This is a genomic window from Paraburkholderia sp. 40 (assembly GCF_050434105.1).
Classification (GTDB): domain Bacteria; phylum Pseudomonadota; class Gammaproteobacteria; order Burkholderiales; family Burkholderiaceae; genus Paraburkholderia; species Paraburkholderia tuberum.
This window is the reverse complement of sequence record NZ_JBNPVY010000002.1, coordinates 980418-1038088: the sequence shown is the minus strand read 5'-3', so window position 1 is coordinate 1038088 and position 57671 is coordinate 980418. Positions and strand designations below refer to the sequence as shown.

Annotated in this window: 51 protein-coding genes and 6 pseudogenes (2 of these 57 cut by a window edge); 37 read left to right on the top strand and 20 right to left on the bottom strand. The window is 62.7% G+C overall.

What is annotated here, in order from left to right:
• Positions 1–496 carry the 5' portion of an IS4 family transposase gene (locus tag OKW28_RS05985; RefSeq protein WP_429443705.1) on the bottom strand. 884 nt of this gene lie to the left of the window's left edge, so only the first 496 of its 1380 coding nucleotides appear in the window; its start codon is at positions 494–496; its stop codon lies beyond the left edge, outside the window.
• A 112-nt stretch (positions 497–608) separates the two neighbouring features.
• Positions 609–971: pseudogene (locus OKW28_RS05980) on the bottom strand (cupin domain-containing protein); the annotation flags it as partial.
• A gap of 235 nt (positions 972–1206) precedes the next feature.
• On the opposite strand from OKW28_RS05980, the gene OKW28_RS05975 reads away from it, so the two are divergent.
• The 10 genes from OKW28_RS05975 to OKW28_RS05930 all read left to right on the top strand — a co-directional run bounded on the left by OKW28_RS05975 (position 1207) and on the right by OKW28_RS05930 (position 8863).
• Positions 1207–1428 (top strand): hypothetical protein, encoded by a 222-nt coding sequence (locus OKW28_RS05975; protein WP_429444184.1) that lies wholly within the window; start codon positions 1207–1209, stop codon positions 1426–1428.
• Between the two features lie 151 nt (positions 1429–1579).
• Positions 1580–2413, top strand: a complete 834-nt coding sequence (locus OKW28_RS05970; RefSeq protein ID WP_429444183.1) for a class I SAM-dependent methyltransferase — start codon at positions 1580–1582, stop codon at positions 2411–2413.
• Positions 2414–2727: 314 nt separating this feature from the next.
• Positions 2728–2865 (top strand): DUF3563 family protein, encoded by a 138-nt coding sequence (locus OKW28_RS05965; protein ID WP_429444182.1) that lies wholly within the window; start codon positions 2728–2730, stop codon positions 2863–2865.
• Positions 2866–3090: 225 nt separating this feature from the next.
• On the top strand, positions 3091–3420 hold the full coding sequence (locus tag OKW28_RS05960) for an alpha/beta fold hydrolase (RefSeq protein WP_429444181.1): 330 nt from the start codon (positions 3091–3093) through the stop codon (positions 3418–3420).
• Positions 3369–4070: a thioesterase domain-containing protein gene (locus OKW28_RS05955; RefSeq protein WP_429444180.1), complete on the top strand. Its 702-nt coding sequence runs from the start codon at positions 3369–3371 to the stop codon at positions 4068–4070. The genes OKW28_RS05960 and OKW28_RS05955 overlap by 52 nt, the downstream gene beginning before the upstream one ends.
• Before the next feature lie 388 nt (positions 4071–4458).
• A complete protein-coding gene (locus tag OKW28_RS05950) occupies positions 4459–4749 on the top strand; it encodes a hypothetical protein (protein WP_429444179.1) in 291 nt (96 codons plus the stop codon).
• Between the two features lie 120 nt (positions 4750–4869).
• Positions 4870–5172: a hypothetical protein gene (locus tag OKW28_RS05945; RefSeq protein WP_429444178.1), complete on the top strand. Its 303-nt coding sequence runs from the start codon at positions 4870–4872 to the stop codon at positions 5170–5172.
• A 122-nt stretch (positions 5173–5294) separates the two neighbouring features.
• Positions 5295–7355: a carbon starvation CstA family protein gene (locus tag OKW28_RS05940; RefSeq protein ID WP_429444177.1), complete on the top strand. Its 2061-nt coding sequence runs from the start codon at positions 5295–5297 to the stop codon at positions 7353–7355.
• Positions 7356–7357: 2 nt separating this feature from the next.
• Positions 7358–7627, top strand: coding sequence for a YbdD/YjiX family protein (locus OKW28_RS05935; RefSeq protein ID WP_187639504.1), 270 nt, complete (start codon positions 7358–7360; stop codon positions 7625–7627).
• A gap of 1041 nt (positions 7628–8668) precedes the next feature.
• Positions 8669–8863 carry a hypothetical protein gene (locus tag OKW28_RS05930; protein ID WP_429444176.1) on the top strand — a complete coding sequence of 65 codons (195 nt, stop codon included), beginning with the start codon at positions 8669–8671 and terminating at the stop codon, positions 8861–8863.
• A 2-nt stretch (positions 8864–8865) separates the two neighbouring features.
• Here the strand turns inward: OKW28_RS05930 and OKW28_RS05925 are convergent.
• Positions 8866–9165 (bottom strand): annotated as a pseudogene (locus OKW28_RS05925) (alanine racemase C-terminal domain-containing protein); the annotation flags it as partial.
• A gap of 960 nt (positions 9166–10125) precedes the next feature.
• Positions 10126–10458, bottom strand: a complete 333-nt coding sequence (locus tag OKW28_RS05920; RefSeq protein ID WP_429444175.1) for a hypothetical protein — start codon at positions 10456–10458, stop codon at positions 10126–10128.
• A 438-nt stretch (positions 10459–10896) separates the two neighbouring features.
• Here OKW28_RS05920 and OKW28_RS05915 point away from each other — a divergent pair, with 438 nt between their 5' ends.
• Positions 10897–11715 (top strand): M28 family peptidase, encoded by an 819-nt coding sequence (locus tag OKW28_RS05915; RefSeq protein ID WP_429444174.1) that lies wholly within the window; start codon positions 10897–10899, stop codon positions 11713–11715.
• Between the two features lie 58 nt (positions 11716–11773).
• Here OKW28_RS05915 and OKW28_RS05910 read toward each other — a convergent pair whose 3' ends face one another.
• Together OKW28_RS05910 and OKW28_RS05905 are read right to left on the bottom strand one after the other, a co-directional pair.
• Positions 11774–14278: a spermidine synthase gene (locus OKW28_RS05910; RefSeq protein ID WP_429444173.1), complete on the bottom strand. Its 2505-nt coding sequence runs from the start codon at positions 14276–14278 to the stop codon at positions 11774–11776.
• A gap of 99 nt (positions 14279–14377) precedes the next feature.
• Positions 14378–15109, bottom strand: a complete 732-nt coding sequence (locus OKW28_RS05905) for a protein-L-isoaspartate(D-aspartate) O-methyltransferase (protein WP_429444172.1) — start codon at positions 15107–15109, stop codon at positions 14378–14380.
• Between the two features lie 2902 nt (positions 15110–18011).
• Here OKW28_RS05905 and OKW28_RS05900 point away from each other — a divergent pair.
• Both OKW28_RS05900 and OKW28_RS05895 read left to right on the top strand, forming a co-directional pair.
• Positions 18012–18914: a glutamate/aspartate ABC transporter substrate-binding protein gene (locus tag OKW28_RS05900; RefSeq protein ID WP_429444171.1), complete on the top strand. Its 903-nt coding sequence runs from the start codon at positions 18012–18014 to the stop codon at positions 18912–18914.
• 215 nt (positions 18915–19129) lie between these two features.
• Complete coding sequence (locus OKW28_RS05895) at positions 19130–19441, top strand: hypothetical protein (protein ID WP_429444170.1); 312 nt, start codon at positions 19130–19132, stop codon at positions 19439–19441.
• A 67-nt stretch (positions 19442–19508) separates the two neighbouring features.
• On the opposite strand, the gene OKW28_RS05890 is transcribed toward OKW28_RS05895, so the two are convergent.
• The 3 genes from OKW28_RS05890 to OKW28_RS05880 all read right to left on the bottom strand — a co-directional run bounded on the left by OKW28_RS05890 (position 19509) and on the right by OKW28_RS05880 (position 23011).
• Complete coding sequence (locus OKW28_RS05890; RefSeq protein ID WP_429444169.1) at positions 19509–21308, bottom strand: chloride channel protein; 1800 nt, start codon at positions 21306–21308, stop codon at positions 19509–19511.
• Positions 21309–21310: 2 nt separating this feature from the next.
• Positions 21311–21727: a MarR family winged helix-turn-helix transcriptional regulator gene (locus OKW28_RS05885; RefSeq protein ID WP_429444168.1), complete on the bottom strand. Its 417-nt coding sequence runs from the start codon at positions 21725–21727 to the stop codon at positions 21311–21313.
• Between the two features lie 117 nt (positions 21728–21844).
• Positions 21845–23011, bottom strand: coding sequence for an HPP family protein (locus tag OKW28_RS05880; protein ID WP_429444167.1), 1167 nt, complete (start codon positions 23009–23011; stop codon positions 21845–21847).
• Positions 23012–23312: 301 nt separating this feature from the next.
• Between OKW28_RS05880 and OKW28_RS05875 the strand changes: the two genes are divergently transcribed.
• The 3 genes from OKW28_RS05875 to OKW28_RS05865 all read left to right on the top strand — a co-directional run bounded on the left by OKW28_RS05875 (position 23313) and on the right by OKW28_RS05865 (position 24866).
• Complete coding sequence (locus OKW28_RS05875) at positions 23313–23630, top strand: DUF1840 domain-containing protein (RefSeq protein WP_429444166.1); 318 nt, start codon at positions 23313–23315, stop codon at positions 23628–23630.
• A gap of 552 nt (positions 23631–24182) precedes the next feature.
• Positions 24183–24680, top strand: coding sequence for a universal stress protein (locus OKW28_RS05870; protein WP_429444165.1), 498 nt, complete (start codon positions 24183–24185; stop codon positions 24678–24680).
• 48 nt (positions 24681–24728) lie between these two features.
• Entirely contained in the window at positions 24729–24866 is a 138-nt protein-coding gene (locus OKW28_RS05865; protein WP_429444164.1) for a hypothetical protein, read from the top strand.
• Between the two features lie 125 nt (positions 24867–24991).
• Here OKW28_RS05865 and OKW28_RS05860 read toward each other — a convergent pair whose 3' ends face one another.
• A complete protein-coding gene (locus OKW28_RS05860; protein WP_429444163.1) occupies positions 24992–27202 on the bottom strand; it encodes a TonB-dependent receptor in 2211 nt (736 codons plus the stop codon).
• Positions 27203–27516: 314 nt separating this feature from the next.
• Between OKW28_RS05860 and OKW28_RS05855 the strand changes: the two genes are divergently transcribed.
• Positions 27517–27948 carry a response regulator gene (locus tag OKW28_RS05855; RefSeq protein WP_429291618.1) on the top strand — a complete coding sequence of 144 codons (432 nt, stop codon included), beginning with the start codon at positions 27517–27519 and terminating at the stop codon, positions 27946–27948.
• A gap of 111 nt (positions 27949–28059) precedes the next feature.
• On the opposite strand, the gene OKW28_RS05850 is transcribed toward OKW28_RS05855, so the two are convergent.
• Positions 28060–28851, bottom strand: a complete 792-nt coding sequence (locus tag OKW28_RS05850) for a DUF4410 domain-containing protein (RefSeq protein ID WP_429444162.1) — start codon at positions 28849–28851, stop codon at positions 28060–28062.
• Here OKW28_RS05850 and OKW28_RS05845 point away from each other — a divergent pair.
• Entirely contained in the window at positions 28829–28954 is a 126-nt protein-coding gene (locus OKW28_RS05845; RefSeq protein ID WP_429447002.1) for a hypothetical protein, read from the top strand. The genes OKW28_RS05850 and OKW28_RS05845 overlap by 23 nt on opposite strands.
• Positions 28955–29381: 427 nt before the next feature.
• Here the strand turns inward: OKW28_RS05845 and OKW28_RS05840 are convergent, their stop codons facing one another.
• Complete coding sequence (locus OKW28_RS05840) at positions 29382–29834, bottom strand: hypothetical protein (protein WP_429444161.1); 453 nt, start codon at positions 29832–29834, stop codon at positions 29382–29384.
• Between the two features lie 360 nt (positions 29835–30194).
• Between OKW28_RS05840 and OKW28_RS05835 the strand changes: the two genes are divergently transcribed.
• From OKW28_RS05835 to OKW28_RS05825, 3 genes are all read left to right on the top strand, one after another.
• Positions 30195–30620: a phasin family protein gene (locus OKW28_RS05835; RefSeq protein ID WP_184063446.1), complete on the top strand. Its 426-nt coding sequence runs from the start codon at positions 30195–30197 to the stop codon at positions 30618–30620.
• A 519-nt stretch (positions 30621–31139) separates the two neighbouring features.
• Positions 31140–31589 carry a DUF2844 domain-containing protein gene (locus tag OKW28_RS05830; RefSeq protein ID WP_429446864.1) on the top strand — a complete coding sequence of 150 codons (450 nt, stop codon included), beginning with the start codon at positions 31140–31142 and terminating at the stop codon, positions 31587–31589.
• 32 nt (positions 31590–31621) lie between these two features.
• Positions 31622–32902 carry a DUF3443 domain-containing protein gene (locus OKW28_RS05825; protein WP_429446862.1) on the top strand — a complete coding sequence of 427 codons (1281 nt, stop codon included), beginning with the start codon at positions 31622–31624 and terminating at the stop codon, positions 32900–32902.
• 105 nt (positions 32903–33007) lie between these two features.
• Here OKW28_RS05825 and OKW28_RS05820 read toward each other — a convergent pair whose 3' ends face one another.
• Complete coding sequence (locus OKW28_RS05820) at positions 33008–34108, bottom strand: zinc-binding metallopeptidase family protein (protein WP_429444160.1); 1101 nt, start codon at positions 34106–34108, stop codon at positions 33008–33010.
• Positions 34109–34170: 62 nt separating this feature from the next.
• On the bottom strand, positions 34171–34440 hold the full coding sequence (locus OKW28_RS05815; RefSeq protein WP_429444159.1) for a hypothetical protein: 270 nt from the start codon (positions 34438–34440) through the stop codon (positions 34171–34173).
• Here OKW28_RS05815 and OKW28_RS05810 point away from each other — a divergent pair.
• The 7 genes and pseudogenes from OKW28_RS05810 to OKW28_RS05780 all read left to right on the top strand — a co-directional run.
• Positions 34433–37919: pseudogene (locus tag OKW28_RS05810) on the top strand (DUF2126 domain-containing protein). The gene OKW28_RS05815 and the pseudogene OKW28_RS05810 sit on opposite strands and share 8 nt — an antisense overlap.
• Positions 37920–37987: 68 nt before the next feature.
• On the top strand, positions 37988–40579 hold the full coding sequence (locus tag OKW28_RS05805; protein ID WP_429444158.1) for a circularly permuted type 2 ATP-grasp protein: 2592 nt from the start codon (positions 37988–37990) through the stop codon (positions 40577–40579).
• The gene (locus OKW28_RS05800) at positions 40576–41469 is read left to right on the top strand and encodes a transglutaminase family protein (RefSeq protein ID WP_429444157.1); all 894 of its coding nucleotides are present in this window, start codon (positions 40576–40578) and stop codon (positions 41467–41469) included. Before OKW28_RS05805 ends, OKW28_RS05800 begins: the two co-directional genes overlap by 4 nt.
• A 25-nt stretch (positions 41470–41494) precedes the next feature.
• The gene (locus OKW28_RS05795) at positions 41495–42247 is read left to right on the top strand and encodes an AAA family ATPase (RefSeq protein ID WP_429444156.1); all 753 of its coding nucleotides are present in this window, start codon (positions 41495–41497) and stop codon (positions 42245–42247) included.
• Between the two features lie 82 nt (positions 42248–42329).
• A complete protein-coding gene (locus tag OKW28_RS05790) occupies positions 42330–42578 on the top strand; it encodes a hypothetical protein (RefSeq protein WP_184025116.1) in 249 nt (82 codons plus the stop codon).
• A gap of 927 nt (positions 42579–43505) precedes the next feature.
• The gene (locus OKW28_RS05785) at positions 43506–43973 is read left to right on the top strand and encodes a universal stress protein (protein ID WP_429444155.1); all 468 of its coding nucleotides are present in this window, start codon (positions 43506–43508) and stop codon (positions 43971–43973) included.
• A gap of 289 nt (positions 43974–44262) precedes the next feature.
• Positions 44263–44340, top strand: a pseudogene (locus OKW28_RS05780) (transposase); the annotation flags it as partial.
• 30 nt (positions 44341–44370) lie between these two features.
• Here OKW28_RS05780 and OKW28_RS05775 read toward each other — a convergent pair.
• Positions 44371–45304 (bottom strand): annotated as a pseudogene (locus OKW28_RS05775) (LysR family transcriptional regulator).
• 88 nt (positions 45305–45392) lie between these two features.
• Between OKW28_RS05775 and OKW28_RS05770 the strand changes: the two are divergent.
• Both OKW28_RS05770 and OKW28_RS05765 read left to right on the top strand, forming a co-directional pair.
• Positions 45393–45926 (top strand): hypothetical protein, encoded by a 534-nt coding sequence (locus tag OKW28_RS05770; protein WP_429444154.1) that lies wholly within the window; start codon positions 45393–45395, stop codon positions 45924–45926.
• Between the two features lie 273 nt (positions 45927–46199).
• Complete coding sequence (locus tag OKW28_RS05765; protein WP_429444153.1) at positions 46200–47012, top strand: DUF4377 domain-containing protein; 813 nt, start codon at positions 46200–46202, stop codon at positions 47010–47012.
• Between the two features lie 58 nt (positions 47013–47070).
• Here OKW28_RS05765 and OKW28_RS05760 read toward each other — a convergent pair whose 3' ends face one another.
• Positions 47071–47361 (bottom strand): hypothetical protein, encoded by a 291-nt coding sequence (locus OKW28_RS05760; protein WP_429444152.1) that lies wholly within the window; start codon positions 47359–47361, stop codon positions 47071–47073.
• A 110-nt stretch (positions 47362–47471) separates the two neighbouring features.
• Between OKW28_RS05760 and OKW28_RS05755 the strand changes: the two genes are divergently transcribed.
• From OKW28_RS05755 to OKW28_RS05745, 3 genes and pseudogenes are all read left to right on the top strand, one after another.
• Positions 47472–48437 carry a GlxA family transcriptional regulator gene (locus tag OKW28_RS05755; protein ID WP_429444151.1) on the top strand — a complete coding sequence of 322 codons (966 nt, stop codon included), beginning with the start codon at positions 47472–47474 and terminating at the stop codon, positions 48435–48437.
• 201 nt (positions 48438–48638) lie between these two features.
• Positions 48639–49004: pseudogene (locus OKW28_RS05750) on the top strand (tannase/feruloyl esterase family alpha/beta hydrolase); the annotation flags it as partial.
• Between the two features lie 130 nt (positions 49005–49134).
• On the top strand, positions 49135–50043 hold the full coding sequence (locus OKW28_RS05745) for a tannase/feruloyl esterase family alpha/beta hydrolase (protein WP_429444150.1): 909 nt from the start codon (positions 49135–49137) through the stop codon (positions 50041–50043).
• 7 nt (positions 50044–50050) lie between these two features.
• Here OKW28_RS05745 and OKW28_RS05740 read toward each other — a convergent pair whose 3' ends face one another.
• The 4 genes from OKW28_RS05740 to OKW28_RS05725 all read right to left on the bottom strand — a co-directional run bounded on the left by OKW28_RS05740 (position 50051) and on the right by OKW28_RS05725 (position 54175).
• The gene (locus OKW28_RS05740) at positions 50051–50491 is read right to left on the bottom strand and encodes an energy transducer TonB (RefSeq protein WP_429444149.1); all 441 of its coding nucleotides are present in this window, start codon (positions 50489–50491) and stop codon (positions 50051–50053) included.
• Positions 50492–50786: 295 nt separating this feature from the next.
• Entirely contained in the window at positions 50787–51185 is a 399-nt protein-coding gene (locus tag OKW28_RS05735; protein ID WP_184007118.1) for an ExbD/TolR family protein, read from the bottom strand.
• A complete protein-coding gene (locus tag OKW28_RS05730) occupies positions 51185–51808 on the bottom strand; it encodes a MotA/TolQ/ExbB proton channel family protein (protein WP_429444148.1) in 624 nt (207 codons plus the stop codon). The genes OKW28_RS05735 and OKW28_RS05730 overlap by 1 nt, the downstream gene beginning before the upstream one ends.
• 21 nt (positions 51809–51829) lie before the next feature.
• Positions 51830–54175, bottom strand: coding sequence for a TonB-dependent receptor (locus OKW28_RS05725; protein ID WP_429444147.1), 2346 nt, complete (start codon positions 54173–54175; stop codon positions 51830–51832).
• Between the two features lie 416 nt (positions 54176–54591).
• Between OKW28_RS05725 and OKW28_RS05720 the strand changes: the two genes are divergently transcribed.
• The 4 genes from OKW28_RS05720 to OKW28_RS05705 all read left to right on the top strand — a co-directional run.
• A complete protein-coding gene (locus OKW28_RS05720; RefSeq protein ID WP_429444146.1) occupies positions 54592–55014 on the top strand; it encodes a MarR family winged helix-turn-helix transcriptional regulator in 423 nt (140 codons plus the stop codon).
• 83 nt (positions 55015–55097) lie between these two features.
• Positions 55098–55520, top strand: a complete 423-nt coding sequence (locus OKW28_RS05715) for a MarR family winged helix-turn-helix transcriptional regulator (RefSeq protein ID WP_184025155.1) — start codon at positions 55098–55100, stop codon at positions 55518–55520.
• Between the two features lie 81 nt (positions 55521–55601).
• A complete protein-coding gene (locus OKW28_RS05710) occupies positions 55602–56702 on the top strand; it encodes an HlyD family secretion protein (protein ID WP_429444145.1) in 1101 nt (366 codons plus the stop codon).
• Positions 56703–56709: 7 nt separating this feature from the next.
• A protein-coding gene (locus tag OKW28_RS05705) for a DHA2 family efflux MFS transporter permease subunit (protein ID WP_429444144.1) crosses the window boundary here: on the top strand, positions 56710–57671 show its 5' portion. It continues 610 nt past the right edge of the window; the window shows 962 of its 1572 coding nt (coding positions 1–962); the start codon lies at positions 56710–56712; its stop codon lies beyond the right edge, outside the window.

Here is a 57671-nt window from a genome sequence, read left to right as displayed (position 1 = left end):
CGCTCTCTTTCTGTTGTACGGTTCGTTGCCCACGCAGATGTTTCTTGCCCAACTCCTCGTGCCTGCGTATCCAGGTCTTCATCCCGATCACCCCGAGTGGCAGCCCCTCTGGCGTGAGCGCAAGCAGACTGTGTATCAGGAAACCACGCACATGTGGATCGGAGCCATATCCCAGACCTTCGGTTGCCCGCAGATGAGACAAATTGAACTCGGTGGTGTCCTGAACAGCAAGGACGACTGGCACCTGTTGCATACGACACAGCGTTTGACCGATGTGCCCACCCAGCACGCCATCGACATCCACGTGCGGGTTGTCGAAAAAACGATATGCCGCCTTCAGCTCCGAACCATTGAACGACTGCGGAAAAGAGCAATGTGGGCCCAACGAAAGCTTGCGTGCCAGCGTCACGAGCCGTCTGGTCAGGCGAGCGTCGCCGAGCTCGGCGGCGCCAAACTCTTCATTTGCCCAATCATCAAGGTCAGATGTGTCCGACAATGCCCGACATCACAGATCACGAACCGGATCAAAGTTAACATCGGTCGTCACCGTTTACAAGCCATCGCCCTTCAATCGCACAGTCGCGAGCGACTTATGGGTAATCCTGAGCGCCATAGGAGAGTGTCATCACCTGGCCTGGTGCCGTCTCCAACTGAATGGCCAGAAGTGGGCCCGCGAGCGCAGGAGAAAGGTCTAATGCGCTTCCGAAAATATGTGGTTCGCCCTGTGGCACCACCAGCAGTTCGCCAGCATTGAGGTGAATAGCCGAGCCGGGGTCATCTGCCAGTCGCGCTGAACAACTGCCTTCGGTGATCAGATGGTACGAAACCACGCGTTCTGATCCTGGCAGGAAGGCGGCGCAGAGGGCCGCATCCGCCTGGCCAAACAGGCACCAAGGTGTAGTGAAGTCTCCGTTGAGGTACACGGCACCGCTTAGCCGCACAACCCGAAGGACGTCGGAAAGGGCATCCATTAACAGCGTCCGCTAATCCCGGCGTCCTACACAAGAGATCTGGACGCCTGGTCATTCATCGATATGACCTACGAGCTGATACTAGCACCCACGTGATCGCATAACAAACGCCTTTCAGGGTTTCGACGACGGAAGCGGAAGATTCAATGCAAACCACCAAGACGACACATCATGAGTAACGAGAGCACTTACAAAGGCGGTTGCTTTTCTGGCGCGGTTCGATTCACGGTCATTGGTGAGCCAGCCCCACTGGGCTATTGCCATTGCGGTTCATATCGGAGCTGGTCGGCGGGACCTGTCAACGGACATCTATGCAGCGGCTATTCCAGACTTCCCTTACGACGCCGGCGTCCATGTCCACTATCAGCAGACGAAACTTCGAATGAAGGACGGCCTGCCGAAGATGAAGGACGTTTCGAAAGAAATGGGTGGCTCGGGTATCACGGCAGCCGAATAGCCCATTTGACGCATCAAGCGCCATTATCCGAGCGGCCCCAGTCGCCGTCCTGCCGGCTCTTCTTTGCAGGCCATAGCCAGCAAGACAGACAAAGGTACCGCGCTGCCGTACGAAAAGCAGGTTCCCGTCCAAAATCACCAGGAGTACAGTCATGTCCGCACTCGCATCCATTTCCTCACCCGCTGTCGATCTCGCCGCAGTCAAGACCCGCCAGCAAGCCGCCTGGTCCACAGGCAACTATGCTGTCGTGGGAACCACCCTGCAGATCGTCGGTGAGCAGTTGTGCGAAGCACTCGATCTGCGCGCAGGCAGCCGCGTGCTCGATGTCGCGGCCGGTAACGGCAATGCCACCCTCGCCGCCGCGCGTCGCTGGTGCGACGTGACCTCCACCGACTACGTGTCCTCACTGCTCGAATCCGGGCAAATGCGCGCGGAGGCTGAAGGCCACACGATCCAGTTCCACGAGGCTGACGCTGAAAACTTGCCGTTTCCCGACGCGTCGTTCAATGTCGTGATGTCCACCTTCGGTGTGATGTTCACTCCGGACCAGGACAAAGCCGCCGGCGAACTCGCGCGCGTGTGCAAGCCCGGTGGCAGGATCGGCCTTGCAAACTGGACGCCGGAGAGCTTCATCGGACAACTGTTCAAGACGATCGGCAAGTACGTGCCCCCCGCGCCGGGCGTCAAATCGCCGGCACTGTGGGGCACGAAGGCAAGACTCGAAGAACTCTTCGGCGAAACCGCGCAGGAAATCCGCACGACCCGCCGCGAGTTCGCCTTTCGCTACCTCTCGCCGGCACACTGGATCGAAGTGTTCCGCGCCTACTACGGCCCGTTGAACAAGACATTCGGCGCGCTCGATGCCGAGAGGCAAGCTGGCTTCACCCAGGACTTGCTGACTCTCATGGAAAGCCACAATCGTTCGGGCGACGGTACGTTGGTGCTGCCGAGCGAGTACCTCGAGGTGGTGATCGACCGGAAGTGATGCCGCGCTGTCGTCGCGAACGGCCTTACCGTATGTGCCGACCGTTCGAATGGCTCCGAACGGGATTAACGGCGCCGATCGGCCACGCAAACAGTCGACACGTTCTGTCTGTGGTGCCCGAACTATTGCTAAAAAGCGTGAGTGAACAGACGACACTTTTCCCTCGCATCGTCAGAGGAGGCCAACACGGCCATCAGCTAAGGCTTTGAAAAGAGCCGCATGGTCGATGCGGAAGTTCGGCGGTCAAATTGTGTAGTTACCCGAAGTCTGCGGCAGCCGCCACCGAGACCGGAACCGAGCTACTGGAGTAGACCATGCTTGCATTCCTTGCCAAGACGTTCCGCAACTTGCTTGAACGCGCTGAACATAGTCGCCGTGACGCATACCTCGAGTCCTCGGTCGATATATGCGACTTGGAACGCCGCATGCGCTCGATCGAGACCAACGGCTAGCGAAACAACAAGGCCGTAGCAGGACCAGCGACAGCTCCTGGCCGTACCACGACCGACGGCCGACATGTTGCGCGGCAGACGTTCAATCCAGTCTGCCAACGACTCGGGATGCGCGAGCAAGTAGGACCCGGCGACCGGTGATGCATCGCACGCGTGCTCAGCGAATAATGGGTGCGGTCGATACGACTGCATCTGACCTTCCACTTATTTTGAGGATAACGAAACATGACTACGCCCGCTGCATGCACGCCGTCAACGAAACGGCCGCCGGTTCCCGCCACGCCAGACAACGCGGCTAGTCAGCCTGAGCCATATTTCCGTGAAGCAGGAGTTGGCCCGGCCGTCGTATGCTTACACTCGAACGCAAGCACCTCCGGGCAGTGGCGGGCCCTGATTGATCGGCTGCTGGCGCCACAATTCCACCTTTTCGCTCCCGACTCTTATGGTGCCGGCAAAAGTCCACAATGGTCTTCGGGGACCGGGTCATTAGCCTTCGCGATGAAGTGGAACTCATTGAGCCGGTTCTCTCCAGAACCGGTTCACCGCTGGCGCTGATTGGTCATTCGTACGGCGCCGCAGTGGCGTTTGTCACGGCGCTGGCCAATCCCCGTCGTGTACATGCAATGGCCCTGTACGAACCAACACTGCTCTCGCTCATCGACGCACAGACGCCTGCGCCGAACGAGGCCGAGGGAATCCGCAACGCAGTAGCTGATGCAAGCGTCGCCCTCGACGCGGGACACCAGGATGCCGCCGCCGAGCGGTTCATTGACTACTGGATGGGAACGGGTAGCTGGAAGCAGACTCCAGAACTACGCAAGTCTTCAATCGTCGCGTCGGTGATAAATGTGCGTAGATGGGCGCACACGCATTGTTCACCGAGCCCACACCATTGCATTTCTGAAGGTTGTAAACCTGACGATGCCGCCGGTGTCTCTTCTCAGTCCTGCGATTGCCTGGCGGGTCTGGCAGGGCAACTGGAGGTCTTCGATATCGGCTCCCTCGCCTGCAATCGAAGCAGCGGCGCCGAAAAATTCGTCGTCATGACCGGGCTTCACGGTGTTGACCGGCGCAGGCGCGTGAAGCGCGCTGGCCACGACGGCGCACACGATATCCGCAGCCTTCGAAACCGAACGTTCATAGCAGCGGGTCCGGCGAACGTCCGGAAGACGGCTTCTTGCCACCACTCCTTGGCCAATTCTTGAATGTTGGCAACGGCCGAAAAGCGAAAGGCAATCCCGGGCGAGCGAATGGCCGTTGGACCTCGAGAACGGCCGTAGTCGTCGCGGCGACCTGAATGGCAGCAACGGGTCGGTATATGCCCTTCATACAGCCAGCCGCCGGCAAGGGATCGCGCGGAGTACGGTCCAATTGCCGACGTTCGGTGAAGGCACCAAGATTTTGCATCGCTTCCCAGGTTTACTGTGGCGGCACAGTGACTACACTTGGTAAGGCTCGCGGATATCAGGTGCGCGGCCTTCTCAATTCGTTGCGCACACTCCACGCCGTCCGAAAGAGCAGTTCGAGAAGGCTGCACACATTGTTTGTGCGGCGTGCTCGTCTCGTTGGTCCATGAAACAGGAGGAGACAATCATGCAAACCGTAATAAGGACATATTCCGGAAAGGGCGCAAAGGAGTTATTCGATCTGCTGGAGAAAAGAGCGGCTGACGTCGAGGAACTGCTGCGTTCGGTCAAAGGCTTCGTCGGCTACACCCTCGCACGCAGCGGCGATGGCGGATTCTCGGTTACTGTCTGCCAGGACAAGGCCGGCATCGATGAAAGCGTGCAAAAGGCGAAGGACTGGATCGCGAAGAACGGTGGAAACACTGGCGCGGCCGCGCCGGAAATATCGGAGGGATCAGTCCTAATTCACCTGAAGTAACTTCGCCTCGCGACTGGCAGCGCGTGAGTTCAGCGGGCGGATTGCGAAGCACGGAAGCGGCCTCACCGGCTGCTGCTCACGCACACTTCTTGCCGAGTTCATCCAGACCGGACCTTATACATGATGTTCGAAGAAAGTGAAGTGGCGGTCGCCATTCGGGAATGGTTATGGCGCAAACGTACTGCGCATTTCGTCGCCTATGCACCGCAGACTTGCGAGGTCAAGATTCAGGATGACCGTTGCAGTTTAGTCGTTGCCAATCACGATAGGCCGTGGGCGGCGGATGAGCGGATGTTTGGACAAACGCTGGGAAATCGCGGTAACAGATCTGGCCACAACGATATGAGCGACGCACCCGCGGTGCCGCACGGCGTGGCACGAGCGGGGAATCGCGCATTGCGGCCACCTCGGGGCTGGGTGTAGTCTGTTTTCCGGTAAAACGGGGAAGCAGGCCTGCTGCTCAGCGGCGGAACATTGAAGCGCGCCGATACATAAAGTTGCGCGTCATCGGTTTCGCCACGCATTGTTCGAAAGAGGGAAACGTCATGAACAAGCTTGCGTCCATTCTCGTGTGGGGTGTGCTGGCCGCTGTCGGCGCTTTCGCTTTCGCCAGGCTCGCGCTTGGGCGCGGTGAAAGTGTGAACGCGGTGTGGCTGGTGACCGCAGCCCTCATCGTTTATTTCATCGCATACCGCTTTTATAGCAAGTTCATTGCCGAACGCGTGCTGCGGCTCGACGATACTCGCCAGACCCCGGCCGAACGCCACGACGATGGTATGGATTACGTGCCGACTAACAGGTGGGTGCTGTTCGGCCATCATTTCGCCGCAATCGCTGGCGCCGGTCCTCTGGTCGGTCCGGTGCTGGCAGCGCAGATGGGCTACCTGCCCGGCACGCTGTGGATCCTCGCAGGCGTCGTGGTAGCCGGTGCGGTGCAGGATTTCATCGTGCTCTTCGCGTCGGTGCGCCGGGACGGCAAATCCCTTGGCGAAATGATCAAGATGGAACTGGGCCCGATTCCAGGCTCGCTGGCTCTGGTCGGCGTGCTCGCGATCATGATCATCATTCTTGCTGTCCTGAGCCTGGTGGTGGTCAAGGCGCTCACGGCCAGCCCGTGGGGCCTGTTCACCATCGCGGCGACGATACCGATCGCGCTGCTGATGGGCGTCTACATGCGCTTCATTCGTCCGGGGCGCGTGGGCGAAGCCTCCCTGTTCGGTGTCGTGCTTTTGCTCGTCTCGATCGTCCTGGGCAAGACGGTAGCCAACGATCCCACCTGGGCACCGATCTTTACGTTGACTGGCCCGCAACTGGCGTGGGCCCTGATTCTGTACGGCGCCATCGCCTCCAGCTTGCCGGTGTGGCTGATGCTCGCTCCGCGCGACTACCTCAGCACGTTCCTGAAGATCGGCACGATCGTGGCTCTCGCGGTGGGCATTTACGTCGTCGCCCCGGCTCTTTCGATGCCGCAGACCACACGCTTCATCGACGGCACCGGGCCGGTCTTCTCCGGCGCGCTCTTTCCGTTTCTGTTCATTACGATCGCCTGCGGAGCGGTCTCGGGGTTTCACGCGCTGATATCTTCCGGCACCACACCGAAGATGATCGAGCGCGAGTCGCATATGCGCCTAATCGGGTTCGGTGGCATGCTCGCCGAGTCATTCGTCGCAGTCATGGCGCTGACGGCGGCCTGCGTATTGCACCCGGGCATCTACTTCGCCATGAACGCCCCGGCGGCAATTATCGGCACCACCGCCGCACAGGCGGCGCAAGTCGTGTCCGGGTGGGGATTCGTCATCACGCCGGAACTGATCAACCAGACAGCCGCGAACATCGGCGAAACCAGCATCCTGTCGCGCGCTGGCGGTGCCCCGACGCTCGCCGTAGGCATGGCGCAGATTCTGGGCCAGGCCCTCGGCAGCCAGGCCATGGAGGCCTTCTGGTATCACTTCGCCATCCTGTTCGAGGCGCTGTTTATCCTGACCGCCGTGGACGCCGGCACGCGGGTCGGCCGCTTCATGATTCAGGACATGCTAGGCCACGTCTATCGGCCGCTGGGCAACACCCAGTTACTGCCCGCGAACCTGCTGGGCACCGGTATCTGCGTGGCGGCCTGGGGCTACTTTCTCTATCAGGGCGTAGTCGACCCGCTGGGTGGCATCAACACCCTTTGGCAGCTTTTCGGCGTGGGCAATCAGATGCTCGCTGGCATCGCTCTGCTGCTCTGCACCAGCGTGCTGGTCAAGATGAAGCGCGAGCGCTACATCTGGGTGACACTGGTGCCCACTATGTGGCTCCTGATTACAACGCTCACCGCCGGCATCCAGAAGATCTTCCACAGCGATCCGCGCATCGGCTTCCTTGCGCTGGCGCACAAGTTCAGCGACGCCGCCGCACAGCGGACCGTGCTTGCTCCCGCGAAGTCGCTTGCGGAAATGGAGCGGGTGGCCTTCAACAACTACCTGGACGCAATTGTCTGCGGCTTCTTTGTCGTGCTGGTAATCGCAATGTGCGTCTTCGCTGTCAAGATCTGCTTGCAGGCGCGGAGGCAGGCGCAGCCCACCGTCGTCGAGACGCCTGCTGTTGTGCGCGCTCAGGGGACCTGACCATGAAAACGATCTTCAATGGCAAACTTGTGGCGATGCCGGGAAAGGGCACGTACAACCGTCCCGGCAGCACTGCACTTGCGACACGGCTCTCGGAACTTGCGCGCACCATGCGCGGAGCGTGCATGCAGATGTTCGGCATGCCTGACTATGAACGCTATGTCGAGCACATGGCCTCCCGTCATCCGTGCGATCCGCTGATGTCGCGCGGCGAGTTCTTCACTTGGGCCGTCGATCGGAAATACTGTCGCAACGGACCGAGATGCTGTTAGCCCGGCTCGCGTCCTCTGTATGGCCATCCTCTTTTGCAGAGAACGCGCGAGTTGATTTCTAGACGCGGCGGGAGCGAGATTACCTCCAATCATGCTTCCCGTTGCCCGCTTTTGCGAGGCTGGGTCGATCGGCCGATCGCCAGCTTCCCATCTCGGCCATCTACGGCCGTTTGGCTGGCGCCTTGATATGGACGCTCGAACGTCTCGTCCACCTTGGTAAGAGACATCCGAGCGTCGGAGACGATCGTCCCAACGTCGGCCGGAGGAGCCGATCGGGCCGCACTTGCGGCTCACCGCTTCAGGCTGACATGGAGCCGCCCTCCCTCACGAATTCGGCGCTTTCCTCGTTGGTCGTACCGATTCATTCGATGGTCCTCGAGACTGCCTCCACAGGAAAGTGGCGTCGAGACGGATGGTGCTGTTCACCCTGCGATGCCAGAAACCCTCGCTAGTTCACGTTTCCAAAGGGCTCCTGCCTGCAATCCGTTGCAATCGACCTCACGGCACTAACTGTGCTTGGAATCCGCAGAGACAAAAGAGGTTGATCGACAGGCGAACATAACGTTGGAGGCGTCATCTTTTTTATCAGCAGGGCATAGCGATACAACCGTCAGTTGCACGGAACGGCAACATTTTCGCCGCTCGAGTGTCGATACTGGAGGAGGACGGCGAGGCCACCTCACTCGGTGATCGTGGGCATTTTGCGAATCGTGAATCGGCGTTCGCGTTTGCCGTGTGATGTGGAAGCGCGTTCGTCGACGATGAGCCCCTGCCGAAGCCTCCGTGCTCAATCCGTCATAGCAGCATCGGTATCGGCTGAGCAAAACCAGTCTTCGGCCAGATCAATTTGATGTGAGTCGCACTGTTGCATACGCCGTGTACGCATTGCCACCGATTCTTCGTCACCGATGCCAAAAGACATCTTTCGTGGCTCGGTCATGAATTGAAGTGAGGGCCAGATTTGGGAGGCGATTTATGATTCGATCACAGCTGTACAGATGCCCCTATACGCGAACCGAGGGAATGCGACGAACGTACGACGTGACATTCAATCTAACGCGACGTGAATCTGGTGTATTTGCCTACGCCGCCTGGGTGCACCACGGGGGTTTATTCAAAGGCAACGGCGCCACATATCCGCTTATTTCGCGAACCGGTGCACAAGCTGCCGAAGAGGCACGTGCTCGCATTGACGAGTACATCGAGCATCTCATTGGCGTAGCAGAAATGAATTGACATCAATCCGTCCGGATCAGCCTGATGAAACTAGGCACCGTTACCGGCACGCGAAGCGCCAATGCGCACATGAGTTTGTATCCAATCGTGCCTGCAGCGTACGCGACATCGTCAATCTTCACCTGCTCACCCAGAGCTCGAATTTTCGAGCCAATTCCCACAGACGGGCAGGGCGTCAGTTCCACGGTTAGCATATGCATAGAGACGCGGGGCACGAGTTGATTCACGCGTGAGTTGCTCGGATGCCGATGACGCTGATTTCGGACGCCGATCTCGCGTACGGGTGCCTGAGTACGCTCGTGGTGCGCACGGGTTCATTCGGGGATGTCAGAAACCAACCCCGACACCGACGCCTACGCCCCCGCCGAAGCTGCCGCCTCCCACGCCCACACCGATGCTGGTGCTAGGCGCGTAGTAGCCGGGACCATATCCATACCCCGGATAGCCGTACGGCTGGGCGATGACACACCCCGCGATGCCAGCCCCTAGAGCCAATATGCAGAAAAGCCTGACCATGGTTGTCTCCCGTGCATAAATCGATCAACGCAACATTCGGTCCCTGAGTCGGGCGGATCATCTGCCCCGTGGTCGGAAGGATATGCTTGCGAATGCCGTCTACATAACTAAAGCATAGCGAATGCGCGTGTTTTCCCTATGCATCCGCAGATGGGCGCGGGCATAGGCGGTGGTCGTTGTTCCGTTGTCGGCCGATGGTGTTGAAAAACTCGGCGTGGACGTGGAGCGCAGCACTTCTCAGTTTGTGGTGCGGCGCGGTTGGATCCTGGAGCATCCAGATGACGAGGACTTTCGCTCCTCTTTTCACTTTAGACCGCCATCGCAGTCATCGCTGCGTCGCGCGGAGCGAGCCTCCGGACCATTCGTCCAAAGTTTCTGGGCTGTTGCTGCCAACAGGAATTCGTCCTGCGCACACAGGCTTGATCAATCATGCACTCGCCAAGCGGTTAGCGCAACGCGACAGCCCCAGTCCTGCCTGATAATCTCTAGTGACGTCGCATACGCCCTACCAGTGAAGGGCTTTGTCACGTTAAATCGCTGACGGCGCAAAAGTGCAGCTCACGCGAGACTGCTCAGAAAGCAGACGGAGTTTGGGCCAACCCAGCAAAGCGATGCCACATGGCAAAGCGTTCGCCAAGTTGTTTGCGCTTGAGCGACATATGCTGCGCGCTTCGCTCTATGACGGAAGGCTCGAATGACGGGATTGGTCGAGTCGATGTCGGCGAATTCGGTTCGCCTTTGATCGCCTACCGCCTTTTCATGTATTTCCCCAGCACAAAGCCCGCCAGTAAGCCGGTCCCAAGAAGGACACTTCCTACCCACCACGTCGCCGGTAGCGGCATTGCGTCGGATTGGCACTTCGCGGCAACGATAGCGGCGATTTCGCGCGCAGTGATTTGCGTCATGTTCGAGATCTCGTTGATCCCATAGACGCAGATCTCGCCAGTCGGGAGCGCGCAGAACCGCTCAGCAGGGCATTGCGTCAGGAGCTTCTGGGCGGCTCCCTCACCGCACACCGCACCCACACCTTTCAGCACCCGGAGCGTCACGTCTGGATACTTGGTAATTTGTTCAGGCATCGAATCGGCTCCCTTAACCATCGCGTGATATAGGCATCGGCTCATTCACGGGCGGCACCAGACGCTCGCGGAACCTGAATTGAGCACTTCCGCTTCAGCGTGACGGTGGGCGAGAGATCCCGTCAGCCAGAATATCCGTCGCCAGTCTCGATTGAAAAACGTTACCGGTCCGCATCCACGCACGCATTGAGCCTTGAATTCTCGCGGCTGACGGCTAGGCTGAAACCATCGAGCGGCGACACGACGCTTTTACTGTGACCGTGAGCGTGGGCGGGCGAGCGGAAATCCGCGCATCGCACGCGTCGACACACACCGAACCGCCCAGCTGCAACCGGTCCAGCTTCGAGTCGATCACGACGTGCGCGGAGGAAGTCGTATGCGGACTGCGAGCGTGTCCGTTGCAACGCCATCCTTGCTGGAGACATTGGCGAGCGCAACGTGCTCCGCCCCGCTGCGCTGCACGCTGCTGCCGACTATATCGAACGGCAATGGGCGATACGTGGCTGTGCGGTGACGCGCCAAAAGTATCTGGTACGGGGCGTCCAGTGCGCGAACGTCGAGGCGGCGCTGCCAAGCTGTCTTGAGCCTGACGAAATCATCGTACTGGGTGCGCATTACGACACGGTGCCCGGCAGTCCGGGGGCCGACGACAACGCCAGCGGCGTCGCGGCGCTGCTCGAGACGATGTTCCTGCTTCAGGCGTTTGCGCCCCAGTACTCCATGCGCTGTGTCGCGTTCGTGAATGAGGAGGCGCCGTTCTTCTTCCGCCGCGACATGGGAAGCCTGCGGTATGCGAGGGCGGCACGTCTGCGCGGGGATCGCATTCGCCTGATGCTGTCGCTCGAGATGCTGGGCTACTACCGGGACGAGCCAGGCACCCAGGTGTATCCGCCGCTGCTGCGTTGCTTCTATCCGTCAAGCGGCAATTTCATCGGCTTCGTTTCCAACCTTCGCTCGGCGCAGCGACTGAGATGGCTAACCAACGCGTTTCAGGCCTCGTCGGATTTTCCGCTGCAACGCGCGGCGTTGCCGTGGTGGGTGCCGGGCGTCGCGCTGAGCGATCACTCATCTTTTTGGCGCGAAGGCTTTCCGGCTGTGATGGTCACGGACACCGCGTACCTGCGCAACCCACACTACCATACCGCGCACGACGTCCCCGCGACGCTCGACTATGGCCGCATGGCTGCCGTGACGCTCGGGCTCGCAGCGAGCGTCGCGTCGCTCACGCCCACGCCCGCCAGACCCGGCATGCGGTGAGTCCAATCCTGCTCGGGAGCACGCGGGCCCGTTGGAAACCACGCCGAATCAAACCGGATCAAGGATAGGAAGCCGCCGCGGCAAGATAGAGCAAGACCGCTATCACGACCACTGCGGTAAAGCCCAGATGAATTGCCAGTACCGTCGCCAGAACTGCAGCCATCACGGAAGTGCACGCGTTGACGCCCCAGGCCCACGGCACGAGCATTTCGGCGCCGGCAGCAACGCGGCTGAGCCCCAGCGGAAAGGGCATCCCCATCGCAAACGCGAGCGGCGCGACGAGCAGCACGGCGATCACGATCCTGGCCGGATCGGATAGCGGGATCAGCAACGGGAACAGAGCGGGGAGCACAAGCAGGTAGAAGGACGAGATGGCGGAGATCGCACCGATGGCCGTCGCCGCGACCGACCAGCGATTCGTATTCCTGCACGGCTGCGGCGCGTAGCCGGCCAGGAGCGCCTCGCGGCCCTGCAGGCGCTGCGTGTACCGGCTTCCAAGTCCCGCGAACGAAAGGAACGCGCATAGCACGACGGCGACAGCGTAGAGCGGGTGACTCAGGAGCAGGATGAACTTCTGGATGAACGCGATTTCGATGAACATGAAGGCGAAGCCGATCGCGACGAAATATATCGCGACCCTACATCCGGATATCGCCGCCACCGAAGCAGCGGCGTTACCGCGGGAGGTAGCCTTTAAGAGCGGCGAACCATGCGCCGTGCGCTGGCGGCGCGTCATTACCCAGAGAGGAAAGAGGATCAATGCCATGGCCGTCAACGTGGCCTGAAGCAGCGTCGCGATCAGTACCGGATAGCCCCATTCCAGCAAGGGCAGGCCACCTCGCCCCTTCAACGCGAGAAACTCAGGCAGCGACCGCCATTTGAAGAAGTGAAAGAAGTACGGCTTGTCGTCCGTGGCGGGTCGGACGTCGAACTTGTAGCGTGCCCAGAACGTGTCTCGCCCGGGGCTCAGCAGAGCGCGCGCGGCTTCGAAGAAGTAGGGTCTTTCAAGCACATTGTAGCGATTCGCTTCGTCGGCCTGCATCCCCGGGTAGTATCCGACGTCGAACGAACGGGCGCGGCAGAAGGTGCCCAGCGCGGCGATGTCCGCGTCATCGAACTCGCCGTTCTTGACCAGCAGCGTCGCGGTATTCCAGCCGCGGATCAGCACGAGCCGACGAAACGGTTGCGTCACGCCGGTGCTCTCCATCGCCAGGACGCCCGTCGCAAACAGCTTCAGGACGTCGCGCGGGGGCAGCGTGACCCAGCGCGTGATCGCCAGCATGCCACCCGGGTTGAGATGGCGCAGATAGTCCTGAAACGCCTGCACGGTGTACAGGTAGCTCTCGGAAAGTGCGTAAAGGCCGGCCGAGGAGGCGCTGAACGAATCCAGCAAAGCGACCTGGATGAGATCGTAGCGCTCGCTGCTCGCGGCGACGAAACCCCGCGCTTCGCCGATCAACATGCGAACGTTGGGTGCGCTGTAAGGCTTGCCAGAAAAATCGGCGAAGCGGCGCTGCACCGCGTCGACTATCTGCGGATTCAGTTCTACCGCGTCGATCGCGCTCGCTTCGTGGTACAGCGCCTGCAATACGTCGACTCCAGCGCCGCTGCCAAGCACGAGGACTTTGGGCCGCCGCAGCAAATGATAAGGAAGCGCGGAGGTCAGATAGTCAAGGTAACCGAGCGGTTCCCGCCGTCCGTCATAGCGATTGAGCGCGGACAGTCCGTCGCCGTCGGTAAACACGCCGAGTTGCGGCGGCGGCTCCATCGTCGCGTTGAGGCTCAGCCCGGGCGCATGCCGGAAAGGAATCAAGGGGCTCTCTACCACCGTGACGAGACCCAGCGGGCTCGAGCTTTCGGCGACCACGTGCGCGTCCTTGATGCGCAGGGCCTGGCTCAATTCCTTGTACTCCGACGGCCGCAATGCGAGCCAGTCGCGCGGCAGGCCGACGGCCAATACGGTCGCGGCGCCGAGCAACAGGGCCGGCAACCACGGCCGGTGCCAGCGGCATTCGACACATGCCAGCGCCGCTGCCGCAATGCCCGCAGCACCCAGTAACCGTAGCGCATCCAGTGGCCGGAGCGCGAATAGCACGCCAATGATTGCGATGCTGCCCAAGCCCGCCCCGCCGATGTCGAAACTGTAAATGCGGGGAATCTGATCGTTGAACCGCGTGAACGTGAGACAGACGCTGGTCGCGGCGCAAAAGAAAGGAACGAAGAGGAGCAGATAGATCAGGAGCAGGCGCAAAGGTTCGCGCGGATCCCACAGAATCTCCAGCGGGTTGAACGCGACACGCTGAGCGAAAGCGAACGAGGCAACCGAAAGAACGCCGAACAGAAATGCGCTGCCGACGAACACGGCTGCGAACCGGGGCGCGAGCCAGCGTTGCGCCAGCGCAACCATCGCGCCGGCTGCTCCGTAACCCAGCAGGGCGACGCTGATCATCATGTACGCGAAGTGATGCCATTGAATGATCGAAAAGAGTCGCATCAACAGGATCTCGTAACCAAGCACTGCGGCCGAGAGCAGGGAGAGGGCGAACAACGGCGCGGCGGGCATGATTGCGTGTACCTGAAGGGGGTGGAGGACGGGGCGCGCTCAGCCCATGCTGATGGGGGGGCGCGTTGTCCCTTTGCGTCGCCTGATTCCCGCGCAGAATCAGTGCCCGACGAGCGGCACGAAGCTGACGGGCAGAATCTGTCGCGTGGAGACGGTCCCGTCGTTCGCCTTCGTGATCAGCAGCAGATACTGTGTCAGAAACGGCGCGCCTACCGGAATGACAATCCTGCCGCCCGGCTTCAACTGCCGCACGAGAGGAGGAGGGACATGGCTCGCGGCGGCCGTGACGATGATGGCGTCGTAGGGTGCGTGGGCTTCCCACCCGTAATAGCCGTCTCCCACCGTGGTGTTCACCCGCTTGTACGCGAGCCGCTGCAGGCGCTCCTGTGCCACCTTGCCCAAAGGCTCGATGATTTCGATCGTATATACTGCTCGCGCGAGTGTCGAGAGGATCGCCGCCTGGTACCCGGAGCCGGTGCCGACCTCCAGCACGACATCAGTGGGCTTGATCATCATCAGGTCGGTCATCAGCGCGACAATGTACGGCTGCGAAATGGTCTGGCCATAGCCGATGGGAAGCGGCCGGTTCTCGTAGGCGTCGCGCTCCTCGCCAGGCCGGACGAACTGGTGGCGGGGCACCTGGTCCATCGCGTCGAGCACGCGCGGATCGATGGCGGGTCTGCCGGTTGCGGCGAAGGTTTCGGCCGTGAGATCCGCGATGTCGTTGATCATTTTCGCACGAAGGGGCGCAAAATCGTCGGCCGCGTGAATGCCGCAAGACATCCACACCAGAGCAATTGCTGGAATCAGGGTGCGCAGCCAGCGCAGCATGACTGGTTTCACCGTGCCGCCCCTGTTGCCTGACGTGCTGCAATTCTACGCCCGCGCACGCGCGGTCGGACAGGGCGCGCCCGGCCCGCCGCGTGTCAGGCGCAGCCCCCGAGCTCGTCGCCCAATGGCGGCGGCATGCGCTGATACAGCTGACTGACGTCTGAATGAGGATGCCCGGCTCGGGCCACTTCACCGCATGGAAGTGGCTACCAGCGAGCGTCGCATTAACCGTCGCATTAACGATGCAATGGCCTTGATTCCGGAATGCGCGAGCGCATCGCTTCACAACGAAAAACTTCGACACCCGTGAGTGCCGGAGTGTAGCGCTTGCCGCGTGTCAGACATCATCGCTGCGAGCTCTGCGCAACTTCCGACGTCAAGAAAGACCCGCCGGTCTAACAGAAGAGATCTGTTGTAACACTCAAAGCGCCGAACGACTATTGGACCTCGCATGGGATTCGCCCAATGCCGAGCAAACAGGAAACCGAATGGCCGGAGAGCCATTGAGAGCGGTCTTTGATCTCTCGCAACGGCATACGTCCGTTCCGGGTCGAGAGTGTGAGTTCGCTGATGCGGAAAGCTGCCGTAGGGTTGCTCGATGACGTCACCGTCAGCGGTCCGCCACATTGCTGACGTAGAACACCAGCCGTGCCAATGTCTGCAATGGCCGAATTGCGGATGTAGGCAACTGGCTTTTGTGATAGAACATCCGCGTCACATTCAATAAAGAAAATCAGGCGCCTAACTAATAGCGGACGAAAACGCCGGCTATTAGTCCCTCACTGCTAAGGGTGCCGAAGGACGGATACGACCCCAGCTAACCGTTGTCCATACGCGAATCGCTTGACGAACCGATCCCACGGCGAACCACTTTCGAGCGACCGTCAGTTCGCTAGTCGCGACGCTAACTGTGTGCGTTGGACAATTCACCACGGATCCCAGATGTCGGCGAAGCCAGGCTTTAAATTACGCTTCCTCAACTCATCCCCGTCTATCTGCGGATAAAGGCGGTAGATTCTTAATGGTCGCATATTTGCGGACGATTCACCCTCTGGAGGCCAAACTGGTGAAAGTGCCCGAATGCTTTCTGGTTCAAGTCTTTGAACGAGAGTCAGATACGGCTGAAAAACATGTGCGAATGTCGGATGTTTGTAAATCCTGTCATGAGCGTCCCAGATCGCCCAGTGAGCAATTGCTGTTGCTCGGGCGTCTCCAACTAATTTAGCTTCCCGATACAAGCACCAGAGTGCAACAAATCTAATTAACTCGATGCCGTGCGGGTCTGAGGGGGCGGTCAACCCTTCAGTCGCCACTTCCGGTTCGTAGTAGTTACGTGTTTGCCGATCCCTGTCGCCCTACGTATATGAAGGGTCTCAGTCGCTACGAGCACCAGGAGATTCGCAGCCGGTTCAAAGAAGCCGGAGAGAAGGATTTAGCTAAGGTCGGAGAGCATACGTTGCATCAGGCTCGAGCCAAATTATGGCGAGACATTCGAGAAGCGGCAGGTGCCATTAAAAAACGCGTCAAAGAGCGTTGCTCGGGGGCAAGTCGGCACAGGTTCCAGTGCCTGATGACGAACCGGCGGATGTGTCGATGGAGGAGATCAACATAGTAGATCCAGCAACAAATGCTGTTACTTCAGGTTCTGAGGAGGTAAAGGTAACCTCGTCGGTCGCGCTAACTCCGCCAGGTGTTAATCCATTTCGGCTGTCAGATGCGCGTGTGAAGGAGGCATACATGGAGCAGTTGAGGGATGAACGATCACCTATTGGCTCGTCCAAATCCATTTGCGGATGAATCGCCGCAAGGCGTCCTCCTCAGGGCCGCTTTATTGAACGGATGGCGATCACCGTTAGAGATGTTGCTCGCCTTTCAACTGCGGTTTCGTCGACCAGTACTGACTGACCCAAAGGTGCTTCAGGAGATATTTGACACATTGGGCATATCGTCACTGGCGTCCACGGTCGTTTTTAACGGCGAAAGGGATTTCTTTCTGAGTTATGCAGCACGACCACGGGCTTCGTTGCTCCGAGCATACGCGACACCTGTCTGCGTTTCATGTCTTTGCGAATGCGATTATCTTCGCCGTCGGTGGTCCAACCGACTTATATGTTCGTGCGTTATTCATAAGCAGGCGTTGCATTTCGAATGTCCTGAGTGCAGACAAACGCTCGGGTTGGACCGTGGTGCCCCCTCTGTCTGTTCTTGCGGATTTGATTTGCGGAAGGCAAAACCCCAGTCAGCGTCGCCTTTCGCGATGTCTATTGAACGTGCATTCGCCCGAAGAGATCATGAACTCGTTGGAGATCTCGTACGTCTTTTTCTCCTTCTCGAAGATATTGACTTTACGCGTAGCGAAGAAGATTTTGATTGGTCAAATACGGCCGCCGCCCTCTCACTGAATGATAGACGGTCGATTGACGGGCTTGCCGCTTTGCTGCGTCGCAACAGCAGTGCGGAAACTCCGCAACGGACGCTCCGTCCTCTGATGAGATACGGATCAGTGGCCCGGCTCCGCGCACTACAGGCGATCCGTATGTTTGGCCCCGAGCGTCGCGAGGGGTTTTAAGCTATTTTAATTGCTTTTCAATTAATAAGTTTTATCGTCAACAATGATACGAGAAGTCGCCGTGAACTTCCAAAATCTCATCAAGTTTGACGTGGAAGGCGGAAAATCTCATCTGGCGTGTCGGGCAGTCTCATTTGAGTTGGCGCTGAGCCGATCCGCGGCAGCGAAAGCCGCGCTTGTGATCTCAGTTATCCGGTCGTCTTAAGCCACGCGGCGTTTCAACACTCGGTAGTTAACATATGTTGCATTTATTTTTTTAATGGCAACATATGTAGACGGCTGGCGCAGCAGCCCGCCATCCATCAGGAACCTGCCGCACGATTGGAGATACCCATGAAAGTGATGAATTGGTCCACTGTTGCCATGCTCATGGCGGCAACGTTGGCGAGTCCGGGCGCGTTCGCGCAGGACGCGACGCCCACGCTCGCGAAGATCCAGCGAAGCGGCGTGATCGCGATTGGCCATCGCGAGACGTCGGTACCGTTCTCGTACGTCGACACGAACAACGAGGTGGTCGGCTTTTCGCAGGACCTGTGCAACAAGGTCATCGATGCGGTCAAGGCGAAAACGAAGCGTCCGGACCTCAAGGTGCGCTTCATCCCGGTCACCTCGCAGAATCGCATTCCGCTCGTGCAGAACGGCACGGTCGATCTCGAATGCGGCGTGACGACCAATCTCGTCGCGCGCCAAAGCCAGGTGACGTTCGCCGACACGTTCTTCGTCGCGACGACGCGTCTTCTGACACGCAAGGACTCGGGCATCAAGGACTTTCCGGATCTCGCGGGCAAGACGGTCGTGACGAATCAGGGCACGACGTCCGAGCGCATCCTGCGCAAGATGAACGAGGACAAGAAGATGAACATGCAGATCATCAGCGCGAAAGATTACGGCGAAGGGCGTCTCACGCTCGAAAGCGGCCGCGCCGTCGCGTACATGATGGATGACGTGTTGCTTGCCGGCACGCGCACGCTGACCGCGAAGCCGTCGGACTGGATCATCACCGGCACGCCACAATCGTCGGAAGCGTATGGCTTCATGTTGCGCCGCGACGATCCGGAGTTCAGAAAGCTCGTCGACGACACGCTCGAACAGGTGATGAAAGGACCGGAAATCCACACGATGTACGACCGATGGTTCATCAAGCCGGTGCCGCCGAAAAACATCAGCTTCGACTTTCCGATGAGCGATTCGCTGCAACAGCTTTACGCGACGCCAAACGACAAGGCGCTCGAATAACGGCTTTGGCCGCTATTGCGCGTAGGAATGGTTTCTTGTGGCAGACTTTTGCTCTTTCCTCTATACCTGGCTATAGGCGGCGCGTTTCGGTTGAACGTCGCCTATAGCTGGAACGGAGGTGCAAAGTGAAGAGGCCGATGGAATCTTCGCGGCGCGGACGGATTTTCCCCAGTGGAATTCTTCGTGCTGCGCTGGCGTTGGCAAGCGGCGTATTCATGGTGTCCGCAAACGCCGACGCACAAATGCGCGCGATTACGATCATATCGGGCACCTATGGCGAGAATTGCGGCGCGCCGCGCGGCAACCTGACTCGTGAGCTCGAGCGTCATTGCAACGGACGGGAAACTTGCGATTACGCGCTGCCCGGTCTGCACAAAGGTGGCACGACGATGGCATGCCCACGCGACTTCCACGCCGAATGGCATTGCGACCACGCGGACTTCCACACTGCGGCGCTGGGTCCCGGCGCGAAATCGGGCGACACGCTCGTGCTGGGTTGCGTCGAGTCGCGTGGCGCGGGCAAATAGCTCCATGCGCGAATAAAAAGGCCGAGGCCCTAACGGGGCTCGGCCTTTGATTTTTACTGCGGTCTTTTTAGCTGGCTTTACGAACCGGCGCGAAGCGCCGCTTGCTGAGCGACGGCCCGATACGACGGAATCGTTCCCGTTTGTGTTCTTCTTCGAAGTGCGCGAGCGACGGCTTGACCAGATCGCTGCGCGACACGATCCCCACCAGACGCATGCTGTTGCGATCGGCGACCACCGGGAGGCGTTCGAGCCCCAGCACGGCGAGCCGCGTCGCCACCAGCCGGCAGGTTTCGGATGACAAAGCAAACGCGGTGTTGTGTTGCGCGAACACGTCGGCGAGCGTCATCGCGCGCTTGCGTTCCGTGTCCTCGGCGCAGAAGCGTTCGAGCAACATGCGGTCGGCCACGCCGATCACCGCGCCGTCGCGCACCACCGGATACGCGCGGCGCAGCTGGTTCGCGCCGAACAGCGTCTGCAGCGTTGCGCCGACCGTCGTGGCGGCATCGACCGATTCGACCGAGGCGGTCATCACTTCGTCGACATAGTGGCGCTCGAGCGGATCGACGCCGTACTCGCGATAGATGTGATAGCCGCGTCGCGCGATTTTTTCGGTCATGATCGAGCGCCGCATCACGACCGTGGAGAAGCCGTGCGCGATCAGCGTTGCCGTCAGTAGCGGCAATAGCGCGTTGGCGTCGTGCGTGAGGCCGAACGCGAACACGATGGCCGTCAGCGGCGCGCCGAGCGTGGCACCAAGCGTCGCGGCCATGCAGACGAGCGGCCACAGCGCCGGTTCGCTGCCCGGGAGCCAATGCGCGAGCACCGCGCCGAGTCCGGCACCGAGCATCAGGAGCGGTGCGAGCACACCGCCCGACGTGCCCGAGCCGAGCGCGATGACCCACATCACCGCCTTCACGGCGAGCAGCAAAAGGGCGACCTGCACCGCAATGTGCTGATGCAGCAGATCGCCGATCACGTCGTAACCGACGCCGAGCGCGCGCGGTTCGAGCCAGCCGCCGATGCCGACGACGATGCCGCCGAGCGCAGGCCACCACATCCAGTGGATCGGCAGCTTGCCGAACAGGTCTTCCACCTTGTAGAGCGCGGCGGACAGGCCGGACGCCAGCGCGCCCGACAACACGCCCGCGACCACGCACGACAGCAGCGACCAGCCATCGGGCGCGGCAGTCTGTAGCGGAAACAGCGGACCTGTACCGAAGAAAATCACGCGGGCGAAGCCAGCGACCGCGCACGCCACCGCGACTGGCAGGAAGCTGCGCGGCCGCCATTCGAACAGCAGCAGTTCGACCGCGAGCAGCACGGCCGCGAGCGGCGTGCCGAACACCGCGGTCATGCCGGCCGCCGCGCCCGCTACGAGCAGCGTCTTGCGTTCCGCCGACGTGACCTTCACGCACTGCGCGATCAGCGAGCCGAGCGCGCCGCCGGTCATGATGATCGGGCCTTCCGCGCCGAACGGCCCGCCGCTGCCGATCACGATGCCCGACGACAATGGCTTGAGCACCGCCACTTTCGGCGACATCCTGCTCTTGCCGAACAGGATCGCCTCGATCGCCTCGGGAATGCCGTGGCCGCGAATCTTTTCGGAGCCGAAGCGCGCCATCAGCCCGACGATCAAACCACCGATCACCGGCACGCCGATCACCCAAATGCCAAGCGTATTGGTGGCGGGCGAGCGGTCGACGAACGACAGCGTGCCGAAGAAAAACAGATTGGTGAACAGGCGAATCAGGTTCAGCAGAACAAAGGCGGCAATCGTGCTGACGAAGCCGATGCCTGCGGCGAGCGCGAAGATGCCGGGCAGCCGTGCATTCGCCGCGAAGTCGCGTTTGTGGGAATCCATGCTCATGGTTAGTCGAGGTCGATCCGTGGAACCTGGAAGGAGCCTTCGAGCGATCTCAATTCGGCGCGATGCAGTTCCGCAAGCCGTTCGAGTACCCGTTCTCCCGCTCTTTCGATGTGTACTTCAACCTGGCGGCGATCGGTCTCGCTGACCTGGCGGCGCACGAGATTCAGTGCCTCGCAGCGCGATACCAGCGCGACGACGCCGTGATGTTGCGCCTGCAGACGCTCCGCGAGTTCGCCGACGGTCGCCCAGTCGCGCTCCGGATAGCCCTTGATGTGCAGCAACAACAGGTATTGCAACGGCGTGATGCCCTCGCTTTGCGCGGCCTGCTCCGAGAAGCGCTCGAAGCGCCGCATCTGGTAGCGAAATTGCGACAACTGCTCGAAATCGCTCTTGAGGAGCTTGCGAGTCCGTACTTTCATGGCAAATCCGCCGATGCGAAGAAAACCGAAAATATATCACGTCATGACGTATATAAGCGAATTGCGGCCGTCGCAACGGCATTGCGCGGCAGGTCTCCTCGGTCTTTTAATTGAAAATCAGGCCGCCTCGCGGGCTCGGGTGGCGGTTTGCCGATACAGGCCGGAGATCAGGTCCACCTGCGTGATCATGCCGACCGCGCGGCCCGCGCGGTCGAGCACCGGGATGTGGTGATGGCCGAAGTTCGCGAACATCGGCACGAGTTCCGTGATCGGATCGGTGACGGCGACGGTGCAGACGTCGGTGGTCATCACGCTGCCGACGTTCGACGTGCGAAGCGCATCGCCGCGCAGCCAGCCGTCGAAGTAGTTCAGGATCGGACTGAGCGCGCCGAAGCTCCTTCTGTCGACGAAATCGGCGCGCGTGACGATGCCTAGCAGTTTCTGCGCCGCGTCGACGACCGGCAGCGCCTTCACGTTGTGGCGCTCGAACAACTGCCATGCGGCGGCGGCGCGCGTGCCCGGCGACACCGACACGACGTGGCGCGACATCACGTCTTCGCAGCGCAGTTCGTCGAAGCTGCGCGAGAACGCCTGAAGCTGAGTTTCGCGCAGCAGTGAATAGAGGTCGTCGGTGTCGATGTCGAGCAGTTCGTCACGGCGCCCGAGCACGGCTTTGACGTCTTCGCGTGTGAAGCCGACGCGCGCGGCTTCGTCGGCCGCCTGACTCGGCGTCGCGCGGTCCTGGCGTCCCGCATGCGGATAACGGTGGCCGGTTGCCGCGTGATAGACGAGCGCCGCGAACAGCAGCGCGGCCGACTGGATCGCGATCGGTTCGAGCACGAAGCGGTAGCCGAGCGCATGAATGACCGGGCCGCCCAGCACTGCGGTCAACGCGACCGCGCCCGACGGCGGGTGCACGCAGCGCAGCGCGAACATGCCGGAGATCGACAGCGCCACCGCGAGGGCGGCCGCCAGCGTCGGATCGCCGATCAGCATCGCGCAGGTTACGCCGACCGTCGCGGACACGAGGTTGCCGCCGATGAACGACCATGGCTGCGCGAGCGGGCTCGCGGGCACCGCGAACAGCAACACGGCGGAAGCGCCCATCGGCGCGACGAGCAGCGGAATATTTGCGACGGGGCCGAGCAGCAGATACATCAGACCGCCGGTGAACGCGATGCCGAGCAGCGCGCCGAGGCACGAACGCGCACGCTCGTGCCATTTCACGGTGACCGGTGCAGGGAGAAAGCTGGCAAACCAGCCGAGAGCAGGAGAGCGGGACAAGATAGGAGCAGAAAGTAGTCGATGATGCCGGGCCCGACATTACCGGGGAGACCCTGGCAACGCGAATACAGTCTGGTCATGATTATATTTCAATATGATATAAAAAGTTCTCCGCCCCTTGCGCGGCACGCGGAATTTGTCACATATCGCAGACAGTCGAGAACACGGCCGACGTGCTTCTGCATGGCCCCAAATCACCCCTCGGCCCGTTCTTATTTATCACGTCGTGATATAAAATGAGAGCAGACGGATTGGGAGGACCGGTTGGCCCGTTGCCTGATAGACCGATAAAGGAGCCATCATGATGATCACGTTTCAATCGACGGCGTCGCCGGATGTCGTCATGCTCAGGGATCTCGCGCAATATCTGCTTGGTCTGATCGGCAAGCGGCTCGGCGAGCGGGGCGTTATCAGCCACGACGAGCTGCACCGCGCGATCGATCGGCTCGAAGCCGCCATCACCGAAGACACGGCCGCGGAAACGACCCTTGAAGCGTTGCACTGCTCAACCAGTAATCAACGCGAGTCGCGCAACCGGCTGTCGCAGCGCGCGTGGCCGTTTCTGGACATGATGCGTGCGGCGCGCGACTCGGACGCGGACATCATCTGGGGGCTGTAGTTCGTCGAGGGAATCGCGATGAAACAACTTGCGTCGCGTCGACGTTTCACAATCCTCCTTATTTCGGTTTGCGCCGTTCCGCTTGCCTATGCGTTCTCACCCGCGCAGCAGACCGGCCGATACCCGCAGCCGGTGCGCGGCTCTTGCACCGCATCGTGCGGCACCGGAGTGCGAAGCAGTGTGATCGGCGTATATGGCGGCACCGTTGTCGACCAGTTGTCCAGCGGAGCGGTGGTGCTCGTGAGATGGCCGAACGGTTCGCCGCACGAGGCATGGACCGCTCGGTTGCATGGCTATGGTTTGCCCGTCGATCCCGCGGCAAACGCTGCTCATGTTTTCTTTCTGTGGCCTGAGTCGTAGCGCGGTGTTCCTGATCGCCGCGCCGAGCAACCGCTATTTCAGGGCAGGGATTCGGTGGTAGCCGAAACTCGCAAATAGCGCCTGTTTGACGGCGTTTCTGTAGGTATTTGCATGCATCGGCGTCGCGCGGTATATATCACGAATTGACATATAATTAATTGACCACGTGCCGCGCGGCGCAAGGAGGTTCTCATGTCGAGCTTCAAGCGCATTCTTCTCTGCTACGACGGAACTCGCGAAGGACAACACGCGTTGAAGGACGGTGCCGCTCTCGCGCAAGACCTGAACGCTGAAGTGCATCTGCTTTCCGTGCTCAACAATACGGCGTGGATGCAGGGCGCGGACATCACGTCCGCGGTGCCGGTCGATTTCATCAACGAATCCGCCAAAACGCTGCTCGACGAGGGCTTACAGAAGCTCGCCGCACGCGGAATTCGCGCGACCGGTCATCTCGCGATCGGCGAACCACTCGATGAGATTCCGTTTTTCGCTAACGATCTGAAGGCCGATCTGGTCGTCGTCGGTCATCGTCGCAGTCATGGACTCGCGCGATGGTGGGGTGGCCGGCACGACGGACTGCTGCTCGATCGCGTGACGTGCAGCGTGCTGGTGACGATGGGCGCGGCAACCGATGCGCCGGCCGCAGTCGCAGGCACGGGCGAGATCGCGCGGTCCGCCGAACATTCATGAGCGTCGTTTTGTGTGTTGAGTTGTGTTGCGTTGGCACGGAGGCACACCATGAAAGACGTCGACGAACCGTTCAATCATCCTCAGCCCGTCAGGCACAGCGATAACGAACAGAGCAAGCTGCCGCAGCGCGCCGCCGATGCGCAGCGGCCGAAGAAAAAACCCGAAGGCGAGCCGCCGGTCGAGTGACGAGGGGCGGCGCCACGCCGTTCAGTTCGCGCGGAAACACTAAAACGCTGCCAGCCCGAAAGCCTGGCAGCGTTTTGTCATGCATGCAAACCGCTGGCACAGGCGACCGACATCACGTCAGACAATCAGAAGTCGGTGCTGACCGAAAACAGGAACGTACGCGGTGCGCCCTGGGTCAGGTACGTCGTCGCGCCGTAGGCCGACACGGCTGACCAGTACGCCTTGTTCGTCACGTTCTGCACGGTGGCGCGCAACGTCGTCCTCTTGCCGTAGATGGACGTCTCGTAACGCGCCCCCAGGTCGAAGCGGCTCCACGACGGGATCGACAGCGTGTTGGCCGCGTTCGCTTCCTGAGCGCCGGTATGGATCCAGCGCGCGTTGACCGCGAGCCCCGGCACCATCGGAATGTCGTAATCGGCGCCCAGGTTGAACAGGAAAGTCGGCACGCCCACCGGACGGTTGCCGTCGTACGTTCCGCCTTGTGTGTTCTCGAGCGTCGCGTCCATCAGCGAAGCGCCGGCCAGCAGACGCAGGCCCTTGAGCGGCTCGCCGTGCACTTCGGCTTCGAGACCGCGATGGCGTTCGTTGCCGTTCAGGCCATAGATATGCGTGGCCGGGTCGGTGAACGCCGACGGCTGTTCGATCTGGAAAGCGGCAAACGACGCACCGAGCCTTTCGGTGTCGTACTTGACACCCACTTCCCACTGCTTCGTGCGGACCGGCGCCAGTTGTTGACCGTAGTTCAGCGTGCCCGCCGGGGCGATGCTGCCCGCGGCCAGCGCTTCGCTGCGGTTCGCGAAGATCGACACCTTCTGCGTCGGGCGCAGAACGACGCCGAACAGCGGCGTCGTGATGCCGTCGCTGTAGTTGCCGCTGCCGATGCCCGTGTTGTCGTAGTTGGCCGTCGCGATCTGCTGGCGACGCGCGCCGACGGTGAACAGCACCCGGTCATGCAGGAAGCCGAGCGTGTCGGACGCGGACACGCTGCGGATCACCGTGGCGGCCGTCATGCCCGGATCGGCCAGGTTGCCGCCTGACATCGTCGTGGCCGGGTAAGGCGTCTGCACCGTGTTGTAGAGCGAGACCGGCCCCATGAAGGCGTAGGTCCACGCGGAGTTGGTGTTCTCGCTCGTGATGGCGCCGCCCGCCGCAACCATATGCGACACCGGGCCAGTGTCGAAGCGGCCGCGCACGCCGACTTCGGCGGAGGTCGAATTCTGGTTGTACGGCACGCCGAGACGGGCACCGGTGACGCCGGTCGACGAATAGGTCGGCGAGTAGTACTCACCTTGCTCGACCGTGCGGCGCACACCACCGGTCGCATAAGCGGTCCAGCCCGGCAGGAAGTCGTATTCGGCCTTCAGGATGCCGACGGTGTCTTCGAGGTTCGTGTACGACCAGTTCTGCGCGTAGTTGTACGTTGCCGGCGGCACGGCGGGAATCGCGTCGGTGAAGCAGACGACCGGGCGGCCGTCGCTGACGTGCTCGCGCTGATACAGGAAGTCGCCGGACAGACGCAGCTTGTCGCCGCGCCAGTCGAGCGCGACGGCCGTGGTGTTGTCGCGGCGGTGTTCGCCGTCGATGCTCGTCTCGCCGTCACGATTCGCCTGGTTCACGCGGATCCCGAACTGGCCTTCGCTGCCGAAGCGTCGGCCGACGTCCACCTGCGCGCCGAACTCGCCGGAGCCGCTGGTTGCGAGTGTCACGTTGGTGGTCGGCGTGTCCTCCGCTCGCTTCAGCTGCACGTTCACGCCGCCGCCGATCGCCGAGCCCGTCGGCGAAGCACCGTTCAGGAACGCGTTGGCGCCCTTGAACACGTCGACCCGCTCGACCGCCGCGGTCGAGACCAACTGGCGCGGCGTAACGCCGTACAGACCGTTGATCGAGATGTCGTCGGCATTGAGCTGGAAGCCGCGAATCACGAACACTTCCGAGAAGTTGCCATAGCCGTACGCGGTTCGCACCGACGGGTCGTTTTCGACCACGTCCGCGAGCGTGCGCGCCTGCTGATCCTTGATCAGCTTGGCCGTGTAGGTCGTCATGCTGAACGGCATGTCGATGTTGCGCTGCTTGCCGAGCACGCCGTAGTCGGCGCCGCGTGCGACCTGGCCGCCTGCGTATGTCGGCGACAGGTCGCCGGGCAACTCTTCGACGGCGGCCGCCTGAACCTTGATGGCGGGCAGCGTGCCGTCGGCGGCGGGGGCGGAGTCGGTGGATTGAGCGAACGCGCTGGCCGGGACACTGAAAGCGACGGCGATGGCGGCAAGGATGGTGGCGCGATGCAGAGTGGCTTGAGCAGGCGTGGCCTGCGGGCGATTCCAGCGTGAAACGGACATGAATTGGAAAGTAGGCGTGCTCGTCGATCTTCCGTCCCGGGGCGCTAGTTGGAATCCGGGCGGCATTTTTCCTGGTTGCACGCGCGGATGATGCCGTTTATGTAAGCAGTCCGAGCGCGGAACGAAAGGTTCGGCGGAATTATAGTGCAAATAGGAATCATTCCTATTGTAGAGACGCAACGTTTTACAGAACTGATGGCAAAAGTGGAGGTTTTCGATGACGTCGAGCCGCCGCGACGCACCGGTTTGACGCCGACGCAGGCGCGGTACAGCGCTTGCTACCCGCCCAAAGGTTTACTCGCAGGCCGCCATACATGCCACGAAATCCGACTACCTGCCAGAGGTGGAGCGCCCGAGAGGTCCAGCTATTGCACGACGTGCCGCGCGTGCTCGTCATCGACGACAACGAGAACGCCGGCGAAGCGCTTGCCACCTGGCTTTCCTACGAGGGCGTCGAGGCGCGCGCCGCGACCGGCTGCACGGCGGCGCTGCACTGCGTGCGCAACTGGGTGCCCGACGTCGTCGTGCTCGACATCATGATGCCGGAGCGCGACGGCTACGAAACGGCGAGCGCGCTGCGCCGCTATCTGCCGACGCACAGCCTCGGCATCGTCGCGTTTACGTCGCTGGACGAGGACCACGTGAGGCAAACCGGCCGCGAGCGCCACAACTTCGACGGTTATTGCCAGAAGGGCACGGCGCCGGCCGCGCTGCTCGCACTGCTGCGAGGGTTGTGGCGCGGCTAGCGACGGGGCGCGCGTCGATAAAAAAGCGCGGCGGCGTGGGCATCGCTCCACACCGCCGCGCTTTTCAACCGCGCTCTTTAGTCGGACGCGCAACCCGCCGCGCTCAACTGCTCAGCTCTTTCGCGCGGTCTGCATCCAGCCGGCTTGCACGCCGAACTGCGCGATCTGTTTCGCGACTGCATCGGCGAGGCGCTTTGCATCGTCCGACACGCCCGCGCGCTTCGTTTCGGTCACGCCGTGCAGGCCCGCGCCGGCCGCTGCCGCGGTCGCGACGGTGCCGGCCGCCGCGCCGACCCCGGCGGTTTCGACCATGCCGGGCATCTTGCCGCTGTCCGCGTTGGCCGTGAAGCTCTGCACGACACGCGGCGTGCCGCCCGCGGGCTGGTAGACGATCCGCACCGCGCTGCTCACCTCGCTCTTGCCCGCGCCCAAGCCGATCAGCGTGCGGCGACGGCGATTGCCAGCGTCGATCGTCTCGAAGCTGCCTTGCACGAGCAGCACGTTCTGGCCGGCGGGCACCGGCGCGTCGGTGCGCACCGCGTGCAGACCCATCGCCTGCAGCTGATGGACGATCTCGTCGGCGACCTGCTCGCGCACCTGGGCGGCATCGGCAACCTGCTTCTGCGCGTCCGACGAGCCCGACATCTGCATCTTCAGTTTTTTCAGCATACCGCCGTTGTCGAGCTTGACCTGCTGCGGATCGGCATCGAACGTGTAGACGTAGATCGTGTCCGGATGCATCGTCGATTGCGTGCCTGCGTCGGCCGTCGCGGACGTGCTCGTCGCGCTCAGATTCGTGACGCTGGCGCCGGCGCAGCCGCTCAGCAGCGCGCCGCCGCACACGAGTGCCATGCAGGTGAAACGGGCGGCGTTCTTTTTGATGAAGTTCACTGAAGTCAACATGATGATCCTGTGGTCGGCACGCGGTGCCAGTCTGTTCGAGTCCATCGCCGATGATCGGGCAACCGTGGGATCGTCGATCATCGGCGAAGGGATTCGCACGTGAAGCCTTTCGATCTCATGCGTCTGTGATTCGTCACGCACCGGCAGCGAACGAAGTATGGGTGAGCGGCTCGCCGAACTCCATTCAACAATTATTTCGAGCGATGTCACGGCGAAACGAAGAAGAGCGCGCGGACGTCGAGCCGCCGATCAGTTCAAAGCGAGCTTGACGATGCAGCACAGGACGAAAACTAGCAGGGCGGCGGCAATGGCCATGTCAAGCGGATAGCGCATTCCTTCACCCTGCCCTGACGTTGCGGAGCTCCTATCGTAATCACCTGACGGAAGATGAAAAGCGTCAGTGAAGCGCCAATGTGGGACAGGTAACGTAGTCCCGGAAAGCTGCGCGGGGCGGGGCGGCGGGAGCGCTTCCGGCGCAAAGAAAAAGCGCCACGTGGGGCGGCGCTTTATTCGCAATTCGCGATGAAAATTTATTGCGGTTGTGCCGCTGGCTGACCCGGCGGCGGACCATGCGGCGCCTTGTTCGCCGCCACGAGATCTTCGGCGAGACTCGTGCGTAGCGTCGCGATCGCCTGCTCGGGATTGGCGGGCTTCAGTTGCTCGCGCGCGAGCGAGTCGTACACGTAGTGACGCAGCATCGGGTCCTGGGTCTTGTTCAGCACGTCGTGGTAGACGGCGATGATCTCGCCTTCATGACCGTTTAGCGCGTATAGACGGCGCAGTTGTTCGAGATCATTGATCACCGCGAAAGCTGGGCTCGGATGACCCATCATCGGACCATGCCCCGGCGGCCCGTCGCCGCGCGGGCCGCCGTCGTGCATAGCGGCGGGCGGGGGCGGCGGCATGCCGTCGTCGGCGAGCGCGGCCGTCGCGATGATGCCAAGAACCGCGGCCACGGCCGCGCCGAAGAATGCTTTTCTCATGATGTCGCTCCCATCGAAAACAGCGCCGGCGCCACGATGGACCGGCTCCTCGCAACGATAGTCGACCCGCTGATTCGTCGGGTTACGAAAGCCATTCAGTAACTTTCCGAGCCTTTCGCGGCGCGCGGCTTAGCGGCGCGGACCTCGAAGCGACGCAAGTTGCCGTGAACCGGTTTTCGCCAGGGTGAGCCCGCTGGCGCAACCCAGCCAGATAGCGCATGATTGCTCCGATGTGCCGTGCGACCCCAAAAGCACCTTGCTGTGGCGGCACGCGCGGCACACGCAGCCGCCGGCATCGGCGTCGCGCCTGGTGCGGGCGACGCAGAGGCGATGAGTCTTCAACCGCAAGGAGGATTTCGCATGGACCGACCCGATGCAGCCAATCCGTTTGGCGATCTAACCAAAATGCTGGAGCAGTTCAAGCTCCCCGGCTTCGACGTGCCCGCCATCATGGAAGCGCGCCGAAAGGACATGGAAGCGCTGGTTCAGGCGAATCAGACAGCATTCCAGGGGATGCAGTCGCTCGCGCAGAAACAGGCCGACATGCTGCGCACCACGCTGGGCGAGCTACAGGCGCTGACTGCGCAGCTCACGGCGGCCGGCACCGCGCCGTCGAGCAAAACCGCGGAGCTGATCCAGCAGAGCCTGCACAAATCGCTCGCCGACATGCAACAGCTCGCACAAGCCGCGTATCAGACGCAGGCGGAGTCGTATGGGGTGATCGCGAAACGCGTCGAGGAGAACGTGCAGGAGTTGAAGTCGCTTCTTCAGCAACAGAAGAAGTAGCGCACGCCGCGAGTTCCGGACGATCTATGACGCGGAGGGCCGCCAGGCCCTCCGCTTTTTTTGCCCGTCGGGATTTGCGTCGCAAGCCTCACGTAGTCAGAGGAATGTGGACTCCGCCCGCTCGTTATTCGGCAGACGCTTACATCGATGAACAAACGCTGCTCACGTTCGCAACTTTTACGCGTGGCGGCCGTAATTTTCGCAGTCGGTCAGTTCTAAACGTCAGACGGAAACCGAATAAGCGTCAAAGCATTGTCGCCAAAAGGCTTTGCCCACGCTGATCAAACCCGGTCGATCGATTCAACAACTCCGAACAGTTTCGATCGCGCCGCAAACGATTGCCGCGCGCCATTCCCCTGACTAAAGTTTCGCCTCCCCTTTCCGTAGACGCATTCACGCAGCCCAACCGGCGTGAAGGCAACCGGCTTTGCCGGTCAGGTGTGCGCCCCTAGTCTCGCGTTTGTGATCGGCTACATGCAGGTCGCGGCGTTTCACCTCGAAGGAAATCTCTTGAAACCGATGCTTCTTACCCGCATTGCCTGCGCAATGCTCGGGGCAAGCTGCGCGTTGCCGTTCGGCGCGCACGCCACGCTCGGCCAGAACGCCAGCACCGTCGACGGCGATCAGACGCGCCTGCATGCGATTGCTCGCGCGGCCAGCGCGCAGGGCGCGTATTCGGTGCATGCGCTGACGCTGCCGTCCGGCACCCAGGTGCGCGAATACGTGGCGGCCAACGGCATCGTGTTCGGCGTCGCGTGGGATGGCCCGACGCTGCCCGATCTGAAGGCGATGCTCGGCGCGTCCTTCGATGCCTACGTCGCCGCCAGCGCGGCGCGGCGCGGCGCGGCGCTCGCGGTCTCGAACAGTGATCTCGTGGTGTTCTCGAGCGGCCATCTGCGCGCGTTCACCGGCTACGCCTATCTGCCGCAGGCGGTGCCCGCGGGCGTCGACGTCAGCGTTATTCAATAACGGAGCGAATCATGCGATCCAGGTCTTCGTGGATGACTCTGCTGGGGGCGGCGCCCATCGTGGTTCTCGCGCTGCTGTTGAGCGCGTGCGGCGGCGGGGGCGGCAGCGCGAGCACCACGGCCAATTCGAGCACCTCCAGCAACTCGAACGGTTCGGGCAGCTCGACCAGCTCGTCGGGTTCGACCGTGACCAACACGTCGCCGTCGCCGCAGGTGCTGGCCGCCAACGCGGTGCGCGTGACGGTCGACTCGGGCGTCAGCAACGTGCCGAACATGCCGTTCGTCAGCATCACGGTCTGCGCGCCCGGCACCAGCAACTGCCAGACGATCGATCACGTGCTCGTCGATACCGGCTCGTGGGGCGTGCGCGTGTTCGCGTCGCAATTGCCCGCGTCGATGAGCCTGCCGCAGCAGAAGGACGGCTCGGGCAACCTTGTTGCCGAATGCATGCAGTTCTTCGACGGCTACACGTGGGGCGCGGTGAAGCTCGCCGATGTGCAGATCGCGGGCGAGAAAGCCGCTGCGCTGCCGATCCAGGTGATCGATCCGGGCTACGCGTCGCTGCCGGGCGATTGCGCGGCCGTCGGCGCGGCGCGCAATACGCCGGCCGCCTTGCAGGCGAACGGCATTCTCGGCATCGGTGTGTTCAAGCACGACTGCGGCGCGAACTGCGTGCAGCAGGCGATCCCCGCGACCTACTACGGGTGCAGCGGCACCAGCTGCACATCGATACCGCTCGCGGAGACGTACCAGGTCGCCAATCCGGTGCCGTACTTCGCGACCGACAACAACGGCTCGATGCTCAGTCTGCCGACCGTGTCGGGCGGCGCGCCATCGGTGTCGGGGCAACTCGTGTTCGGCATCGGCACGCAGAGCAACAATGCGCTCGGCGGGACGCAGGTGGTCGGTGTGAGCCCGTCGAACGGCACGTTCACGACGGTGCAGAACGGCACCACGTATACGCGCAGCATTATGGACAGCGGCTCGACGGGACTCTTCTTCCAGACCACCTTGATGCCGGCCTGCGCGAGCCCGAACAGCGCTTATTACTGCCCGAGCTCGACGCAGCAGTTGAGCGCGATGATCGAAGGCGTGAATGGCACGACGAGCGCGGTGACGTTCAACGTTGGCAATGCGATGTCGATCGCGCAGACTTATAGCGGCGACTCGGCATTGCCGCTGCTCGCGGGCCCGGCGTTCGTCACGTCGACGGTGTTCGACTGGGGGCTGCCGTTCTTCTACGGTCGCAATGTCTATGCGGCGATCGAGCAGCAGTCGACGCCGGGTGGGAAGGGGCCTTATGTGGCGTACTGAAGTCGCGTATTGAAGTGGCGAACCGAGCGCGTGTAGCCGGTTGCTCGCGGCTCGATGATGCGCATCATAAGCGCCCGCTGCCGGCTGGTCCGGCGGCGGGCGTTTTTATGCGCTTGTTGGTTCGCGGTCGCCCCGCTTGTCGCGCTTGTCACCCGCTGCCGCGATCACGCGATGCACAAAGCGCAGCTTGTCGACCACCGGCGCGGCGAGCGTGAACGGATAGCCGTCGGGCATGCCGAGACTGCGATTCAGACTGTTCAGCGCATAGGTGAGCGGAAACCAGCGCTTCATCAGATTGCCGAAGCTCGCGTCCTCGACCGGCGTGCGGTCGGTCAGCGTCGGCTCGCTCGGATCGTCGGGCAGCAGCGCGAGGCCGTAAGACGTCGACGTGTCGAGCACGTCGACGATCAGCAGATAGTGCGCCCATGTCTCCGCCCAGTCTTCCCACGGATGCATCGTCGCGTAAGCGCTGATGTACGACGCCTGCCAGTCGGCCGGCGCGCCGTCGCGATAGTAGGCGTCCAGCGCTTCGCCGTAGTCGGCCTGCTCGTCGCCGAACAGCTTGCGAAACGGTTCGAGCCAGCGCGGCTCGGTTTCGATCAGGTGGCGGAAAAAGTAGTGGCCCGTCTCGTGGCGGAAGTGGCCGAGCAGCGTGCGGTACGGCTCGCCCATCGCGGTGCGCACTTTCTCGCGATGCGCGTCGTCGGCCTCGGCGATGTTCAGCGTGATCAGCCCGTTGTCGTGACCGGTCATCACGGGCTTGCCGACGCCGCCGTCGGCGAGAAACTCGAAGGCGAGACCGCGCTCGGGGTCCGCGTCGCGCGATCGCACGTCGAGGCCAAGCTCGCCCAGCGTGTACAGCAGACGCCGCTTCGCGACTTCGAGCCGGTACCAGTAGAGCCGGTTTTCCGGTTCGCTCAGATTCGGAATCGTGCGGGTCAACTGGCAGGCGTGGCACAGCGTGTCGGGCGAATCGGCCGGGATCATCCAGTTGCAGACGTTTTCGACCGCGTAGTTGTGGCATTGTCGGAACAGCGCGCCATTCGCCTCGGGATGCAGGCTGCGCCAGCGGCCGTCGCCGGCGTCCCCGAACGCGCTGATTTCCCGCAGTTCAGGCAGATAGCCGAGCAGCGACTCGCAGCGCTCGCAGCGGACGTTCTCGTAGAACACGAGTTGCGCGCAGCGATTGCAGTGGAAGGTTTTCATCTGGCGGGCCTCGTGATCGGTGCTATGTCGTTTGCGGTGATGAGCCATGGTAAGCGGCATCATCAACGCGATAGCGGACGAAAGCCGGTCGCAATCTTCATGCCGCGATTGCCAGACGTCACCGCTTTAACGCACAGTACGGTCATGATCGTGCATCGGCGCTGCGCCGCTTTGGTGCACGATCCGACGCGAGCCCGCGGCAGGGCGCGCGGTACGCAACGCAAACGCAGTTCAGACAACACCAAACGATTCATACGGATTTGTCCAGCAACGGCATAGAGCTTGCTTTTTTGGCGGGCTGCCCCCTTCGTCGAGGAGTCCGGAGTGTCCATACGCGTCGCGTTGCATCACGTTACTCATTACCGCTACGACAGGCTGGTCACGCTGTCACCCCAGGTCGTGCGGCTGCGGCCCGCGCCGCATTGTCGTACGCCGATCCTGTCGTACTCGATGCGCGTCGAACCCGCGAGGCACTTCATCAACTGGCAGCAGGACGCGTTCGCCAACTATCAGGCGCGGCTCGTGTTTCCCGAGCAGACCCGTGAGTTCAAGGTGAGCGTCGATCTGGTCGCCGAAATGGCCGTCTACAACCCGTTCGACTTCTTTCTCGAACCATCGGCCGAGCAATTTCCATTCGACTACGCGCCGGAGCTGGCGGCCGAACTCGCGCCCTACCGCGTGAGGCGGCCGATGACGCCGCGCTTCGCCGAGTTCGTCGCGAGCATCGACCGCACGCCGGCCGGCACCGCGAACTTCCTGGTGGCGCTGAACCAGCGGCTGCAACGCGAGATCCGCTACCTGATCCGGATGGAGCCGGGCGTGCAGACGCCGGAGGAAACCTTGACCAACGCGGCGGGCTCGTGCCGCGATTCGGGCTGGCTGCTCGTCGAGACGCTGCGGCAGCTGGGCTTCGCGGCGCGCTTCGTGTCGGGCTATCTGCTGCAGCTCGCGCCCGACGTCAGATCGATCGACGGCCCGAGCGGCACCGAGGTCGACTTCACCGACCTGCACGCGTGGTGCGAGGTCTATCTGCCAGGGGCGGGCTGGATCGGGCTCGATCCGACCTCGGGGCTGCTCGCGGGGGAAGGGCACATACCGGTCGCGTGCACGCCGGAGCCGGGCAGCGCGGCGCCGATCTCGGGCGCGGTCGACGAAAGCGAGGTCGAGTTCGGACACACGATGTCGATCGAACGCGTGCTCGAGTCGCCGCGCGTCACGAAGCCGTATAGCGAAGCCGCGTGGCACGACGTGCTGAAGATGGGCGCGCGGGTCGACTACGAACTCGCCGACATGGACGTGCGACTGACGATGGGCGGCGAGCCGACCTTCGTATCGGTGCGCGATCGCGACGCCGCCGAATGGAACACCGACGCGCTTGGACCCACCAAGCGCGGCTACGCGGTCGCGCTGATGGACCGCCTGCGCGACCGCTACGGCGCGAACGGCTTCCTGCATATCGGCCAGGGCAAGTGGTATCCGGGCGAGCAGTTGCCGCGCTGGGCGATGTCGCTGTACTGGCGCACCGACGGCGAGCCATGCTGGCACAACCCGGCCCTGTTCGCTGACGAACGCGAGCCGGGCCGCTACACGGCCGCCGACGCGCAACGCTTCATCGCGCATCTGGCCGCGAAGCTATCGCTCGACCCCGACTGCATCCAGCCCGGCTACGAAGACACCTGGTACTACCTGTGGCGCGAGCGTCGCCTGCCGGTGAACGTCGATCCGTTCGACGCGCGGCTCGACGACGAGCTCGAACGCGTGCGACTGCGGCGCGTGTTCGACGCCGGGCTCGCGAGCCCGGCGGGCTACGTGCTGCCGATCGGCCGCGAGCGCGGCGCGCCGGGCATCACGCCGACGTGGATCACGGGCCGCTGGTTCTTCCGCGACGACCGCATGTATCTGATTCCCGGCGATTCGCCGATGGGCTACCGGCTGCCGCTCGAATCGCTGCCGTGGGTGTCGAAGACCGACTATCCGTATCAGCACGCGCACGATCCGTTCGCACCGCCGCAGCCGCTGCGCACGGCCGCGCAGTTGCGCGTGCAGTACGAAGGCGGGCGCGAGGGCCGGCAGATCACCGAGGAACAGACGAGCGCGCGGCAGGCGGCCGCGCTGTCGCTGCCGGCGGCCGATCTGCTGAGCGGCATGCCGCACGGCGGCGTGCTCGCGTATGCGTCGCAGCGCCATGACGAATCGCTGCCCGCGCTTGGCGAATCGTCGAAGGACACGCTGCGTACCGCGGTGTGCGTGGAGGTGCGCGACCCGAAACGCGCGGCCGGCCCGGAAGCCGAAGCCGATTCGTTCGGCAGCGGCCGTACGCTGCTGCACGTATTCATGCCGCCGCTGACCGATCTCGACGACTATCTCGACCTGCTCGCCGCAGTCGAAGCGACGGCCGCGGAGCTGAAGATGCAGATCGTGCTCGAAGGCTATCCGCCGCCGCGCGATCCGCGTCTGAAAGTGCTGCAGGTGACACCGGACCCCGGCGTGATCGAAGTCAACATTCATCCGGCCGCGAACTGGGACGAGCTCGTCGATCACACCGAGTACCTATATCAGTCGGCCGCGCACAGCTATCTGAGCAGCGAGAAGTTCATGCTCGACGGGCGCCACACTGGCACCGGCGGCGGCAATCACTTCGTGCTCGGCGGCGCGACGCCGGCCGACAGCCCGTTCCTGCGCCGGCCCGATCTGCTCGCGAGCCTGATCGCCTACTGGCACAACCATCCGTCGCTGTCGTATCTGTTCTCGGGGCTGTTCATCGGACCGACGAGCCAGGCACCGCGCGTCGACGAAGCGCGCAACGATCAGGTCTACGAACTCGAGATCGCGTTCTCCGAACTGCAACGCCAGGTCGATCTGCTCGGCGGCCGCGACAGCGGCAACCTGCCGCCGTGGACGATCGACCGCGCGCTGCGCAACATCCTGATCGACGTGACCGGCAACACGCACCGCGCCGAGTTCTTGCATCGACAAGCTGTATTCGCCCGACGGCCCGACCGGCCGCCTCGGCCTGCTGGAGCTGCGCGGCTTCGAGATGCCGCCGCACGCGCGCATGAGTCTCGTGCAGCAACTGCTGCTGCGCGCACTGGTCGCGCGATTCTGGCGCATGCCGTACACGCAGCGGCTCACCCGCTGGGGCACCGAGTTGCACGATCGCTTCCTGCTCGGCACCTTCGTGAAGATGGATTTCGACGACGTGCTCGCCGAGCTCGGCGAAGCCGGCTTCGCCTTCGATAGCGCCTGGTTCGCGCCGCACTTCGAATTCCGCTTCCCGCTCGTCGGCGAGATGACGCTGAGCGGCATCGACCTGACGATCCGCAATGCGCTCGAACCATGGCACGTGATGGGCGAGGAGGGCGCGAGCGGCGCCACGGTGCGCTATGTCGATTCGTCGGTCGAGCGGCTCGAGGTGCGCGCGCTCGGGTTGAACGGCAATCGTCACGTGCTGAGCGTCAACGGCGTGCCGGTGCCTTTGCAGCCGACCGGCCGCGTCAGCGAGTACGTGGCCGGCGTGCGTTTTCGCGCGTGGTCGCAGTCGTCGGCGCTGCATCCGACGATCGGCGTACACGCGCCGCTCACGTTCGACCTCGTCGACACATGGAGCGGCCGCTCGCTCGGCGGATGCCAGTATCATGTCGCTCATCCGGGCGGGCGCAACTATCAGACCTTCCCGGTGAACGCCTACGAGGCGGAAAGCCGGCGACGCGCGCGCTTCTTCGCGTCGGGTCATACGCCCGGGCCGCTCGTCGTGGGCGGACCGCAGCGCAGCCGCGAGTTTCCGTTCACACTCGATCTGCGCCACCGTTGAAAAACACGCATCACTGACAGCAAACGACCTTGGCCTTTCAATCGACTTTGCCCTTCGAAGCGTCCGCCATGCCGGCGGACGCTTCGTCCCTGTTGCGATTGCTGCCGGGTCATGACGGACATTGGGACGAGCTGCGCGACGCGTCGGGCGCGCTTCGCGAGCCGTGGCGGCAGTTCTTCGCACTGCTCGACGAAGACGGCGTGGCGCGGCTCGCGGACCATCACGCGTCGATCGCGCAGCAGATCCGCGACAACGACATCAGCTACAACGTCTACGCGGACAACGGCAAGTCACGGCCATGGGCGCTCGACCTCCTGCCGTTCCTGATCAGCGAGGCCGAGTGGGCGCACCTCGAGCGCGGCGTCGCGCAGCGCGCGCATCTGCTCAACGCGATCGTTGCCGACATCTACGGACCGCGGACGCTGCTCGAACATGGCCAACTGCCGCCGGCGCTGGTGTTCGGCCATCCGGGCTATCTGCGTTCGGTGAAGGGCTTTACGCCGCCCGGCGGTCAGTATCTGCAGGTCGTCGCGCTCGATCTCGCGCGTACGCCGGGCGGCGAGTGGAGCGTGATCGCGCATCGCACCGAGGCGCCGTCCGGCCTCGGCTACGCGCTCGAAAACCGCCTGATCGTGTCGACGCTCCTCGCGGAGCCGTTCCGCTCGCTGCGCGTGAGCCGGCTCGCGCCGCTCTATTCGCAACTGATCGCGACGCTCGTGCAGGCCGCGCAAGCGACGATGCGCAACGAGGAAAGCGCTGACGCGTCACCGCATATCGCGCTGCTCACGCCTGGGCCGTACAGCGAAACCTATTTCGAGCATGTGTTTCTGGCGCGCTATCTCGGCGTCACGCTGGTCGAAGGCAAGGATCTGACCGTGCGCGGCGACCGGCTCTATCTGAAGACCCTGGCCGGCCTCGAACGCGTGCACGTCGTGCTGCGCCGTCTCGACGACGCATTCTGCGACCCGATCGAACTGCGCGCCGATTCGACGATCGGCGTGCCGGGGTTGTTGCAGGTGATGCGCGCGGGCAATGTGATCGTGTCGAACGTGCCGGGCTCGGGGTTCGCCGAGTCGCCGGCGTTGCACGGTTTCATGCCGGGTATTGCCGAAGCCTTGCTCGGCGAAGAGCTGCTGCTGCCCGGCGTGCCGACCTGGTGGTGCGGCGAACGGCCCGCGCGCGAGCATGCGTTCGCGCATCTCGACGACGCGTTCATCGTGCCGACCTGGCCGCTCACGGGACGCGATGCGCCGCCCGGCATCGAAGGGGGCAGGCAGCCGCTCGCGGCATGGCGCGAGCGCATCGACGCGTTGCCCGACGCGTTCACGATCCAGCAGGAGCAGCGCTTTTCCTGCACGCCGCGCTTCGAGGAGGGCACGATCGGCGGAAGGCCGTCGGTGCTGCGCGTCTATGCGATCGCCGACGTCAACGGCGGCTGGCACGTGATGCCGGGCGGTTTCACGCGCATGGCCGCGGAGCGTCAGACCACGGTATCGATGCAGCACGGCGGCAGCAGCGTCGATACCTGGGTGCTGTCGAGCCAGCCAAGCTCGACGTTCACGCTGCTGCCTTCGCCGATGCAGCCAGCCGACCTCACGCGCAAGCATCGTACGGTATCGAGCCGTGCCGCGGAGAACCTGTTCTGGGCGGGCCGTTACGGCGAGCGCGCGGAAAACAACGTGCGTCTGCTGCGGCTGATTCTCGGCTCGCTCGAAAGCAACGACGCCGATTCGATGTTCGCGACGCTGGTCGAACTCGCGACGTGGTGCGGCCTCGTGCAGTCGGGCGACTTCGCGTCGCCGCACGGGGTGCCGTCGCCGCAGACGTTCGAGCGCGCGCTCGTCGCGAATCTCGGCGAGAGCGCGGGCAGCGTCAGCATCAGCCAGAACCTCAATTGCCAGGCGCGCGCGAACGGCGAGGTGCGCGGGCGTTTGTCGAATGATCATTGGCGCATGATCCTCGCGGCGCGCAACGACTTTCAGGACGCGTTGCAGGTGTTGTCGCCAGCCGTGGGCGCGGGCAACGGCGGCGCGGGTGCCACGAGCAGCGGCAATGCGTTCGATCGCTACGACCGCGTGACGCTCGCAAATGCGCTCGAGCATCTGTCGGTGCAACTATCGGCGATCAGCGGCGCGCAAGGCGACCGCATGACGCGCGATGAAGCGTGGCGGCTGCTGTTCGTCGGACGTCATATCGAGCGCGTCGCGACGATGGCCGCGTTCATGCGCGGTGTTGCCGTGAACGGCCAACTCGCGACGCCGGCCGGCTTCGATCTGCTGCTGCAAATGTTCGACAGCACGCTCACGTATCGCTCGCTGTATCCGGGGCGTTTCGAAGTACCGGCGCTGCTCGATCTGCTCGTGATCGAACCGCATAATCCGCGCGGCATTTATGGCGTGTACGAGCGCCTGCGCAACAAACTCGACGAGATCGCCATCGCGGCGGGCAGCGTGCGGCATCGGCCGTTCGCGGAGCTGCTGCCGCCCGTCGAATCGCTGCCGACGCTCGAATCGCTGTGCGAGGTCGACGAACACGGTGCGTATGTCACGCTCATCGCGTTGTGCGATCAGATCGGCGGCTTCGCCAATGCGGCCGCGCATGAGATCAGCGCGCGCTATTTCAGTCACGCGACCACGGTCGCCTCGCAGGTGTGGGCATGAAGAACGCGTCGACGGTGCTGTCTGTTTCGCATCGCACTGTTTACCATTACTCGACGTATGTCGAAACCGCGCAGCATCTGGCGACGATCCGGCCGCTCGCGTGTCCGTGGCAGCGTGTGATTTCGCGCAGCGAGCGCATCGAGCCGCAGCCGTCGTATCAGCATAGCCGCATCGACGCATTCGGCAACGACGTGCTGTACTTCGCGCTCGATACACCGCACGAGCGCCTGCAACTCGTCAGCGAAACCACGGTCGCGCTGACGCCGCGCTGGACCGACCTCGACGCCGAGGCTACCCCCGGCTGGGAAACGGTGGCCGAGGCGCTGCGGTTTCGCTTGGGCGGCGCGTTCCGTGCCGAGGCGGAGTACTGCTTCGCTTCGCCGAATATTGCGCTGCGGCCGACGCTTCGCACCTATGCGTTGCCGAGCTTCACGCCCGGCCGGTCGCTCGTCGCGGGCGCGATCGGTCTGATGCATCGTATTCACGAGGACTTCACGTACAAGCCATCGGCGACACTGTTCGATACGCCGGCCGAGCGCGCGTTCGAACTGAGGAGCGGCGTGTGTCAGGATTTCGCGCAGGTGATGATCGGCTGTTTGCGCTCGCTCGGTTTGCCCGCGCGCTACGTCAGCGGCTATCTGCGCAACGATCCGCCGCCGGGCCAGCCGCGGCTGATCGGCGCGGATGCTTCGCATGCGTGGGTGTCGGTGCATTGTCCGGCTAGCGGCTGGATCGATCTCGATCCGACCAATGACGTGCTTGCCGATCTCGATCATGTAACGCTTGCGATCGGGCGCGATTACAGCGATGTGTCGTTACTGCGCGGGACGATTCTCGGCGGCGGCGCGCATCGGATGGAAGTGGGGGTGACGGTGTTGGGGTTAGAATGACGCGGCCCCTGTCAACGCGCCTGCGATGATTTCCACCCAGTACATCAGCCGGATTTCCCTTTTACGCGAGAAGGTCGACTCGTTCGACCGCTATCCGTTTTGTCTACCCGCGATCCGGGCGTTCGAGTCGCTGGTCCCGCACCCGAAGGTCACGTTTCTGATCGGTGAAAACGGCTCGGGAAAATCGACATTTCTGGAAGCGATCGCGGTGTCGATGGGATTCAATCCGGAGGGCGGCACAAAGAACTTCCACTTCGGAACGCGCCATTCGCATTCGAATCTGGCGGACTATCTGCGTATCGCGAAGGGTGTCAGGCATCCTAAGGATGGCTTCTTTCTTCGCGCCGAAAGTTTTTTCAACGTCGCAACCGAAATCGAAAACCTCGATGCGGAGGCGGGACTCGGGCCGCCGGTCATCAATTCGTATGGCGGCCGCTCGCTGCATGAGCAGTCGCACGGGGAATCGTTCCTGGCTCTGCTGATGAACCGGTTCGGCGGCAAAGGACTTTATCTGCTCGACGAACCCGAAGCCGCGTTGTCACCGCAACGGCAGCTTGCCGCGCTTGCCCGAATCCACGCTCTGGCGAGCGACGACTCGCAGTTTGTCATCGCGACGCACTCGCCGATCCTGATGGCTTATCCCGAGGCGGCGATCTATCACTTTCATGCGGACGGCGTGTCGCAAGTGGCCTACGAGGAAACGGAGCACTACCAGGTTATGCGCTCCTTTCTGATGAACCCGCGGCGCATGCTGGATACTTTGCTGGGCGGCGAGTAGCGGGTGTCCGCTACGTGCGGGCCATGGCGAATGCAACCTTCACTGCGATAATGTCGAAAACGTCGCCGGAGTTCACATCCTCATGAAGTCCCTTTGGTTCGCAGCAGCGCTGGTCTTTCTCACCGCCGGCTGCACTTCGACCTCGGCGCCGGCGGACAATCAGACGGCAGCCAATACGGACGCCTACATGCTGCACACGCCTGACGGCGCGCCGCCCGCCGACTCCGCGTCGAGACCACCGCGACTCACCGTCGGCACCAGCTATTCCGACACGCAACTGATTCTGCCGTGGTTCCTCAACGACATCATCAACTTTGTCAACTATCGCTAGTCTGGTGGATAGGCGAAGGAACCCCGAAGGTGTTTTAAACGATTTTGAATGCCCGTGTCGAACGGCTGGAACTGGGCCGAACTACGCCAATCATCGGGCGCGTGTGTCGGACGGTGCATCAGTTGGCCAACGGGGGTAAGGCTTACGGGTACGACGAGACGGTGGTCCATTTGGCGCTGTCAACGGACTACCCCGAGTCGATCCAGATGTTGCCCATTGACTGGCAGTTGCCGGGCGGTGCTTTCAAGCAGGGCGCCGGCCCGCAGTAGGCTATGTGCAAGGATTCCATCAACCTGCGACTCCCGCCCGCGTCCTCACGAAGGCCGTCGGGCGCTTCTTCCTGTGCTTTTTCGGTGTGGTTCGGAACGCGGAATTTTCCTCGGTATGCACGCTTGCATGCACCGCCAGCGGGAACAAAAGGCGCGCGGGGCGATCCTGTGGTTAGCGTGGCCAGAAACAGCGGGCGGGCGTGACAGTAGTGCTGGCGTGACAGCGCGTATGACTCAAATCGGCTAGGTGAACTATCATGGTAGAAGCATTCATCAGCGCAGGAGCACATCATGACCTCCAATCCATCCGCTGAGCCGACCGGCACCTCTCTCGACCCCGCGCAAACTTCCGCCGGCAAGACTCGCCAGCCCCGTCCGAAGGGCCTGAAAAATCCGGCCCCAGACGACCTTCCTAACGCCGACGCGGCAGAGCCCGAGCCTCACGAGCACCTCCCGTCCAGAAGCGACGACAACTGATTCAACACCGCCGGTGCCGACGGGGTCCGCATGACAATCCGCGCGGCGGGTTCGCGAGTGGATCGCACATGCTTTCGCGCCGACGCCGTGAAGTCGGGGAGCGCTCGCGGTTCACGCAAATGGCTCGATGCATTTCGTCCAACAAAGTCACGGCCCAGTTTGAACCGCACAGGAGCAGATCATGCAGAACGTGCTGGTAGGTTATGACGGATCGGCGTCCGCGCAATATGCCGTTGCTTTCGCGGTCGATCTCGCGAAGCGTTTCGACGCGCGCTTGCATGTGCTCGTCGTCGCGCGCACGCCGGACTGGGGTGCGATAGAAGTTGAGCGAAAAAATCTGATCGATCTGGAAGTGCGCCATGCCACCGAGATCCTCGACGACATCAAGGCGAAGCTCGCCCCTTCGATCGGGGCCGTGGAGTTCGATCTCGTGGTCGGCCCGCCGGCAAAGGAGATCGTGCTGTACGCGGAGCGGCATGCTATCGACCATCTCGTGGTGGGGCATCGCGGACATACGCCGTTCGATCGCTGGCTGATCGGTTCGGTCGCCCGCCAGGTGCTCGCCTACGCACCGTGCGCGGTCACCATCGTGCGCGATCCGGCGACGATGAAAAAATCGCGGCATGAGAGCGAAGCACCATCGGCATAAAATCCGCACCTGGCCAATCACGCACACGGCTTGCGCGATTGCGACCACGTAGCGCCTATGGCGTCTTCCGGCCAGCGCTCATCGAGCGCTCACCCGATCTCTCTCCGGTCCATTTACAGGCCGTTAGGGCAACACTGGAGAATCATGGGAAACTGCTGCAGATGATGGGCTCAGGACAAACGCGACCGATCTCGCAAGCTGGAAGCGGCTTGAGCGTAGAGACGCTGAGAACGCTTGCGTTGACGAACAAAAGCTCGCATGGCCGCGCCTATCAGCTCGCTGCGAAACGCCGGGGCTCATGATTCGCATGCTGATCGTGGGTTACTGCTTCGGTGTCCGGTCCGAGCGACGGCTATGCGAAGACCTTTGAGCTTCCTCGACGACATCATCAACTTCGTCAACTGTCGCCAGGCATCGAGCGCGTCGCGCGGCTCTTGACATGATCGATGAACGCACGCAGCTTCGGCATGATCTGGCGGCGGCTCGGATAGTAGAGAAACACGCCCGGGACCATCGGCGCGTACGCCTGCAGAACGTGCACCAGCTTTCCCGTTCGCAACCCCTCGGCGGCCATCGGCTCGGGTAGCTGGGCAAGGCCAACCGCCTTCGATCGCCGCGCCCAGCACGCTCGGAAAATCGCTGGCGATGAAAGGACCGGAGACGGCGATCTCGATCGGCTGACCGTTATCGTTGAACGACCACAACGCGAGCGCGCCGCTGGAGCGCCGCCAGCGAATGCATGCATGCTCGCGCAGATCGTCCATTTGCTCGGGGCGGCCGCGCGCCGCGAAATAGGCAGGACTTCCCACGACGACAAAACGGAACGGTGCCGTGAGCGGCACCGCGACCATGTCGGCGGCGACGAACTGACCGAGCCGGATGCCGGCGTCGAAGCCTTCCGTCGCGAGATCGATCAGCTCCTTGCTGGCCGCTATTTCCACCTCGACCTCGGGATTGGCCTTGCAGAATGACGCGATCAGCGGCTCCAGCAGGATCGGCACGACTGCACGCGGCACGGAAAGACGCAACAGGCCGGACGGTCGCTCGCCGAGTCCGCGCGCCACCTCGCTGGCGGCGACGAGTTCCTCGAAGGCGGGCTTGGCCCGAGCGAGAAAGCGCTCGCCGGCTTCGGTCAAGCCGACGCTGCGCGTGGTGCGGATGAAGAGCGTCGCACCGAGGCGGGCTTCGAGCACACGCACCGCCTGACTGACGGCCGACGGCGTCACGCCCAGTTGCGCGGCGGCCCCGCGAAAACTGCGATGCTCGGCAACGCTGAGGAAGACTTCGACGCCGTCGAGCGCGCCCTGCCTGACTGTGAAGTTCTGCTTCATAGCCTGTCAACATTGTGAGGAATAGTCACCCGCGCGAGACGATGGTACACCTAACACCTGCGCATCCAACACTTGACAGGGAGGCACCATGTCATCGCGACTTCTGTTCCAGTTGCACCTCGTTTTGGGCTATGTCGCCTGGCTGCTGTGCTTCGGCACCTACGTGTGGCCGAAGCTCAAGTCGATGGCTCCATTCGACGCGCAACGCGCGATCGCCACGTTGCACAGCTTCCGCTTCTTCGGGCTCGCCTTTCTGTTGCCTGGTGTCGTCAGTCCGCAACTGTCCGCGAGCTTCGCCGTGTTCGCCGCCTATGGGGATTTCGCCACGGGGGTGCTGGCGATGCTGGCGTTGCTGATGGCCCGGATACGTCCGCTTTTCTGGTCGTTCGTCGTCGCTTTCAATCTTGTTGGTATGGCCGACCTGATCATCGACTACTACCACGCAACCGCGGCCGACCTGCCCGCGCATGCAGGCGAACTGGGCGCCTTGTACGCGATTCCGATCATCTATGTGCCGACGCTGGCGATCACGCATGTTGCCGCCTTCTATCTGATGTTGCGCCCTCGGCTGAAGCGGCGTCACGCCCGTCCTTCCGTCGGCCGTGACATTTCCCAGGCGTAGCCTGCTGCACTGGCCGCAGTTCGGCCACATAACGAGGAATCCGATCAGCATCGAGCGACGTTTTTACGCCTTCCACCTGCGTTATGCTGTTGGTCGTCGAGTCGATGCTCGCGGCCTGAACTAAGCAGGTGCGCAAACCCGGCCTGATGCGGCCGGGTGGTACCCTTCACTGGCACTTCCGGCTTTCGTGCATGCGACCTGATTCTCGCGTCCCTTGGCCCGACGACGCGAGCAAACGCCCGGAACGACCACTGAACTCAGCGAGGTGCCGACGTGAAATACCGCATGCTATTGCTGCCGCTCTTTCTCGCCGCCTGCGCACAGGCACCGGAAGTGACAGCGCCGGCGCCATCGGCAACCATGGCGGCCGCCAACCCGGCGTCGCCGACCGGCACCGATCTGTTGACCCGATACCACTGGCAACTGAACAACGCGATCGATCGCAATGGCACGCACATCGATGCCCTGTTCGCCCGCCCAGACAGGCCAGTGCAGCTCGACTTCAGTCCGTACCGGATCACCGTCGTCAATAGCTGCAACAGCATGGGAGCGGGTTACACCGTCAGGAAAGGGTATTTGCAGATCGGCCCGATGGTCAGCACGATGATGGCCTGCCACGATGCCGCGCTTGCCGCACTCGACGATGCGATCTCGCAGCGTGTGCGCGGCAGCGTCAACGTGACCCTGCTCGCGCGGGACAACGCGCCGAGCCTGCAACTGGTCACCGATAGCGGCGACACGCTGAGCTTTACCGGTGTGCCCACGGCCGAGACGCGCTACGGCGGCCCCGGTCAAATAGCGTTCCTTGAAGTGGCGGCGCAGTCCGCGCCGTGCAACCATCCGTTGATGCCGAACGCGCAATGTCTGCTCGTGCGCGATCGCTTCTTCGACGAGCAGGGCCTGGCGACCGGCACGCCTGGTCCGTGGCACCCGTTGAATCAGGATATCGAAGGTTATACGCACACGCCGGGCATCCGTAACGTCGTGCGCGTGAAGCGTTTCACAGTCAGGAACCCGCCTGCCGATGGGCCGTCGGTCGCTTATGTGCTGGACCTGGTCGTCGAATCGGATAAGGTCGGGCAGTAATGCTTCTTCAAACGTGCCGCCAGGCACATTGGCGGCACGGCTCCCCACCAGCGTGACTTCACACCTTCTGAATCAGCCGCCCCAGCGGCGCGAGCGGTCCCACCGGCAGGTATTCATACTTCATCAGCCCGTCAGCCACGAGCGGCAACGCGTTGAGTATTGCCTCGGCCTCGTCGACCGACCCGACGTTCAGCAGGAAAATCGGTCCGACCTTGTCGCGGAACCAGAACTGCTCGACCTTGCCGTCGAGATAAAGCTGGAGCGTGGCCGGCACCTCGTGGGGCATGTGCTGCTGGAGCTTGTCCGGGGTGAGGGTCGGTTGTGCGGTTGCGATGGCGAAAACTTTCATCAGTGACCTCCTGGGTCGACGTTGGTTGCGATGTACAACGAGGCTCACTGTAGCCCTCGGCCGGGAAAAGCTGTATCGTCGCAAATGACAACTTTAGGGTCATTTACGCCATGCGCATCGCCGTGCTCGCCTTGCAGGGGCTGTTCGACACCGGTCTCACCGTCATGCTCGACGCGTTCTCGCTCGCCAGCCGGTTCGCGGCCGCGAAGATGGGCGGGCGGCCGCACTTCGAACTGTCGGTCGTCGGCGTGCGCAAGAAGGTTCGCTCAGGGCAGGGGCTGACCATCCCCGTGCAAGCGATCACCGCGGGCCTGAAGCCGGACTGGGTCATCATTCCCGCGCTCAGTACCGGTACGCCGGAGCAGCTGGTACCCGCGCTCGAGCGGCCGGACGTGCGCGACGCCAGGGTGCAAATGCTGGCATGGCATGCACAGGGCACGTTGATCGCCGCGTCGTGCATCGGCACGTTCCTCGTCGCGGAAACCGGACTCCTCGATCATCGCGAAGCGACCACGACCTGGTGGCTGGGTCCATTGTTCCGGCAACGCTATCCGGCCGTGTTGCTCGACGAGTCGCGCATGCTGGTGCCGTCGGACGTCGGTGTGACGGCGGGCGCGGCGATGGGACATCTCGATCTCGCGCTGTGGTTGATCCGCCGCGCGAGTCCCGAGCTGGCTACGCTCGTGTCGCGCTACCTGCTCGCCGACCTGCGCTCATCGCAGGCGCCGTACATCATCCCGAACCACCTGGCTCAGGCCGATCCGCTGATTCAGCGTTTCGAGCGATGGGCGCGCGATCATCTGAAGGAAGGGTTCTCGCTGCAGCATGCTGCGGCCGCATTGGCGACGAGCGCGCGTACGCTGCAGCGTCGTTGCCAGGACGTGCTCGGCAAATCGCCATTGGCTTACTTTCAGGACCTGCGTGTCGAGTATGCGCAGTCGCTGCTGCATGGCAGCGGCCTCGGCATCGACGCGATTGCGGCCGAGGTCGGCTATGTCGACGGTGCCACGTTGCGCACGCTGTTGCGCCAACGGCTCGGCAAAGGCGTGCGCGATCTTCGTGCGGATCTGCGTTGAAGGCTATAGCGAGCGCAGCAGCGAAGCCGATTGCAAAGTCCACTCTTTCTTCTTTACTCGCCTGACACTATTTGCCAGGCGGCCAGCACATTCAATCGTCGGTTGCGATCCGGAAAGCGCGTCGCCGTTGGTTGAGATCCTTTCGCGGAGACCTGCAATGCATGCCGTGGGCCGCCGGCGGCTCGCGGCACGCCGCTTGCCATGCACCGCATTGCCGTATACCTTCGCGCCTCACATCCCGGCGGCGGCGGCTACGACGGCACGATTCCCGCGCCGACAGGCAACGTGCCGGCCGGCCCGACCGCGCAACTGACTCCGCTTGGCCGCGGCTACGCGGTGTTCGCGAGTGACTCGGGACACGAGGCCAATGCGCTCGGCAGCGAGGACGCGTCGTTCGGCGTGAACGACGAAGCGATGCAGAACTTCAACGGCGACGCACTGAAGAAAACCCGCGACGCGGCCGTCTATCTGATCGACGCGCGCTACGCGGTGAAGGCGCCGAAGCGGGCGTATTTCGCGGGCGCCTCGTCGGGCGGACGCGAGGCGCTGGCGGTGGTGCAACGCTGGCCGCAGGATTGGGACGGCTCGATCGTGCTGTATCCGGCATGGGCGGCCGCGAGCCTCGATCTGCAGTTCGGGCCGCATCACGCGCGCACTGGCGGCGCCGGGTGCCTATCTCGACCAGGCGAAGCGCAAGGTGCTGCTCGATACGGTGCTCGCGAGTTGCGACGCGCTCGACGGCGTTGCCGACGGTCTGATCAGCAACGTCGCCGCGTGCAACGCGACCTTCAATCCCGCGACGGCGACGCTGAACGGCACGCCGCTGCGTTGCGCGGGCGGCGCGGATACCGGCAACACCTGTCTGTCCGACGCGCAGATCGCGGCGCTGAACGTGTACAACACGCCGGTCACGTTCGGCTACACCCTCGCGAGCGGCGAGACGCAGTATCCGGGCTTCAACGTGTATGGCGCCGATCTCGGCATCGCGAATCCTTCGGCGTTACAGCCGACAGTGACCACGCTCGCGCTCGGCATGTCACAGCCCGCATCGCCGATGCCCACCACCGCGCCGTATCTGAGCGTGTTCTGGGACCAGTGGATTCGCTACTTCGTCACGCGCGACCCGAACTACAACCCGCTCGCCGTCGATCCGCAGAATCCGGGCAGTCTGCAGGCGCGCATCAGTCAGCTGACGGGCCTGCAGGACGTCAACAAGACGGATCTGTCGGCCTTCAATGCGAAGGGCGGCAAGATCCTGATGGCGCACGGCATGGCCGACGCGCTCGTCAGCACGCGTTCGACCGAGCAGTACTATCAGCGTCTGCAAGCGACGATGGGCGTGGCCACCGTGGCGAACTTCGTGCGCTTCTACGAGATTCCCGGCTATGGCCATGCGGTCAGCACCGTGTTCAACGCCTCGTGGGATTCGCTGACGACGCTCGAAAACTGGGTCGAAAACGGCGTGGTGCCGCCCGCGCAGATCGTCGCCGATACGGCGGGCGTGCCCGCACGCACACGGCCGCTGTGCCAGTATCCGACCTTTCCGCGCTATAACGGCTCGGGCGACGTGAACGTCGCGGCGAATTTCACCTGCGCAAGCCAGTAGGCACTGTTTAACTGACGTTGAAATGCACGCGGATGTTTTGCGTGCTTTCGACGGGCCGGCCATCGCGCAGCGCGGGAAAAAAGCGCCAGCGCCGCAACGTGTCGAGCAGCAGCTGATTGAGACGGGGGTTCGGCGTCGCGTGAATGAGCTCGACATCGACCGAGCCGTCGGCGTGGATCGTGAAGCGGGCTGTCGCGATCGTCTGATAGGCCTGCTCGCGCAAGTCGTCGGGCAGCGTCGGTAGCGGTTGCGATATGGAGCGGGCGGCGGTGTTGGAGCTTGCCGAGGCGGCTGGAGCGGCGTCGCGCTGTGCGGATGATTGCTGCGATCCCGCGGCGGCCGTTTGTTCCGGCTGCTCGTCTTGCGACGGGCGTTGTGCCTGACTAGCAACCGGTGCCGACGGCGCCGCGGCAGCGGGCGTCTTCAGCGTCTGCGGCCTGGTTGGCACAGGCGGCACCGCGCGATGCGCTGAGGTACGCGATTGCGTCTGCGCGTGCCGTGGCGCCTGTTCCGCTGGAACCGCAACCGGAGTTTGCGACCGACGGGATTCAGGCGGCGCAGGCTCGTCGAGCACGACCACGCGCATATCCAGTGGAGCAGGCGGTGGGGCTGGCTGACTCGACTTCAGCAACCCGGACGACAGCGCAGCCAGCACCAGAAGCCAGATACCCAGCGAGATAAGACAAGCGACGGCGGTACGCAGCGGTCCCACAACGTGCCCCCGGAACAGCTCGCGGCAAGCTTTAATCACGATGCACGGCGATCAGAAAGTGTTCGGCGCCCGCACGTCGCGCCGCGAGCATGGCCTGCACGACCGCGCCGTGACCCGCGTGATCGTCGGCCGCGATGACGACGTTGCCGTCCGCGCGCAGCAGGCGCTTCACTTCAGGCTCGATCTGATCCGCGCGAACGACGTGGCGATTGACCGAGACCTCGTCGTTGCCGTTCACCGATATCGTCAGCGGCTCGCTCGTGCTGATCGGCTGCGCGCGTCCCGAAGGCAGGTTGATCCGCACCGCGTCAAGACGTTGCATCGCCAGCGAGGCGAGCATGAAGGTCGCGAGCAGAAAGAACATCACGTCGATCATCGGAATGATTTCGATGCGGCCGCGCCGCGAGGCGCGCGAGCGTTTGAGTTTCATCAGCGCTCTCCTCGCGCCTCTTGTTGCAGGCGCAGCGCGCTGAGTCGCGCGTTGGCGAACAGTTCGAGTTCATCCATCAGACGCTCGAGCCGCCGTGAAAAATAGTTGAACGCGAACAGTGCGAAGACCGCGACGATGAGTCCGATCGCGGTCGCCACCAGCGACTGCGCCACCCCGCCCGTGACGCCGCCCGGATCGACGAGCCCATTGCCGCCGAACAGCTGGAATGACTTCATCATCCCGACGATCGTGCCGAGCAAGCCGAGCAGCGGCGCCGCCGTGACGATCGTCTCCAGTAGCCACAGACCGCGGCCCATGTCGCGCTCGATCTGCGATGCGATCGATTGCGCCGACGCCTCGCGCAGCCACAGCGGCGAGTCGGATTCCGACAGCCACGGCGCGGCCATACGCCGAAACGCGTGGTGGGGGGCGAGGCGGTCGAGACGGTTGTCATCGGCTGACGACGTGGGTTGCAAAACACGCGCCGGTGCGCTTGCGAAGCGGGCAAACACGTACGCCCGCTCGATGATGATGGTCAACGCGAGCACGCCGAGCACACTGAGCGGATACATGATCCATCCGCCGGTGCGCATCGCCGTGATAAAGCCTGTCCATTCCTGCATGATGGTTCTCCCTGCCGTCGATCAGAAGTACTTGGTCACGCCCGCATAGACCGCGAAATGCGGACCGTACTGCGGCGCGCCGACGCCGATGCCCGAGCCGTCACGCAACTCGTACACGCGGTTGAATGCGTTGATCACCACCAGACGCGCGTCGAACTTGCCGATCATCGGCTCGTTGAAGTGCTGGATTACGCCGAGGTTGAACTGCGCATAGACGGGCAGGCGATCGGTGTTCGCAAAACCGCTGCGCAGGCCGGAGCCGACGATTCCGTCGAACGTGAACGTGGTTTGATGGAAGTCGTATGCCCCGCCGAACGATGCGGTCACGCGCTGGTCGTGATCGAGGTATACCCAGTTGTTCGAGATGTACGCCAGTTCGTCCGCACCGAAATTGAACTGCGCGGAGTTGATGTTCTTGCCTTGCGCGCGGCTATACGCGAGGTTCAGATACGCGGAGAGATTGTCCTGTTTGTAGTTGGCGGTGAATTCGACGCCATACGTTCTGCCGTACTGGTAGTTGAACGGCACGTAGATCAGCGCGGAACCGAACTGTCCTTCGTCGAGCAGGTCGGTCGATTTCTTGTAGTACGCGTCGAGTCCGAGCGTAACGGCAGGGCCGAGTTTCTGCGTGATGCCGAGATCGAAATAGTGGCTGCGTTCCGGCTTTACGGGATCGTTCTGCGTTACCGAACTCTGATTCGTCGTGCCGTCGAACTTCGATATCGTCGAGCCGGACACGAGTTCGAACGGCGGCGGCGTGAAGTAGCGCGCGTAGCCGGCGTGCAGCGTCGTCGACGGCGTGAGCGTGTAGACGAGGCCGACGCGTGGGCTCAACTGGCTCGCGCTCGTGTACTCGTCCATGCGGTCGTAGCGCAAGCCATAGTTCAGCGTGAGCCGGTCGGTCAGCTTCCATTCGTCCTGCGCGTAGAGGCTGTACAGATAACCGGTCTTGCTGCTGCTGTCCTGGATGTTGAAGGGCACGTCGGAGAGCTGGTTGCCGTCCGCGTCGGCGGGGAACACAGACACGTTATTGTCGAATATCGCGTGTTCCTGCTGGAAGAAGACGCCCGCGCGAACCGTGTGACTGTCGTTGATGCGCCAGGTCGTATCGACCTGCACGCCGTTGGCTGTGTTGCTATGGAAGTCCTCCGATGCCACGCCGTTGAACATCAGGTCGCCGATCGGATCGGGGTTGAACTTCGTGCGCGTATAGCGCGTAAAGAAGGCGACCTGGTAATCGAGCGCGCCGCCGTTGGTGCCTTGAAGCGCGAGCGCCGCGAAATTGTTCAGCTCCGATTGCGTTTCGTTCAGTTGCGACGAATCGAACGTGCTGCGGCCGTTGAGCGCGAAGTTCGGCGTGAGCCCCGGCGTGTTCGGAATCTCGAACTGGTTGCTGGTCGCGCCGAACAACAGACTCACACGCGTGAGCGGATTGATCAGATACGACAGATAGCCGAATGCATTGCCCTGGCGCGTGTGATCGTGAATCGCATTGGCGCTCGCCGTCGGATTCTCGATGCCGAGATTGTTCATGCCGAGCGAGCCGCTCAGGTAGTAGCTGAACGGTCCCTCGCTGCCGAACACGTCGGCGCTCGTTTTGACGGTCTGATGGCTGCCGCCGAATACGTCGATCGAGCCGCCGCTGCCCATGTCGCCCGATTTGGTGCGGATGTCGACGATACCGGCCGTGCGGTAGCCGTACTGCGCGGGCAGGGCGCCCGTGAGCAGGTTCATTTGATCGATGATGCGCGTGTCGAGCGACTGGCCGAAGCCGCTGATCGGCTCCGGAATGATGATGCCGTTGATCCGGTATTGCAGATTGGCGTGCTCGCCGCGCACGTGCAACTGGCCGTACGAGTCGTTGGCGACGCCGGGCGCATGCAGCAGCACCTGATTGAGCGGCGTGTTCGCACCCGCCGGCATCGTGTCGATGTCCGCCTGCGTGAAGCGATAGACGCTGCTGCCCGTTTCGGGCAGCAAGCCGTTGCGGGCAGCGTTCAGACGTTGTGCGTTGACCTGCACGTCGAGTGTGTCGCTCTTTTGCAGTTGTACGCTGACGCTCGCCGGGGCGCCGGACTGGGCGGTCGCGATGCTGCTGCCGCTTGCAAAACCGGCCGCGGTGACGACGACCGCATACGTGCCGGGCGCCACGCCGTCGATCGAGAAGTGGCCCGACGTGTCCGTGTTCGACGCGCCAATGGAGGCGCCGCTCGCGTCCTGTACCTCCACTTTCGCGTGAGCGACGGGATGGCCCGCGGGATCGGAGACCGTGCCCGTCAATATGGCGTCGCTTGGCGCGCCCCATGCGTTCGAGATGGCGGTACAGAACACGATCGCCGCCTGTGCGGTCAGTGTGCGTTTTTTCATTGTTGTTGCTCGCGCTATGGACGATGGGTTGATGAACAGAAGCATTCGGCAAAAGCTCACCCACCTCGCCCCTGGCCGGCAGGGGGAGGACAGGCGAACTGGAGGTTGACGACGCGCGATAGCAGGCCCGTCGATCAGGACCACTTTTCGATGAGAACGGTAATGGCGATGACGGTCATAAGTGGTCGTTGGCATGGACTGTCCGCTCATAGGTCGGACGGATTTTGTTGGACGTCGCAGTGGGCCCGTGTGAAAAACGGCAGGGCTGGAGCGCCAATTTTTGGTCATGTTATAACATAACAATTACAGCTGGCAAGTCGCAAGATGAAGGCCGCCGTAGCGCAACGGGTGAGGCATTTGCCCGTTGCGATTCGAAAAACTTGACACAGTGCATATGCACACATAAACTTCGCTCCATGAACCGTCCTCTCTCCTACGACGAATGCAACTGCTTCGCGCTGCGCCAGGCGGCGCGGCACGTCACGCAGATGTACGAGCGCCATCTCAGCAGCGTCGGACTGACCGCTGCGCAGTTCACAATCCTCGCGAAGCTCGCGCGCACACCGAACCTGCCTATGGCGGAGCTCGCGGACGCGATGGTGATGGAGCGCACGACTCTGGTCCGCGCGATGAAGCCGCTGCAGCGCGACGGCCTCGTGCTGGCCGAGGCGGCCGACCACGACAACCGCACGTTGCTGTTCAGCCTGACGGAAAAAGGCGAGACGACGTTCGATCAGGCCTCCGTCGCATGGCGCGCCGCGCAGGACGAATTCGAAAAGAAGTTCGGCCGCGCCCGCGCAAAGACGCTGCGTACCGAGCTGTTCAGCATCACCGGTTAGATCGCGCGTAGGAACCTGCTTCGGCGGGTTTTATAACGCCGCTTAATGTGCATATGCACTAAGGAGCAAAGGAAGTGAAGCGAATGGAAGCGCTTTTCGACGACGACTGCTTTGCGATCCGCCAGGCCGCGCGTCACGTATCGCAGATCTACGACCGGCACCTGTCGAATGTCGGGCTGACCATCACGCAGTTTTCGCTGCTGGGGCGACTGAAGCGCACCGGTCCGATGACGATGAAGCAGATCGCCGAGGCCATGCGCATGCAGCGCACCACGCTGGTCCGTACGATTCAACCGCTGCGACGCGACGGGCTGGTGTCGAGCGAGGCGATGGGCGCGGATGCGCGCGCGCTGCTGATCTCGCTGACCGCCGCGGGCGAAGAGCGGCAAGACGCAGGCCGCGCTCATTGGTATGCCGCACAGGCCGAGTTCGAGCACCGCTTCGGCGAGGAGCGCGCGGCTGCACTGCGCACCGAACTGTTTGCGATCACCCGGGATACGCTTTGACATAAACGCTGAAGATCGCGGAGGCCGGCGCACTGCGCCGTTTTTTTCAATCTGAAGAGTGCATACGCACATATCGACACCATGTCCACAACTCCTTCGACCGTCGCGCCGCCAAGCGCGGTACAACCCGCGAGACAGGTGCGGCGTATCCCGTGGATGCTGCTCGCGATCCTCTCCGTTCTCGTCGTGTTGGCGCTTGCCACTTCGTACTGGTTCTTCGTCGGCCGCTTCGTCGAGAGCACCGACGATGCGTACGTCGGCGGCGACGTCACGGTGATGGCGCCGAAGGTCAACGGCTTCGTCACCGACGTGCTCGTGCATGACAACGAGTTCGTGCACGCCAACCAGGTGCTCGTGCGTCTCGATGCCCGCGACTACGACGCGCGCCTCGCCCAGTCCAGTGCTGAAGTGGAGAGCGCGCAGGCCGCCGTCACCGAACTCGAAGCGAAGAAATCACTGCAACTCGCGGCGATCAACGAGCAGGCCGCCGAGGTCCGCGCTTCGGGCGCCGAGCTCACACGCAGCGCCGCCGACCAGACGCGCTACCGCGAGCTCGTGAAAGACGACGCGGTGTCGAACCAGGTCGTCGAGAAGGCCGACGCCGATCTGACCAAAGCGCGCGCCGCGGTCGATCGCAGCAGCGCGGCGCTGCTCGCGGCGCAACGCCAGATCGCGGTGCTCGACGCTCAGATCGGCGACGCGAAAGCGCGCATCGCGACCGCGCAGGCCGCGCAACGCGTCGCCGCGTTGAACGTCGAGTACACGACGATCCGCTCGCCGATCGACGGCTATGTCGGCAATCGCACCGCTCGCGTTGGGCTGCTCGCCAACACGGGCGTGTCGCTGCTGACCGTCGTGCCGGCGAGCGGTTTATGGATCGACGCGAACTTCAAGGAAGATCAGCTGCGCAAAATGCATTCGGGCGACAGCGTCGACGTCGAACTCGATGCGTCGAGCACAAAGCTGCACGGCGTGGTTGACAGTCTTGCACCGGCGACCGGTGCGACCTTCAGCGTCTTGCCCGCGGAAAACGCGACCGGCAACTTCACGAAGATCGTGCAGCGCGTGCCGGTGCGCGTGCGCCTCGACGTGCCGAAGGACATGCAGGGCGTGCTGCGTCCGGGCCTGTCCGCGACCGTGAAAGTGCACCTCGATGCGGGCCATCCGGCCGCGCAGGGATGAACCGATCATGACTCACGCTTTTGACAACCCCGCCGACCAGCCGACCCGCACCAAGGTCTTCGCATTCGCGCTGATGTGCGTCGGTTTTTTCATGGCGACGCTCGATATCCAGATCGTCGCATCGTCGCTGCGAGATATCGGCGGCGGACTGTCCGCCAGTCAGGATGAACTCTCCTGGGTGCAGACCTCGTATCTGATCGCGGAGATCATCGTGATTCCGATGTCGGGGTGGCTCACGCGCGTGTTCTCGACGCGCTGGGTCTTCACCTTCTCCGCGTTCGGCTTCACGGTCACCAGCATGCTGTGTGGTCTCGCGTGGGACATCAACTCGATGATCCTGTTTCGCGGTCTGCAAGGCGCGCTCGGTGCCGCAATGATCCCGACCGTGTTCACGACCGCGTTCGTACTGTTTCCCGGCAAGCAGCGTTTGATCGCGTCGACGACGATCGGCGCGCTTGCGTCGCTTGCGCCGACGATCGGCCCGGTGATCGGCGGCTGGATCACGTCGCAATGGTCGTGGCACTGGCTGTTCTATCTGAACCTGGTACCGGGCGTCGCCGTCACGCTGTTGGTGCCGAAGTACGTGAGTATCGACAAGGTCGATCTGTCCTTGCTGAAAAAGGGCGACTACTTCGGCATCTTGCTGATGTCGGGTTTTCTCGGTTGCCTCGAATACGTGCTCGAAGAGGGACCGCGCAAAAACTGGTTCGGCGACGACGTGATCGTGCTGTGCGCGTGGGTCGCGGCGATCTGCGGGTTTCTGTTCCTCGTGCATGCGTTCACCGCGAAGGAACCGATCGTCGATCTGCGCGCACTGGCGTTGCGCAATTTCGGTATCGGCAGTCTGCTGTCCTTCATTACCGGGATCGGAATCTTCTGCACCGTGTTTCTGACGCCGGTGTTTCTTGCGCGCGTGCGCGGCTTCGATTCGTTGCAGATTGGTCTCGCGTTGCTGTCCGTTGGCTGTTT

Bases quoted from the DNA above. Each gene is read 5' to 3' on its own strand.
- OKW28_RS05970 (WP_429444183.1), top strand. From the start codon at position 1,580: ATGTCCGCACTCGCATCCATTTCCTCACCCGCTGTCGATCTCGCCGCA.
- OKW28_RS05965 (WP_429444182.1), top strand. From the start codon at position 2,728: ATGCTTGCATTCCTTGCCAAGACGTTCCGCAACTTGCTTGAACGCGCT.
- OKW28_RS05960 (WP_429444181.1), top strand. From the start codon at position 3,091: ATGACTACGCCCGCTGCATGCACGCCGTCAACGAAACGGCCGCCGGTT.
- OKW28_RS05950 (WP_429444179.1), top strand. From the start codon at position 4,459: ATGCAAACCGTAATAAGGACATATTCCGGAAAGGGCGCAAAGGAGTTA.
- OKW28_RS05945 (WP_429444178.1), top strand. From the start codon at position 4,870: ATGATGTTCGAAGAAAGTGAAGTGGCGGTCGCCATTCGGGAATGGTTA.
- OKW28_RS05940 (WP_429444177.1), top strand. From the start codon at position 5,295: ATGAACAAGCTTGCGTCCATTCTCGTGTGGGGTGTGCTGGCCGCTGTC.
- OKW28_RS05935 (WP_187639504.1), top strand. From the start codon at position 7,358: ATGAAAACGATCTTCAATGGCAAACTTGTGGCGATGCCGGGAAAGGGC.
- OKW28_RS05920 (WP_429444175.1), bottom strand. From the start codon at position 10,458: ATGCCTGAACAAATTACCAAGTATCCAGACGTGACGCTCCGGGTGCTG.
- OKW28_RS05910 (WP_429444173.1), bottom strand. From the start codon at position 14,278: ATGCCCGCCGCGCCGTTGTTCGCCCTCTCCCTGCTCTCGGCCGCAGTG.
- OKW28_RS05905 (WP_429444172.1), bottom strand. From the start codon at position 15,109: ATGCTGCGCTGGCTGCGCACCCTGATTCCAGCAATTGCTCTGGTGTGG.
- OKW28_RS05900 (WP_429444171.1), top strand. From the start codon at position 18,012: ATGAAAGTGATGAATTGGTCCACTGTTGCCATGCTCATGGCGGCAACG.
- OKW28_RS05895 (WP_429444170.1), top strand. From the start codon at position 19,130: ATGGTGTCCGCAAACGCCGACGCACAAATGCGCGCGATTACGATCATA.
- OKW28_RS05890 (WP_429444169.1), bottom strand. From the start codon at position 21,308: ATGAGCATGGATTCCCACAAACGCGACTTCGCGGCGAATGCACGGCTG.
- OKW28_RS05885 (WP_429444168.1), bottom strand. From the start codon at position 21,727: ATGAAAGTACGGACTCGCAAGCTCCTCAAGAGCGATTTCGAGCAGTTG.
- OKW28_RS05875 (WP_429444166.1), top strand. From the start codon at position 23,313: ATGATGATCACGTTTCAATCGACGGCGTCGCCGGATGTCGTCATGCTC.
- OKW28_RS05870 (WP_429444165.1), top strand. From the start codon at position 24,183: ATGTCGAGCTTCAAGCGCATTCTTCTCTGCTACGACGGAACTCGCGAA.
- OKW28_RS05865 (WP_429444164.1), top strand. From the start codon at position 24,729: ATGAAAGACGTCGACGAACCGTTCAATCATCCTCAGCCCGTCAGGCAC.
- OKW28_RS05860 (WP_429444163.1), bottom strand. From the start codon at position 27,202: ATGTCCGTTTCACGCTGGAATCGCCCGCAGGCCACGCCTGCTCAAGCC.
- OKW28_RS05855 (WP_429291618.1), top strand. From the start codon at position 27,517: ATGCCACGAAATCCGACTACCTGCCAGAGGTGGAGCGCCCGAGAGGTC.
- OKW28_RS05845 (WP_429447002.1), top strand. From the start codon at position 28,829: ATGAAGTTCACTGAAGTCAACATGATGATCCTGTGGTCGGCACGCGGT.
- OKW28_RS05850 (WP_429444162.1), bottom strand. From the start codon at position 28,851: ATGTTGACTTCAGTGAACTTCATCAAAAAGAACGCCGCCCGTTTCACC.
- OKW28_RS05840 (WP_429444161.1), bottom strand. From the start codon at position 29,834: ATGAGAAAAGCATTCTTCGGCGCGGCCGTGGCCGCGGTTCTTGGCATC.
- OKW28_RS05835 (WP_184063446.1), top strand. From the start codon at position 30,195: ATGGACCGACCCGATGCAGCCAATCCGTTTGGCGATCTAACCAAAATG.
- OKW28_RS05830 (WP_429446864.1), top strand. From the start codon at position 31,140: ATGCTTCTTACCCGCATTGCCTGCGCAATGCTCGGGGCAAGCTGCGCG.
- OKW28_RS05825 (WP_429446862.1), top strand. From the start codon at position 31,622: ATGACTCTGCTGGGGGCGGCGCCCATCGTGGTTCTCGCGCTGCTGTTG.
- OKW28_RS05820 (WP_429444160.1), bottom strand. From the start codon at position 34,108: ATGAAAACCTTCCACTGCAATCGCTGCGCGCAACTCGTGTTCTACGAG.
- OKW28_RS05815 (WP_429444159.1), bottom strand. From the start codon at position 34,440: ATGGACACTCCGGACTCCTCGACGAAGGGGGCAGCCCGCCAAAAAAGC.
- OKW28_RS05805 (WP_429444158.1), top strand. From the start codon at position 37,988: ATGCCGGCGGACGCTTCGTCCCTGTTGCGATTGCTGCCGGGTCATGAC.
- OKW28_RS05800 (WP_429444157.1), top strand. From the start codon at position 40,576: ATGAAGAACGCGTCGACGGTGCTGTCTGTTTCGCATCGCACTGTTTAC.
- OKW28_RS05795 (WP_429444156.1), top strand. From the start codon at position 41,495: ATGATTTCCACCCAGTACATCAGCCGGATTTCCCTTTTACGCGAGAAG.
- OKW28_RS05790 (WP_184025116.1), top strand. From the start codon at position 42,330: ATGAAGTCCCTTTGGTTCGCAGCAGCGCTGGTCTTTCTCACCGCCGGC.
- OKW28_RS05785 (WP_429444155.1), top strand. From the start codon at position 43,506: ATGCAGAACGTGCTGGTAGGTTATGACGGATCGGCGTCCGCGCAATAT.
- OKW28_RS05770 (WP_429444154.1), top strand. From the start codon at position 45,393: ATGTCATCGCGACTTCTGTTCCAGTTGCACCTCGTTTTGGGCTATGTC.
- OKW28_RS05760 (WP_429444152.1), bottom strand. From the start codon at position 47,361: ATGAAAGTTTTCGCCATCGCAACCGCACAACCGACCCTCACCCCGGAC.
- OKW28_RS05755 (WP_429444151.1), top strand. From the start codon at position 47,472: ATGCGCATCGCCGTGCTCGCCTTGCAGGGGCTGTTCGACACCGGTCTC.
- OKW28_RS05735 (WP_184007118.1), bottom strand. From the start codon at position 51,185: ATGAAACTCAAACGCTCGCGCGCCTCGCGGCGCGGCCGCATCGAAATC.
- OKW28_RS05730 (WP_429444148.1), bottom strand. From the start codon at position 51,808: ATGCAGGAATGGACAGGCTTTATCACGGCGATGCGCACCGGCGGATGG.
- OKW28_RS05725 (WP_429444147.1), bottom strand. From the start codon at position 54,175: ATGAAAAAACGCACACTGACCGCACAGGCGGCGATCGTGTTCTGTACC.
- OKW28_RS05720 (WP_429444146.1), top strand. From the start codon at position 54,592: ATGAACCGTCCTCTCTCCTACGACGAATGCAACTGCTTCGCGCTGCGC.
- OKW28_RS05715 (WP_184025155.1), top strand. From the start codon at position 55,098: ATGGAAGCGCTTTTCGACGACGACTGCTTTGCGATCCGCCAGGCCGCG.
- OKW28_RS05710 (WP_429444145.1), top strand. From the start codon at position 55,602: ATGTCCACAACTCCTTCGACCGTCGCGCCGCCAAGCGCGGTACAACCC.